Genomic DNA, 56,071 nt, shown 5'->3' on the forward strand with positions numbered 1-56,071 from the left:
GGGCGCCACCGAGAGCACCAACGCGTTCAGCGGCACGATCACCGCCGTCGTCACCGGCGTGCTGCCCAACGGCCACCTGCTGATCGCCGGCGAGAAGCAGATCGGCGTCAACGCCAACGTCGACGTGCTGCGCTTCTCGGGCCAGGTCGACCCGCGCGCGATCCAGCCGGGCAACAGCGTGCCGAGCACGCAGATCGCCAACGTGCGCGTCGAGCAGCGCAGCCACGGCCAGCAGGCCGACGCGCAGGTCATCGGCTGGCTGGCGCGCTTCTTCCTCAACGTGCTGCCGATCTGACCGCGATGGGGGCCGTGATGTCGTCCGTCCTCGCCCGCGCGCACCAGCGCCTGCCGCAGCGCGCGCTCGACGCCGCCGCGCGCGCGGCCGTCGTGCTCGCCGCGCTGGCCGCCAGCGCGGCGCTGTGGTGGCCCGCCGGTGCGCACGCCGCCTCGCGCATCAAGGACCTCGCCGCCGTGCAGGGCGTGCGGCCGAACCAGCTCGTCGGCTACGGCCTCGTCGTCGGGCTCGACGGCACCGGCGACCAGACGACGCAGTCGCCGTTCACCGCGCAAAGCCTCGGCGCGATGCTGCAGCAGATGGGCGTCACGCTGCCGAGCGGCGTCTCGCTGCAGCCGAAGAACGTCGCCGCCGTGATGGTCACCGCCATGCTGCCGCCGTTCGCGCAGCCGGGCCAGGCGATCGACGTCACGGTCTCGTCGGTGGGCAACGCGAAGAGCCTGCGCGGCGGCATGCTGATCGCCACGCCGCTCAAGGGCGCCGACGGCCAGGTCTACGCGATCGCGCAGGGCAGCCTGCTGGTGGGTGGCGCCGGCGCCTCGGCCGGCGGCTCCAAGGTGCAGATCAACCACCTGAGCGCCGGGCGCATCCCGCAGGGCGCCACCGTCGAGCGCGGTGTGCCCACGCCGCTGCTGGCGGGCGACCACCTGCAGCTCGACCTCAACGCCGCCGACTTCGCCACCGCGCGCGCGGTGGCCGACGCGATCAACCGCGCCAAGGGCGACGGCACCGCGATCGCGCTCGACGGGCGCGTCGTGCGCGTGCGCGCGCCGGCCGACCCGGGCGCGCGCGTGGCCTTCCTCGCCGACATCGAGAACCTGCCGCTCGAGCTCGCGAAGCCCGCGGCCAAGGTCGTGCTCAACGCGCGCACCGGCTCGGTGGTGATGAACGAGACCGTCACGCTCGGCGCCTGCGCGGTCGCGCACGGCAGCCTCGCGGTGACGATCAGCTCGACCCCGGTGGTCAGCCAGCCCGCGCCGTTCGGCCGCGGCGACACCGTGGTCGCCGAGAAGGCCGACGTCGCGATCACGCAGCAAGGCGGCGCGCTGGTGCAGATGCCCGAGGGCGCCAAGCTCGCCGACGTCGTCAAGGCGCTCAACGTGCTCGGCGCGACGCCGCAGGACCTGCTCGCGATCCTGCAGGCGATGAAGGCCGCCGGCGCGCTGAAGGCCGAGATCGAGGTGATCTGACGATGGCGCTCGCCCCGCTGCCCGGCCTGGCCACCGACGCGCGCTCGGTCGACGGCCTGCGCACGCTCGCCAGCCGCGACCCGCAGGCCGCGGTCAAGGAGGTCGCCAAACAGTTCGAGTCGCTGTTCATGCAGGAGCTGCTCAAGAGCATGCGCCAGGCGACGATGAACTCGGGCCTGCTCGACAACTCGGCCAGCGAGCTCGGCACCGAGATGCTCGACGCGCAGTACGCGCAAAAGATGAGTGGCCTGCCCGGCGGGCTGGCCGACGTGATCGCGCGCCAGATCGCGCGCCAGATGGGGCTGCCCGCCGACGCCCGCACGGCGGCGCCGGCTGTGCCCGCAGCAGCCCCTGGGACGACTGTGACGCCAGCGGCTGCGACCGACGCCGCCGCGCCGCGTCCCGCGCGCGCCGCCAGCGGCGACAGCCGCCACGAGTTCATCGCCCGCCACGAACAGGCGGCCAAGGCCGCCGAGGCGGCCACCGGGATCCCGGCGACCTTCCTGCTCGCGCAGGCCGCGCTCGAGACCGGCTGGGGCCGGCGCGACATCCGCATGGCCGACGGCACGCCGTCGCACAACGTGTTCGGCATCAAGGCCACGCCGGGCTGGAGCGGGCCGGTGGCCGAGGTGACGACGACCGAGTACCTCGGCGGTGTCGCGCGCAAGGTCAAGGCCAGGTTCCGCGCCTACGCGAGCGTCGACGAGGCCTTCGCCGACTACGCGCGGCTGATGACGCGCAGCAAGCGCTACGCGCAGGTGCTCGCGCAGGCGCAGACCGCGCACGGCTTCGCGCAGGGGCTGCAGCGCGCCGGCTACGCCACCGACCCGGCCTACGCGACCAAGCTGGCCAGCGTCATCGACACGACGCTGCGCGTGCAGCGCACGCTGAGCGCCTGAGGACGACGCGATGGCTTCGGCACTGATGAGCCTGGGCACGCGCGCGATGGCCGCGGCGATGGCGCAGCTGCAGACGACGAGCCACAACATCGCCAACGCCAGCGTCGCCGGCTACTCGCGCCAGGAGGTCGAGCTCGCGACGTCGAAGGGCCAGTTCACCGGCGCCGGTTTCTTCGGCAAGGGCGTCGACGTGGCGACCGTCCAGCGCGCGCACGACGAGTTCCTCACGCGCGAAGCGGCGGTGGCGGCGTCGCTGGCCGCCGGCGACAAGGCGCGCCACGAGCAGCTCGTGCGCCTGGAGAACGCGTTCCCGACCGGCGAGCAGGGCGTGGGCTACGCCGCCGGCCAGCTGCTCAACGCGATGGTCGACCTCGCGAGCCGCCCGCAGGACATCTCGACGCGCGAAGTCGTGCTCGCGCGCGCGCAGGAGGTGGCGGCGCGCTTTGCGACCGCCGGCCGCCAGATCGACGCGCTGCAGGCCGGCGTCACGCAGGACCTGAAGAACGCGGTGGCCAGCGTCAACGAGATCGCGCAGCGCATCGCCGACGTGAACCAGCAGATCGCGTCGATGCAGGGCTTCGGCCACGCGCCGAACGACCTGCTCGACGAGCGCGACCGGCTGGTGCAGCAGCTCAGCGGCTTCGTCGCCGTGACGACGATTGCGGCCGACGACGGCACGCTGGGCGTGTTCATCGCCGGAGGCCAGCGGCTCGTGCTCGGCAACCAGGCGCAAAAGCTCGTCGTCACGCCCGACGTGATGGACCCGTCGCGTGCCGCGATCGGCATCGAGGAGAGCAATGGCGTGCGCCCGCTGTCGGCCGCGCTGCTGAGCGCCGGCTCGATCGGCGGGCTGCTGCGCTTCCAGAACGAGGACCTCGTCGCCGCGCGCGCGTCGGTCGGCCAGATGGCGCTGGCCTTCGCGTCGCGCGTCAACGAGCAGCTCTCGCTCGGGCTGGACCTCAACGGCAACGCCGGCGCGGCCCTGTTCGCCGACCTGCGCGCCACGGCTGCGCTGGCGGCGGCGACCAATGCCGGCAGCGCCGCGGTCGACGTCTTCGCGCACCGCCCGGCGCAGGTGCCGGCCGAGGAGTACGAGCTGCGCTACGACGGCGCGTCGTGGCAGCTCACGCGCACCGACGGCAGCACGCCGGCCGGCGGGCCCTACACCTTCACCGACGCGGCGCTGGCCGCCGGTGTTGCGATCGACGCGCTGGGCCTGACGCTGCAGCGCAGCGGCGCGGCGGCGGCGGGCGACCGCTTCCTGCTGCAGCCGGTCTCTCGGGTGGCCGGCGAGATGAAGCGCGTGCTCGCCGACCCGCGCGGCATCGCGGCCGCGTCGCCGCTGACGGCCACGGTCAACCCGGCCAATGCCGGCAGCGCCGGCGTCGGCGCGCTGACGATGACGGCACCGCTGGCCTCCAGCGTTCCGGTGCAGATCACGTTCGGCGCCGTCGTGCCCGGCACGCCGCCGGCGCCCGACGGCGTGGCCTACACGTGGACGCGCGGCGCGGCCAGCGGTGCCGGCACCTGGACGCCCGGGCAGCTGCTGGCGATCGGCGAGTTCACCCTTGCGCTCACCGGCGTGCCGGTGGCCGGCGACATGGTCGACGTCGCGCCGACCGAGTTCCCGCTCAGCAGCAACGGCAATGCGATGGCGCTGGCCGCGCTGCGCGACGAGACCTTCGTCGGCCGCCGTGCCGACGGCAGCGGCGGCGAGACGATCACCGACGCCTACGCCAGCGCGATGGCCGGCATCGGCGTGCGCGTGCAAAGCGCCGCCACCGCGGCCGAGATCTCGGCGTCGGTGCAGGTCGCCGCCGACCGGCTGCGCGAGTCGAAGTCCGGCGTCAACCTCGACGAGGAAGCGGCGCGGCTGATCCAGTTCCAGCAGAGCTACCAGGCCGCGGCCAAGGTGCTGCAGGTCGCACAGCAGATCTTCGAGACGCTGCTGTCGACGGCGGCGCGCTGACCACGGGGGCTGACCGATGCGCGTGACCACCGCCTACACCTTCAACGCCGGCGTCGACGAGCTCCAGCGTCGGCAGCAGGGCCTGACCGAGGCGCAGCTGCAGCTGACCAGCGGCAAGCGCGTGCAGCGCGCGAGCGACGACCCCACCGCAGCGGCGCGCGCCGAGCGCGCGCTGGCCAGCGTCGCGCGCAGCGACGCCGACCAGCGCGCCCTCGAGGCCAGCCGCAACGCGATGACGCTGACCGAATCGGCGCTCGGCGATGCCGGCGAGCTGCTGCAGCAGGCGCGCGAGGCGATGGTCGCCGCCGGCAACCCCACCTACAGCGACGCCGAGCGCGCCGGCCTGGCCGAGAAGCTGAAGAACCTGCGCGCGCAACTGCTCGCGGTGGCCAACCGCAGCGACGGCGCCGGCGGCTTCCTGTTCGCCGGCCAGGGCGCCGGGCAGGCCCCGTTCGTCGACGCGCCGGGCGGCGTCGTCTACCGCGGCACCGGCGGCGGCGTCGACACCGCCAGCGCCGAGCCGCTGCCGCTGACCGTCGACGGCCGCAACGCGTGGATGAACGCGTGGAGCGGCAACGGCAGCTTCGTCACCGACAACGTCAGCAGCACGACGGCCCACATCGACGCGGGGCAGGTCAGCGACCCGTCGGCACTGACCGGCGAGCCTTACCGCATCGTCTTCGGCGCCGGCGGCACGACCTACGACGTCCTGCGCGGCGACCCGCTCGCGCCGTACCTCGGCGCGCAGCCGTTCACGCCGGGCAAGGCGATCGAGATCGACGGCATGGCGTTCACGATCGGCGGCGCGCCCGCGGCCGGCGATACTTTCGAGCTGCACCCGTCGCGGCCCGAGCTCGGCGTGTTCGACGTGCTCGACCGCGCGATCGCCGAGCTCGCGACGCCGCTGCGCATGCCCGCGCAGGTCACGCAGACGGTGTCGCGCACGCTGCGCGACCTCGACGCATCGATGGGCGCGCTGCAGGGGCTGCGCGCCGCGGTGGGCGAGGTGCTCAACCGCACCGACATGGTCGAGGGGCGCGTCGCGGCGCAGAAGCTGCACGGCCAGACCGAGCGCAGCAACGCCGAGGACCTCGACATGGTGCAGGCGATCTCCGACTTCCAGAACCGCCAGACCGGCTACGACGCCGCGCTGAAGGCCTACTCGATCGTGCAGCGCATGTCGCTGTTCCAGTACCTCAACGGCTGAGCGCCATGAGCAACCCCGTCCTCAACCACGTCGTGCTCGGCTACGCGCCGATGATCGACCGCCAGCGCGACGTCATCGCGACGCGGCTGACCGTGTTCCCCGCGCGGCCCGATACCGTCGTGCCGGCCACCGAGTTGCTCGCGACGCTGGCCGAGGCCTGGCCCGAAGGCGGCGTCAAGCTCGCGCTCAACGTCGCCAGCGAGGCGATGCTGCACGACCTGCTGCGCACGCAGCCGGCGTCGCACGTGATGGTCGAGGTGCCGGCCTTCATCGCCGGCGACCCGGCGCAGACGCAGGCCATCGTCGACCTGCACGCGCGCGGCAACCTGCTGATGCTCGCCGGCCGCCCGCGCCAGCCGCTGCCGCGCGAGGTGCTCGACTGCTTCACGCACTCGATCGTCGACCTGTCGGAGGAACGCCGCAGCGATGCGGTCGCGCCGCCGGGCACGACGCGCTCGATCGGCTTCGTGCAGTCGGGCGTGCGCACCGTCGTGCAGGTCGCCGAGGCGTTCGAGCGCGGCGCGGTCGCGGTGCTCGGCTGGCCGCTCGACGACGTCGTGCCGGCCACCGGCGGCAAGGGCGTCAAGCCGGACCTGCAGACCATCGTCGAGCTGATCCGCCGCGTCGACAACGAGGAGCCCGTCGAGCGGCTGGACGCCGTGATCAAGCTCGACCCGACGCTGGGCTTCAAGATGCTGCGCTACATCAACTCGCCGGCGTTCGGCCTGCGCGTCGAGATCGCATCGTTCCGCCACGCGATCATGATGCTCGGCTACCAGCGTCTCAAGCGCTGGCTGGCGCTGCTGCTCGCGCAGGCGAGCAAGGAGCCCGACGCCAAGCCGGTGATGTTCGCCGCGCTGCGCCGCGGGCTGCTGATGGAGGAGCTCGTCAAGGCCAGCGGGCAGGGCGACACGCAGCTGCGCGACGAGGCCTTCATCTGCGGCGTGTTCTCGCTGCTCGACAAGATGATGAAGCAGCCGTTCGACGAGCTGCTGAAGTCGATCCCGATCCCGTCCGGCGTGTCGCAGACGCTGGCCGGCGACGACGGCCCGTACCGCCCGTACCTCGAGCTCGTGCAGGCGGTCGAGAACGCGTCGGTGTTCGACCTGCGCGAGCTCGCCGAGCGGCTGATGATGTCCACCGGCGAGGTCAACGCCGCGCTGCTGCGTGCGCTGGCCCTCGCGCGCGAGCTCGGCTGACGCACCGGCGGCCGCGCCGCTGCGTACACTGGGCCGGCACGGCCGCGTGGCCGTGCGCCGCCATCCATGAGCGTTGCCGCCGCCCCGATCCCGTCCCGCCTGAGCGCCGCGAACATGGCGGCGCTGCTCGATGCCGTCGCCGACGCCGTGCTCGTGTTCGACAGCCGCGGGCAGGTCCACCACGCCAACCTCGCGGCGCGCCAGCTCGGCGTGCCCGAGTCGGCGCGCACGCTCGACGACCTGGCCGCGCTGCTCGGCGCCGACGCGCTCGCTTGGGTGCACCGGCTGCGCGGCACGGCGCCGCCGCAGCCGGTCACGCAGCTCGCGCGGCTGGGCGACGGGCGCGTCGTCACGCTCGAGCTGTCGCGCCTGCCCGGCGGGCCGTGGGCGCTGCTGGTGCGCCCGCTGGCCGCCGGCGGGGCGGCGCCGAGCGCGGGCGACCACGCCGTCGACGAGCTGGTGCAGTGGTTCGACCTCAGTCCGGTGGGCATGGTGATGCTCGACGCCGAGGGGCTGGTCGTGCGCAGCAACCGCGCGTTCGAAGCGCTCGTCGGCCGCGTGCCGGTCACGATGGCCGACGCCGACGCGCCGCTGCGCGAGCTGCTGGCCTGGGACGACGACGCGCGTCCCCTCGGCACGGCGATCGTCGAGCGCCACGCGACGCTGGTGCAGCCCGACGGCAGCCGCCGTCGCGTGGCCGCGCGGCTGCGCGCGATCGAGCCGGTGCCGGGGCAGCGGCGGCTGCTGGCCGTCGTCGAGGACCGCAGCGCCGAGGACGAGCGCGACCTCGCGCAGCTCGAGATCGGCGCGCTGATGGACACCGCCGGCATCGGCGTGGCGACCTTCGACGAGTCGCGCGGCTGGCTGCGCAGCCGCGCGCCGCGCGTGACCCCCGGCGACGCGCCGGCCGGCGGCGCCTCGGTCGACGGCCTGCAGGCGATCTCGCGCGAGCTCGTCGACCCGGCGTCGCTGCCCGAGTACGAGCGGCTGCAGCGCGCACTGAAGGCCGGCGAGCGCGTGCAGGTGCGCTACGCGGTGCGTCACCCGGCGCTCGGGCGGCGCTGGCTGCTCACGCGCGTCGAGCCCGGGCGGCTGGCCAGCGGGCGGCGCACGATGTCGGTCGTCACGCTCGACGTCACCGAGCAGGAGCGCTCGCGCGAGCAGCTGCTGCTGCAGGCCGAGCGCACGCGCGCGATCCTCGACTCGGTGCTGGTGGGCATCGTCACGGTGCGTGACGGCGGCATCGAGTGGATGAACCGCTCGGCGCGGCGCATGTTCGGCGGCGAGCTGGCCGACTTCGCCGGCGCGCCGATCGCCACCGTCGCGACGCCCGAGCCCGACCACCCGCTGCGCCGCGACGACTGGGTCGCGGTGCTCGCCGAGGGCCAGGCCGAGACCTTCGAGTGCCGGCTCAAGGCGCGCGACGGGCGCGAGTTCTGGGTCGTCGGCAACGTCGTGGCCACCGGCGGCGAGCTGACCTTCGCGCTGCTCGACATCGACGCGCGCCGACAGGCCGAGCTGCGCGTCGCGCAGGCGCAGGCCTCGCTCGAACGCATCATCGAGACGGCGCCGATGGCCATCGGCCTGGTCGACGCGGCGTCGCTGCGCGTGCTGCAGCTCAACCAGATGGCCGCCGCGTTCATCGGCACGCCGATCGACGCCGCGGTGGGCCGGCGCATCGACGAGCTGTTCGGCGGCGACGACGGCGCGCAGCTGCGCGACGACCTGCGCGAGGCGCTGGCCAGCGACGCCGTCACGCGCCGCGAGTACCGCCGCCCCGGTGCCGGCGGCGCGGCGCGCGTGTGGGACGCGCGCTACGTGCCGCTGCGCGGGCCGGCCGACGCCGACCCCGGCCGCGGGCAGCTGCTGCTGGCCGCCAGCGACGTCACCGAGCAGCGCGCGGCCGAGGCCACGCAGCGCGACGTGCTCGTGCGGGAAGTGCACCACCGCATCAAGAACAACCTGCAGGGCGTGGCCGGGCTGATGCAGCAGATCGCCGAGCGCCGCCCCGAGGTGGCGCCGGTGATCAAGGAGGCGGTGGGCCAGGTGCAGGCGATCGCGCAGGTCTACGGGCTGCAGGTCGGCGCCAGCGGGCCGCTGCGCGTCAAGAGCGTGCTCGACGCGATCGCCGCGTCGGTGCAGCGCATGTTCGGCCGCCCGATCGCGGTCGAGGTGCACGGCGGCGCGCCGCACCGCTGGGCGCTGCCCGACGCCGAGTCGATCCCGATCGCGCTGACGGTCAACGAGCTGCTGACCAACGCCGTCAAGCACGGCGCCGCCGACGCGGTGCGCTGCACGCTCGACTGCAGCGACGACGCGGTGCGCATCGTCGTCGCCAACCGCGGCCGGCTGGCGCCGGGCTTCGACTTCGCGCAGGTGCGCGGCGGCGTCTCGGGGCTCGGGCTGGTGCGCGCGCTGCTGCCGCGGCGGCACGCGGCGCTGGCGATCGAGGCGGTGGGCGACGAGGTGCACGCGCGCGTGACGCTGACGCCACCGGTGGTGACACTTCTCGAGCCGCTGTGACAGGGCGCATGTAGCACAATGACCGACATGCAGGCCGCGGCACCGGGCGCCGTCGACGGCGCCAAGGAAGGCAAGGGCAAGATCCTGGTCGTCGACGACGACCGGCTCGTGCTCGCCACGGTCACGCACGGGCTGGCCAAGGCAGGCTACGAGGTCATCGACGCCGACAACGGCGACGACGCAATCCTGCTCGCGCGCGAGCACCGCCCCGACCTCGCGCTGCTGGACATCCGCATGGAGGGCAAGAGCGGCTTCGACGTCGCGGCCTACCTGCGCGAGCGCAAGGTGCCGTTCATGTTCCTGTCGGCGTTCTCCGACGACGCCACCGTCGCGCAGGTCAAGGCGCTCGGCGCGGTGGCCTACCTCGTCAAGCCGCTGGACATCGGGCAGATCGTGCCCACCGTCGAGGCCGCGTTCGCACGGCTGCCGGCGCAAGAGCCCGCACCGGCGGCGCCGGCGGCCGAGTCGCCGCCCGACCCGGTGTGGATCGCGGTGGGCGTGCTGATGCACCGCTATTCGCTCACGCGCGGCGAGGCGCTCGCGCGCCTGATCGCGCAGGCGACGCACGAGCAGCGCCCGCTGCGCGCGCAGGCCGAGCGGCTCGTCGAGGCGGTCGAGCTGCTCGCCGGCTCGGCGCGGCCGGCGTAGCGCGGCGCCGCCGGCGCCCGCCGGGCGGCGTCAGTCCCCGAGCGTGAAGTAGAAGCGCGCCCCCTTGCCGACCTCGCTGTCGGCCCAGATCTGGCCGCCGTGGCGCGCGACGATGCGCTTGACCGACGCCAGCCCGATGCCGGTGCCGGGGAAGTCGGATGCGCTGTGCAGGCGCTGGAACACGCCGAACAGCCGGTCGGCGAAGCGCATGTCGAAGCCGGCGCCGTTGTCGCGCACGACGAACGCGTCGCGCCCGTCGGCGCGCGTGCGCTCGAACGCGATCGCGCGCCGCTCGCAGCGCGCGCTGTACTTCCACGCGTTGCCGAGCAGGTTTTCGAGCGCCATGCGCAGCAGCGTCGGGTCGCCCTGCACGACCATGCCGGGCTCGATCGTCACGTCCGCGGGCGGCGTCGGGTACTGCCGGCGCAGTTCGTCGACGACGTAGCCGGCCAGCTGCGTCAGGTTGACCGGCTGGCGCACCAGCGGCTGGCTCGACAGCCGCGCCAGCGCCAGCAGCGTGTCGATCATGTGGTTCATGCGCGCGGCCGCGCCGAGCACGCGGTCGAGGTGGTCGTTGCCGATGCGGTCGAGCTGCGCGCCGTAGTCCTCCTTCAGGATGCGCGTGAAGCCCTCGACGACGCGGATCGGCGCGCGCAGGTCGTGCGAGACGGCGTAGGTGAACGACTCGCGCTCGGCGGCGCTGACGTCGTCGGCGCCCGCCGCCGGCCACAGCGCGAGCAGCCGCCCGGCGGTCGCGCCCTCGCCAACGGCGACGAGCCGCGCGCACCAGCGCCCCTGCACGACCGGCGCGGCATCGGGCTTGAGCGCACCGACGAGCAGCTGCAGCTCCGGCGGCAGCGCGGCCACGAGTTCGGGCCAGGTCGGCGTCGTCAGCCCGCCGGCGAGCTTGAGCGCGGGCGCGTTGCTGCGCCGCACGCGCCAGCCGGGCAGCGCGGCGTCGTGATCGGCGATCCACACCGGCCCCGGGCAGGTCTCCAGCAGCGCGTCGAGCGCGGCATCGTCGCGCGGCGCGGGCGCAGCGCCGGCCCGGGGCGCCAGCGTGCCGGCGTGGCCGGCGAAGCGGCCCTGGGCGTCGATCTGCGGCACCGCGCGCAGCGTCCACGTCGTGTCGCGGTCGCCGCCGCGCGGGCGCACCTCGGCCTCGACGAGCGGGCTGCCGGACTCGAGCGCGCCGCGCAGGTCGGTGCCGTCGGCCGTCTCGAGCACGTCCCACAGCACGTGGCCGCGCCAGGCCTCGGCCCACGCGGGCACACCGACCGTCGCGCCCGCGGTCCACTCGCGTACGCGGTGCGAGGCGTCGGTGCGCCAGCGGCAGCCGTCGACGAGTCGGGCCCAGGTCTGCGCGTCGTGCCGCGCCGCGAACAGCGCCGGCGCGCCGCGCTGGCGGCTCCACAGCATGCCCGCGACGGCGGCCAGCGCCGCGACGAGCAGCAGCGCCACCACCACCGTCCAGCCGCCGCCTGCAACGGCCGCACCGGCATCGGCCAGCGCCGGCGCGGCCGTCGCGGCCAGCGCCGCAGTGGCGTAAAGGCCCGGGCGCCGCGCTGAGCCGCGCGGCGGCGGCGCCGTCGCTCCCGCCCTGTGCCAGCGTCGCGCCGCGCGCGTGGCCGAAGCGCCGCCGTTGTGCATGGCGGGAATTGTATGCAGCGCCCCGGCGACGCCCCGCGTGTGCGCCGCTCAAGTCACCGGCTTCGGCGGCCGAAAGCCGGGGCACGGCCCGCTGCGGGTCGCCCCCGAGTCTGCCGATGCCGACCTGCCCGCTCCTTGCGTCGCCGCCGCGGCTGCGACGCGCCGGCCGGCAAAGCGGCAGCGGGGCCGGGGGGTGCTTTTCCGCGGCTTCGGCGGGCGATGGCGGTGCCAGAATGTCGCTTTGGTCGATGTCCCAGGCCGCCTGCGATCGGCCGTGCCCCCTGACCTGCGCGAGCCCGCGATGACACGTCCCGACGATCGAGTGCACGATGCACCGCCGCCCGCGGCCGGCGCGTCGGCGGCGCTGTTGCCGGTGCTCGATGCCGCGAGCGTGCAGCGGCTGCGCGAACTCGATCCCGACGGCCGCAACGGCCTGATCGCGCGCATCCTCGACACCTTCGTCGAGTCGCTCGTGCGGCACGCACGCGAGTTGGCGCAGGCGCGCGCGGCGGGCGACCACGACGCGCTGCGCCGCGTCGCGCACACGCTGAAGTCGTCGTCGGCCAGCGTCGGCGCGCTGGACCTGTCGCGCACCTGTGCCGACGTCGAGCGGCGGGTGCGCGAGGGCGACGTCGCCGCGCTCGACGCGCCGCTGGACCTGCTGGCCGACCACCTGCAGCGGCTGCTGGTGCTGGCCGGGCGCGCGGCGGCCGACCCCCGATGAGCCACGTCGCGCGCCCGCACGCCGACGACGCGACCGCAGTCGCGCCCCGCGTGCTGCTCGTCGACGACGACGAGGTCAACCTGATGCTCACCGCGATCGCGCTGCGCGACCGCGGCTTCGCGATCACCGAGGCCGCCAGCGGCGAGCAGGCGCTGCGGATGCTGGCGCACTTCGCGCCCGACGTCATCGTGCTCGACGCGCTGATGCCGGGCATGGACGGCTTCCAGACCTGCGAGGCGCTGCGCTCGATGCCGGCGTTCGAGAACATTCCGGTGCTGATGCTCACCGGGCTCGACGACGAGGCGTCGATCAACCGCGCGTACCAGGCCGGCGCGACCGACTTCTTCGTCAAGAGCACGCAGTGGAGCCTGCTCGCCGGGCGCCTGCGCTATCTGCTGCGCGCATCGCGGCTGCGCCTCGAGCTCGAGCGCAGCAAGGCGCGGCTGGCGCGCGCGCAGGACCTGGCCAAGATGGGCAGCTTCGACTGGCAGCGCGGCGCCGACGGCGTCGGCGGCGTGCTCGTGATGTCGCCCGAGGGCCTGCGCGTGTTCGGCTACGGCCCCGGCGAGCAGCCGATGCTGCACGCGCTGCTGCGCCTGGTGCCGGTCGAGACGCGGCGCAGCTTCGTGCGGCTGCTGCGCGGCGTGCTGGCGCACAGCTCGGTGCTGGCCACCGACCTGCCGGTGACGTTGCCCGACGGGCGTCACCGCATCATCCACGTCGAGGCCGAGCCCGAGTACAACGAACACGGCCAGAGCATCGGCTACACCGGCATCGTGCAGGACGTGACCGACCGTCGCGCGGCCGAGGACCACATCCGCCGGCTGGCCAACTTCGACCCGCTCACGGGGCTGCCCAACCGCCACCAGCTGATCTGGCGCACCGAACGGGCACTGCAGCACGCGCGGCGCATGGGCCACAGCGTCGCGCTGCTGCTGATCGACCTCGACCGCTTCAAGAACATCAACGACACGCTCGGCCACACGGCCGGCGACGAGCTGCTGATCGAGGTTGCGCGCCGGCTGCGCGGCTGCGTGCGCCACAGCGACCAGGTGCTCGAAGGCGCCGTCGAGGCGGTGGGGCCGGCGTGGCACCGCAAGCTCGAGGCGGTGGGGCGGCTCGGCGGCGACGAGTTCGTCGCGCTGCTGCCCGAGGTCGGCGACGAGCGCGACGCCGAGCGCGTCGCGCAGCGCATGCTCGACGTGATGCGCGAGCCGATCTTCGTCGGCGGCGGCGAGTGGGTCGTCACCGCGAGCATCGGCATCGCGATGTTCCCGCGCGACGGGCAGACGGTGGCCGACCTGATGCGCAACTCCGACGTCGCGATGTACGCCGTCAAGGACCAGGGCAAGAACGCCGCGGCCGTCTACAGCCCGCTGCTGATGGGCCGCGGGCGCGAGCGCCTCGAGCTCGAGAGCGCGCTGCACAAGGCGATCGAGCGCGACGAGCTCGTGCTGCACTACCAGCCCAAGGTCGACGTGCGTTCGGCGCGCGTCGTCGGCGTCGAGGCGCTGATGCGCTGGCAGCGCGGGGGCACGCTGGTGTCGCCGGCGGACTTCATCCCGCTGGCCGAGGAGACCGGCCTGATCGTGCCGATGTCGGAGTGGCTGCTGCGCGAGGCCGCGCGCCAGGCGCGCGCTTGGCAGGACTGCCTTGGTCACCCGCTGCCGGTGGCGGTCAACATGCCCACGCGCATTTTCGAGCGCAGCGACCTCGTCGACCGCATCCACGACGCGCTCGCGCTGCACGGCGTGGCGCCGTCGACGCTGCTGCTCGAGATCACCGAGAGCAACCTGATGAAGAACCTGCAGGACGTGATCCCGTCGCTGCACCGGTTGAACGAGGTCGGCGTCGAGGTGTCGATCGACGACTTCGGCACCGGCTACTCGTCGCTCGCGTACCTCGGCACGCTGCCGATCTCGGAAGTGAAGATCGACAAGGCGTTCGTGCGCGAGCTCGGCGTCGCGCCGAAGGGTGCGGCGGTGATCGCCGCGATCATCGCGCTCGGGCGCGCGCTCGGGCTGCGCGTGATCGCCGAGGGTGTCGAGTCGCTGCGGCAGATGGACGAGCTGCACCGGCTGGGTTGCTCGCTGATGCAGGGCTACCAGTTCAGCCGCCCGGTGCCGGCCGCCGAGCTCGAGGGCTGGCTGCGCAGTGCGGTCCTGCCCCGCAAGGCGCCGCCGTTCGGTGCCGCCGGCGATGCCGATGCCATCGACGCGAAGCGCGCCGGCGGCACGCGCGTCTGAGGGGCACGCGGCGCAGCGATGACCGTCACCCCGGCGCAGATCGCCAAGGCGGCGCTGCGGCGCCTGGCGCTCGAACGCCTCGAGCCCACGCCCGAGAACTATGCGCGTGCCTGGGCCGAGGAGGGCGGCGTGGCGGCGCCCGCGCTGCCGGCGCGCGCGCGCGCCGTCGTCGAGCGTCTGGCGCAGCGCGCCTGCGACGACGCCGCGCAGCGCGCCGAGCTCGTCGCCAGGCTGCTCGAGGGCCGCTGGGACGACGCGCAGCGGCTGGTCGAGCGGCTGGACGCCGGCCGCGGCTGGGCGGCGCTGATCGAGCGCGTCGCGCGCGGCGTCGAGCGCGGCGGGCGCCACTGGACCAATGCGCGGCGCAAGGACAGCCTGCAGCGCGTGCTCGACGGCAGCCGCCACGACGCGCAGCGGCTGCAGCAGCGGCTGCAGCAGCTGGTCACGAGCTGGGAGCACGACAGCGTCGACGATCCGGTGGACACCGGCATCGACCCGATGCTCGACCTCGCCGAGCCGCCGGCCGCGCCGACCGCCAACGCCGCGTCATCGGTGGCCGGCCTCGTGCCCGACGCACCGGCCGCGCGCTGCGCCGCCGCGCCCACCGCCGACGCGTGGCCGCCGGTCGCGCAGGCGCTCGAGTGCACCGTGCGCGCGGCGCTGCCCAGCGACGAGCCGCGCGCCGCGGCGCTGGCCGACGAGCTCGCGCAGCTGGCCGCGCGCATCGCCGCCGAAGGCGCGACGCCGGCGCTGGCCGCGGCGGTCGGCGCGGTGTGCGAGCGCGCGCGCCGCTGGCTCGGCCACCGGCACCAGCTCGTCGAGCAGCTCGCGTCGCTGTGCCGCGAACTGACCGCCGGCCTCGCCGACCTGGCCGAGGACGCGAGCTGGACGCAGGGCCAGCTGCGCGCTGTCGAGGCGCGGCTGGACGGCGGTGTCAACGCGCGCAGCGTCAAGGCCGCGGCCGACCTGCTCGCGCACACGCGCGCCCAGCAGCAGCGCCTGCGTGCCGAGCGCGACCGCGCGCGCGACGCGCTGCGCACGCTCGTCGAGAACCTGCTTGCGCAGCTCGGCGAGGTCGACGAGCGCACCGGCGGCTACGGCCAGCGCCTCGAGCGCTACGAGGCGCAGATCCGCGATGCGACGTCGATCGACGACCTCGCCGGGCTCGTGCAGCGCATGCTGGCGGACAACCGCGAGGTGCAGGCCGGCGTGCACGCGACGCGCGAGCGGCTGCGCGCCGAGCACGCGCGCGCGGCCGAACTCGAGTCGCGCGTGCGCGCGCTCGAAGACGAGCTGCGCCGGCTCTCGGACGAGGTCTCGACCGACGCACTGACCGAGGTTGCGAACCGCCGCGGGCTGCTGCAGGCGTTCGACATCGAGCGCTCGCGCGTCGAGCGCGCGCCGGCCGATGCAGCGCCGCCGCTCGCGGTGGGGCTGCTCGACATCGACAACTTCAAGAAGCTCAACGACACGCTCGGGCACGCGGCCGGCGACGTCGCGCTGAAGGCGCTGGCCGCGCGCGTGCGCGACGCGCTGCGTCCGTCCGACACGGTCGGGCGCTGGGGCGGCGAGGAGTTCGTCGTGCTGCTGCCGGGCACCGGCGTCGACGAGGCGCAGCAGGTGCTGACGCGGCTGCAGCGCGCGCTCAGCGCGAGCCTGTTCCTGCACGAAGGGCAGGAGGTGTTCGTCACCTTCTCGGCCGGCGTCACCGCGTGGCGCCCTGGCGAGGCGATCGACACTGCGCTCGAACGCGCCGATGAGGCGCTTTACGAGGCCAAGCGCACGGGCAAGAACCGCACCTGCGTGGCCTGAACCCCCAAGCGCCTTCGCTGCCTCCGCCGGGGGCCGCCAGCGCAGCGGCGAAGCCGCCCCCGCGGCGGCTGTTGAAGTGCACCATGCCAGCGTGGTTCTGGCGCTTTCAGCGACCTTCAGCGCCGACGCACGCGCAGTGCGTGCGCATCGAGCCCCTCACGCACGTCAGCGCACGCACCTGCGGCGGCCCGTGGCTCTCCATGAACATCGCCGCCGAGCGCACGATGCTGTGGTGTCCCGGCTGCGCCTCGCGCTCGGGCAGCAGCACGCGCGCATGCGCACTGGCGAAGTACGCGATCGACGCGCCGGCGATGGCGAGGTCATGCGGCAGCGCTCATCGGCGAGATCGGTCTGGCGGAAGCGGTGGGATTCGAACCCACGAACGGTTGCCCGTTGCCGGTTTTCAAGACCGGTGCCTTCAACCACTCGGCCACGCTTCCCGCGTGCTGCCGATTGTCCCTCAGGCTCCGTCGCGAGCGGGCGTGCCATCCGGGGTCGAGGTCAACGCGAGCGTGTGCCTGCCGCGGGCGGCGACGCTTCGCGCAGCCGCCGCACCATCGCCGCCAGCCGCGGGCCGACGTCGCTGCGCAGCCACGACGCGCCACGGCCGGGCGGCAGCATGTCGCGCCGGAACGCGCAGTTGAACGCGACGTGCTGGCCGCCGGGCACCGGCCCGAACGATGCGCCGACCGACAGCACCTCGCTGACCAGCGTGCCGTCGACGACGCAGTAGCCGTGGCGCGCGTGCTCGCGCAGCGCGCCGCGCAGACCCGTCTCGAACTGCGCCCAGTCGTCGGGCGCCTTGACGCGCAGTTCGTTGAGCAGCGTCTCGCGCGCTGCGGGGTCGAGCCCGGCGAGGTAGGCGCGGCCGATCGACGAGCCGGCGATCGGCAGCGTCAGACCGACGTCGGCCGTCGGACCGCGCGCCAGCCAGCCCGCCGGCGGCCGGCTCGCCTCGACGAGCACGACGTTGAGCCGGTCGCGGATGCCCATCGCGACCTGCCCGCCGGTGGCCTCGGCGAGCTCGTCCATCAGCGGGCGCGCCTGCTGGCGCAGCGTCAGCGACGCCATCAGCGGGTAGGTGACCGAGATCAGCGCCGAATCGAGCGCGTAGCGGCCGCTGCGAGGGTCGTGGCGCAGGTAGCCGAGCACCGTCAGCGTGTATGTCAGCCGTGAGACGGTCGGCCGCGGCAGCCCGGTACGCGCGGCGAAGTCGGCGTTCGACAGCTCGGTGTCCGCGGCGCTGAAGCAGCGCAGCAGCTCGATGCCGCGCGCCAGCGTCGTCGCGAACTGCTTGTCACCGGCGTATTCGGCGTAGCGCAGCGGCACGCGGCGCGGCTGGTTGCGGAAGTAGCGTTCGCGGTCTTGACGGTCCATCGCAGCGGAATATCGAAACGGTCCGCAGCATAGTGGAACGTCCGCTGGCGGCGCACTCGGTGCGCTCCGTATATTGCGGCGAACGACAAGGCGCTCGGCGCGGTGACGTTTCACCGACGAACACGAAGCCGGACACAGGAGACGAACGATGCACCAGCCTCGCCTGACGGGGTGCCGCCGATGACGGGCGTGCTGTCGCCACTGCGGTTGCCGCTGTTCGCGGCGCCGATGTTCCTCGTCTCGGGGCCCGACCTCGTCGTCGCGGCCTGCCGTGCCGGCATCGTCGGCGCGTTCCCGACGCCCAACGCGCGGCCGATCGAGGTGCTCGACGACTGGATGCGCCGGATCACCGACGAACTCGCCCGCGCCCGCGACGAGCAGGGCGCCGACACCGTCGGCCCATGGTGCGCCAACCTCGTGACGCACCGCTCGAACGAGCGCCTGCCGCAGGACCTGGCGCTGGTGGCCAAGTACCGCCCGCCGGTCGTCGTCACCGCGCTGGGCAGCCCGAAGCCGGCGATCGACGTCGTGCACGGCTACGGTGGCGTCGTGTTCGCCGACGTCGTCGACCTGACGCTGGCGAAGAAGGCCGTCGACGCCGGCGCCGACGGCCTGGCGTGCATCTGCAGCGGCGCCGGCGGCCACACCGGCGCGCTCAACCCGTTCGCCTTCGTCAGCGCGGTGCGCGCGTTCTTCGACGGGCCGGTCGTCGTCGGCGGCGGCATCAGCGACGGCTGGGGCGTGGCCGGCGCGATCGCCTGCGGCGCCGACTACGTCTACATGGGCACGCGCTTCATCGCCACCACCGAGAGCCTCGCGCGCGACGCGTACAAGCAGATGCTCGTCGACAGCGGCATCGACGACCTCGTGGTCAGCGCCGGCATCACCGGCACGCCGGCGAGCTGGCTCAAGCCCTCGCTGCGCGCCAACGGCTACGACCCCGAGCACCTGCCCGCTGCGCCCGAGCGCGACTACAACAGCGGCGCGGCGATGAGCGGCAAGCGCTGGATGGACGTGTGGGCCGCGGGGCAGGGCCTCGGCGCGATCCGCGCCGTCGAGCCGGTGGCTGCCGTCGTCGAGCGCATCGAGCGCGAGTTCTGGCAGGCGCAGCGGCGCTTCGCGGCGTGGCGCGCGAGCGCGCCGGCCCGCGCCGCGGCCGGTGCGCCGGGGAGCGCGGCATGACGGGCGCCGACAACCCGCTGCTGGGCAGCTGGCGCCTCGTGCGCTGGGAGATCGCCTACGCCGACGGGCGGGCACGCACGCTGCCGTACGGTGCCGATGCGCAGGGGCTGATTGTCTATGGCGGCGACGGCGTCATGAGTGCGTGCATCGCACGCGCCGGCCGCCAGCGGCTGTCGAGCGACAGCGCGCGCACCGCACCCGAGGCCGAGCGGCTCGCAGCCTTCGAGAGCTACTTCCACTACGCCGGGCCGTACACGCTGCGCCGGGGGGCCGACCTGCCCACCGGGCTGCAGGTGGTGCACCGCGTCGAGATGGCGTTGAATCCGAACTTCGTCGGCACCGAGCAGGTGCGCAACGTGGCGTTCGACGGGCACGACGTGCTGACGCTGTCGGCCGACGACACCGTGCCGGGGTCGGCGGTCGTGCGCCACCATCGGCTGGTCTGGAGGCGGGCCTCGACATGAGCAGCACGCTGTACGACAAGCACCGCGCGCGCTTCGAGCGCGCCGAGCAGGCGTGCCGCGAGCGGCACTGCTGGAGCCCGTTCGCCGAGATGCCGGCCCAGTACCCCGATTCACAGGCCGCGCAGGCGCGCGGCGTCGCGGCGTTCCAGGCGCAGCTCGGCCGCGAGTTCGACCTCGACCAGCCCGGACGCATCGACCTCGCCGGCGAGGAGGTGTCGCCGTACACGCAGCAGCCGCTGGGCATCCGCTACCCGCGCGCCGACGTCGACGCACTGTTCGACGCCGCCGGGCGTGCGATTCCGCGCTGGGCCGCGGCCGGCACCGAGGCGCGGCTGGGCGTGCTGCTCGAGGCGCTCGACGTGCTGTACCGCGAGCACCTGTTCGAGATCCAGCAGGCCGTGATGCACACCGCCGGCCAGAGCGCCAACATGGCCTACGCCGGCTCGGGCGTCAACGCGCTCGACCGCGGCATCGAGGCGCTGGTCTACGCCGCGCAGGCGCTGCGCGCGGTGACGCCGCACGCGCGCTGGGAGCGCCGCTTCGGCGCCGCCGACATCGTGCTCGACAAGACCTACCGTGCCGTGCCGCGCGGCGTCGCGGTGTGCTTCACCTGTGCGAGCTTCGCGACCTGGAACGCGTGGCCGTCGATGATGGCGAGCCTGGCCACCGGCAACGCCGTCATCGTCAAGCCGCACCCGATGTCGGTGCTGCCGATGGCGGTCACGGTGCGCGCGCTGCGCCGCGTGCTCGCCGACGCCGGCTTCGACCCGAACCTCGTCACGCTGGCGCTCGACACGGTGGCCGAGCCGCTGGGCAAGGTGCTCGTCAAGCACCCGAAGACGGCCATCGTCGACTTCACCGGCAGCGCGCGCTTCGGCGCCTGGATCGAGGCCAACGCGCACCCGGCGCTCGTCTTCACCGAGACCGCCGGCTGCAACACGGTGGTGCTGGAATCGGCCGACGACCTCGACGCCGCGCTGCGCGCGCTGGCGACGACGATGTGCATGTTCAGCGCGCAGATGTGCACCAGCCCGCAGAACGTCTACGTGCCGCGAGGCGGCGTTGCGACGCCCGCCGGCCGCGTGCCGTTCGACGAGGTCGGCGCGCGGCTGGCCGCCGCGATCGATGCGGTGGGGCGCGAGCCGAAGAAGGCGGCGATGATCCTCGCGGCGATCCAGTCGCCGGCGACGCTCGCGCTGGTGGGGCAGATGCGCGACGACGGCGCGCGCGCCGGCCGCGTGCTGCTCGAGCCGCGCGCCTACGCGCACCCCGAGTTCCCGGCTGCGCGCACGAGCACGCCGCTGCTGGTGCAGACCGACCCGCGCCACGGCGCGCTGTACCGCGAGGAGCGCTTCGGGCCGATCGGCTTCGTGATCGGCTGCGACGACGCCGCCGACGCGCTCGCGCAGGCCACCGGCGACGTCGAACGCCACGGCGGGCTGACGGCGTTCCTCTACAGCCGCGACGCGGCCTTCGTCGACGCTGCCGAGGCGGCCTACGCGCGCGCCGGCGCGCAGCTGACGATCAACCTGACTGGGCCGATGCCGCTGAACTTCGCGGCGGCGTACAGCGACTACCACGTCACCGGCCTGAACCCGGCCGGCAATGCGAGCCTGACCGACCTGAGCTTCGTCGCCGGGCGGTTCCGCATCGCGCAATCGCGGCGTCCTGCCGCCGTTTGAGGATTCAGAGGAGACCGAGATGAACGCTCCCGAACGCGTCGAGAACTTTGCCCCCTTCGGCGAGGACCACGGCCCGCTGCTGACCGGCCCCTATGCGCCGATCCCCGACGAGTCGGTGTTCACCGACCTGCCGCTGATCAAAGGTTCGATCCCGGCCGACCTCAACGGCGTGTACATGCGCTGCGGTCCCAATCCGCGCTTCGCGCCGCAGGGGCGTTATCACCCCTTCGACGGCGACGGAATGATCCACGCTGCCGAGTTCCGACGCGGGCGGCTGACGGTGCGCAACCGCTGGGTGCGCACCGAGGCCTGGCAGCGCGAGGACGCTGCCGGTCGCGCGATGTACTGGGGCATCCGCGAGACGCTGGTCGGGCGTGACGACAAGCCGCTGAAGGACAGCGCCAACACCGACCTCGTCGGCCACGCAGGCAAGGCGCTGGCGCTGTGGTACATGAGCGGCGACGCCTACGTGATCGACCCGCTGACACTCGCCACGCTGGGCAAGCAGCGCGCGATCGCCGCCACCGGCGGCAAGATCTCGGCGCACGCCAAGGTCGACGAGGTGACCGGCGACCTGCTGTACTTCGACTACGGCAACGAGCCGCCGTACATGCACTACGGCGTCGTGGGTCCCGACGGCCAGCTCAAGCACCACGTCGCGATCGACCTGCCCGGCCCGCGCCTGCCGCACGACATGGCGGTGACCGAGCACTACAGCATCGTCCACGACCTGCCGCTGTTCCACAACGAGGACGCGCTCAAGCTCGGACGCCACAAGGTCGAGTTCCACCCCGAGCTGCCGACGCGCTTCGGCGTCATCCCGCGCTACGGGCGCAGCGACGAGGTGCGCTGGTTCGAGTTCACGCCGTGCTTCCTGTACCACGTCGTCAACGCGTGGGAGAGCACCGACGCGAGCGGCGAGTGGATCGAGATGGTCGCCTGCCGCTACATGCCCGCCACGACGCCCGACGGCCGCATCGACGCACAGCGCACCGCGAAGAACGTCGCCGAGCTCGTGATGACGGCGCGGCTGTGGCGCTGGCGCATGAACCTGACGACCGGCGCCACCGAGGAACGCTGCCTCGACGCCGAGCGCAACGTCGAGTTCCCGACCTACAACGCCGCGCTCACCGGCCGGCGCACGCGCTACGGGTACTTGGTCGACCACCACCCGACGGCGATCCTGCAGTGGAACGGCATCCGCAAGTACGACCTCGACACCGGCGAGTCGCTGTCGGCGTGGACCGACGACGTCGAGCACAGCTGGTACAGCGAGCCGTGGTTCGCCGCCGCCGACGACCCGCAGTCCGAGGACCACGGCTACGTGATCGCGTTCCAGTTCAACGCCGCGACGAAGCGCGAGACGCTCGACATCTTCGACGCCCGCGACCTCGGGCGCGGGCCGGTCGCGCAGGTCGCGATCCCGCGCCACATCCCCACCGGCTTCCACGGCTGCTGGATCGCGGCGCACCGCATCGACGGCTGGGACCGCGCGCGATGACCACACCCGTCTACATCCTCGGCGGCCACCAGACCGACTTCGCGAAGGTCTGGTCGCGCAGCGGCCAGGACCTGTCGGACATGATCCGCGAAGCCACGCTTGGCGCGCTGGCCGACGCGCGCGTGCCGGCAGCCGACGTGCAGAGCATCCACGTCGGCAACGCGTTCGGCGAGATCCAGCGCCGCCAGGCGCACCTGGGCGCGATGGTCGCGCAGGTCGTGCCCGAGCTGTGGGGCGTGCCGGCAATGCGGCACGAGGGCGCGTGCGCGTCGTCGTCGCTGGCGGTGCTCGCCGCGATGGCCGAGATCGAGGCCGGCCGCTACGACTGCGTGCTCGTCGTCGGCGCCGAGGAGCTGAAGAACCTGCCCGGCGACGAGAGCAGCGCGAATCAGAACGCCGCCGCGTGGCAGGGGCGCGAGGACATCGACTGCCGCTTCATGTGGCCGGCGGCGTTCGGCCTGATGGCGCAGGAGTACGAGCGCCGCCACGGGCTCGACCGGCGGCACCTGAACCGCATCGCCGAACTCAACTACGGCAACGCGAAGCGCAACCCGCTGGCGCAGACGCGCCAGTGGCGCTTCGAGCCCGGCGCCTTCACCGACGACGACGCGCTGAACCCCGTGATCGAGCCCGGCACGCGCCGCCAGGACTGCGGCCAGCTCACCGACGGTGCGGCTGCGCTGCTGCTCGCCGGCCCTCGGTATGCAGCCGAACACGCGCGCCGTCACGGACTGCGCGTCGGGCAGCTGCCGCGCATCCTCGGCTGGGGTCACCACAACGCGCCGCTGCGGCTGAAGGACAAGCTCGCGCGCAGCGCCGGCGAACCCTACGTGTTCCCGCACGTGCGGCAGACGATCCTCGACGCGTTCGGCCGCGCCGGCATCGGCGACGTGCGCGAGCTCGACGGCATCGAGACGCACGACTGTTTCACGACGACCGAGTACATGGCGATCGACCACTTCGGGCTGACGCCGCCGGGGCAGAGCTGGCGCGCGATCGAGGACGGCACGATCGAGTTCGGCGGCGCACTGCCGGTCAACCCCAGCGGCGGGCTGATCGGCGCGGGGCACCCGGTGGGCGCCACCGGCGCGCGCATGCTGCTCGACGCCGCGCGCCAGGTCAGCGGCATCGCCGGTGCCTATCAAGTCGACGGCGCGCGCACCTTCGCGACGCTCAACATCGGCGGCAGCTGCGCCACCGTGTGCAGCTTCGTCGTCGGCGTGCGCGAGTGAGGGCACGATGAGCGAATCCGCCTTGATCATCGACGCCGTGCGCACGCCGCGCGGGCGCGGCAGCGACAAGGGTGCACTGCGCGGCGTCCAGCCGGTCGAGTTGCTCGCGCAGGCGTTGCGTGCCATCGTGCAGCGCACGGGGGTCGACCCCGCCCGCATCGCCGATGCGGTGATCGGCTGCGTCACGCAGACCGGCGAGCAGGGCAGCCACGTCGGCCGGCTCGGCGCGCTCGCTGCGGGGTGGCCCGACACGGTGCCGGCGCTGACGGTCAACCGTTACTGTGCCTCGGGGCTGTCGGCGGTGGGCTACGCGGCGCTGCAGGCGCTGGCCAGCGACGGCTTCGCGGTGGGCGGCGGCGTCGAATCGATGTCGCGCGTGCCGATGGCCAGCGACGCCGGCCCGCTGACGCACGACGCCGAGCTCGCGCGCGCGCTGCGCCTGGTGCCGATCGGCCTCGCGGCCGACGCTGTCGCGACGATGGAGGGCTTCTCGCGCGCCGACTGCGACGCGATCGCGCTCGCGTCGCAGCAGCGTGCCGTCCACGCGCGCGATGCCGGCTGGTTCCGCTCCGTCGTGCCGGTCGAGGTCGACGGCCGCACGCTGCTGGCCACCGACGAGACGCCGCGCGCGTCGACCACGGCGGCGACGCTGGCCGACCTGCAGCCCGCGTTCGCCGGCCTGGGCGCCAAGACCGGGCTCGACGAGTGGCTCGCGCAGCAACTGGGGCTGGCGCGCGTCGAGCACGTGCACACGGCGGGCAATGCGCCGGCGATGGCCGATGGTGCGTCGGCCGTGCTGCTCGCGAGCCCGGGCGCGGTGCGCCGGCTCGGGCTGAAGCCGCGCGCGCGGCTGGTGGCGCTGGCTGAAGTCGCGGTCGACCGCACGCTCGCGCTGACCGGCGCCGTCGACGCGACGCGCGCGGTGCTCGCGCGCGCGGGGCTCGGCGTCGCCGACGTCGACCTGTTCGAGGTCAACGAGTCGTTCGCCGCGCTGATGCTGCACTTCATGCGCCATCTTGGCGTGCCGCACGAGCGGCTCAACGTCAACGGCGGCGCGATCGCGCTCGGCCACGCGATGGGGTCGACCGGCAGCGCGCTGCTGGGCACCGCGCTCGACGAGCTCGAGCGCCGCGGCGCGAAGCGCGCCGTCGCCGCGGCCTGCGGGGCCACCGGGCTCGCGGCGGCGGCGCTGATCGAGCGCATGGACTGAGGGGCCAGCGCACCGATGACGTTCCAGGTGTTTGCGCAGCTGCTCGTCAACGGGCTGGCCGCCGGCGCGATCTACGCGCTGGTCGCGCTCGGCCTGGTGCTGACCTACAAGGCCACCGAGGTGCTGAACTTCGCGCACGGCGACCTGCTGATGCTCGCCGCCTTCGTCGGCTGGGGGCTGATCGGGCCGGCGGGCTGGCCGTTCTGGCTCGCGCTGCCGGCCACCGTCGCGATCGTCGCCGTGCTCGGCTACGGCATCGACGCGCTGCTCGTGCGGCGCATCGTCGGGCAGCCGCAGTTCGCCGGCGTGATGCTGACGATCGCGCTGGCCTTCATGTTGCGCGGTGCGGTGAGCATGGGCTTCGGCGCCGAGTCGCGCAGCTTCGCGACGCCGTGGACCGGGCAGACGACGGCCATCGGCGGCGTCGTCGTCGCCGACCTCAGCCTCGTGATCCTGGCCACCGTGCTGGTGGCCACGCTGGTGCTGCTCGCGTTCCTGCGCCACACGCGGCTGGGCGTCGCGATGCAGGCGGCGTCGCAGAACCAGCTCGCGGCCTTCCTCAATGGCATTCCGGTCAAGCGCGTCAACTCGCTGGTGTGGGCCTTGGCCGGCGTGCTCGCGGCGCTGGCCGGCGTGCTGCTGGCGCCGATCACGCTGGTCGACGTCAGCCTGTGGTTCGTGATGCTCAAGGCGCTCGCGGCGCTCGTGCTCGGCGGCTTCGGCAGCATCGCCGGCGCGATCGTCGGCGGGCTGCTGATCGGGCAGATCGAGCAGTGGACCGGCGTCTTCGGCCCCGACGGCAGCAAGGACGTCGTGGCCTACGTCGTGCTGATCGTCGTGCTCGTGCTGCGCCCGCGCGGCCTGCTCGGCGAGGCGCACGGACGAAGGGTCTGACGCCCGATGCGCTTCGACTACCACACCCGCTACCGCGACGCGCAGGCGCTGCTGCGCACGCCCGGCGAGCGCTGGGCCTACGCGCTGCTCGCCGTCGCGCTGCTCGCGCTGCCGTGGGTCGCGAGCCGCTTCGTCGTCGGCGAGGCGAGCTACCTCGTGATCCTCGCGATCGCCAGCCTCGGGCTGATGCTGCTGACCGGCTACACCGGCCAGGTCTCGCTCGGCCACGCCGCGTTCATGGCGGTGGGGGCCTACGCGCACGCGTGGCTGCTCGGGCGCGGTGTGCCGCTGCCGCTGTCGCTGCCGGCCGCCGGGCTGCTCGCGGCCGCGGTCGGCGCGCTGCTCGGGCTGCCGGCGATCCGCGTCTCGGGGCTGTATCTGGCGATGGTCACGCTCGCGTTCTCGGTGCTCGTCACGCACGTGGCCGGACACTGGACCTCGGTGACCGGCGGCTTCACCGGCATCGCGGTGCCGTCGCCGCAGGTCGCCGGCTGGTCGCTCGGCGGGCCGGCGGCGTTCTACTACCTGTGTCTGGCGGTGCTCGTCATCGTGTTCGCGGCGCTGCTCAACGTGACGCGCTCGTCGCTGGGGCGCGCGCTGGTGGGCGTGCGCGACTCGGAGGCGGCGTCGTGGTCGCTCGGGCTGCCGGTGGCGCGCATCAAGGTGCTGGCCTTCGCCGGGTCGGCTGGCATCACGGGGCTGGCCGGCGCGCTGCTCGCACACCACCTGCAGTACCTGACGCCCGACGCGTTCACGCTGCTGCTGTCGATGGAGCTGGTGCTGATGGTCGTCATCGGTGGGCTCGGCAGCCTGCGCGGCGCCGTGCTCGGCGCGCTGCTGATCGGGCTGCTGCCGCCGTTCATCTCGCGCCTGAAGCCCTTTCTGCCCGACGCGGTGGCCAAGCAGTTCGGGCTCGAGACCTTCGTCTTCGGCTTCGTGCTCGCGCTGTTCGTGCTGTTCGAGCCGACCGGGCTCAACGGCCGGTGGCTCAAGCTGCGTGCGCTCGTCGAGACCTTCCCGCTGTACCGGCGCGACACCTTCCGCCGCGGCAAGCGCTACATGAGGTCGGAGCGCTACCGGTGAACACGCATCCGCCGCCCCATCCCTTCTTCGAGGCGCGCGACCTCGCGCTCGCGTTCGGCGGCGTGCGCGCGATCGACGGCGTCTCGTTCACGGTGCGCCCGGGCGAGGTGCTGGCGATCATCGGCCCCAACGGCGCCGGCAAGACCTCGGTGCTCAACGTCGTCACGCGCGTGTTCGACGCCACGGCCGGCCAGGTGTTCTTCGAGGGCCGGGAGATCGGACGCCTGCCGCGCGAGCGCATCGCGGCGCTGGGCATCGCGCGCACGTTCCAGAACATCGAGCTGTTCGAGGGCGCGACGGTGCTCGACAACCTGATGCTCGGGCGCCACCGCTTCGGCCACGGGCCCTGGTGGGCGCAGCTGCTGCGCACGCCGGCGGCGGTGGCCGCCGAGGAGGCGTCGCGCGCCGCGGTGGAAGACGTCATCGAGTTCCTCGACCTGTCTGCGCACCGCAACCAGCTCGTCGGCGCGCTGCCGTACGGCGTGCGCAAGGTCGTCGAGCTCGGGCGCGCGCTGGCCACCGGCCCGAAGCTGCTGTTCCTCGACGAGCCGGCCTCGGGGCTGAACCCCGAGGAGTCGCGCGACCTCGCGTTCTGGATCGACGACATCCGCAGCGACCGCGGTGTGACGGTGGTGATGGTCGAGCACGACATGTCGCTGGTGTCGGCGGTGGCCGACCGCGTGATCTGCATGGCGCAGGGTGCCATCCTCGCGCAGGGTACGCCGCGCGAGGTGCAGTCGCACCCGCAGGTCGTCGCGGCCTACCTCGGCAGCGCGGTCGGCGACGAGGTGCCGGCATGACGGCGGCCGTGCGGTGTGGCGACGACGCGAGCGGCGCGGCCGCGCCGGCCGCCGGTGCCCCGCTGCTCGACGTGCGCAACCTCGAGACCTGGTACGGCCCGGTGGTCGCGATCCAGGGCATCAACCTGCAGGTGCGGCGCGGGCGCATCGTGACGGTGCTCGGTGCCAACGGCGCCGGCAAGTCGACGCTGCTGAACACGATCGCCGGCGTGATCGACCCGTTCAAGGGCGGTGTGTGGTTCGAGGGCGAGCCGGTGCACGGGCTCGACGCCGACGTGGTGTGCCGCCGCGGCCTCGTGCTGGTGCCCGAGGGGCGGCAGGTTTACCCCTTCCTGTCGGTGCGCGACAACCTCGCGATGGGCGCCTACGCGCGGCGCGACGCCGACGGCGTGCGCGACGACCTCGCGCGCGTGCACGCGTGGTTCCCGCGGCTGGCCGAGCGCGCCGCGCAGCACGCCGGGCTGCTGTCGGGCGGCGAGCAGCAGATGCTGGCCATCGGCCGCGCGCTGATGAGTCGCCCGAAGCTGCTGCTGCTCGACGAGCCGTCGCTCGGACTGTCGCCGCTGCTGACGCTGGAGATCTTCCGCATCGTCGGGCGCATCGCCCGCGAGGCCGGCGTCGCAGTGCTCGTCGTCGAGCAGAACGCCGCCATCGCGCTGCGCACCGCCGACGACGGCTACGTGATGGAGCTCGGGCGCATCGTCGCCAGCGGCCCCTGCGACGAGCTGATGGCCAAGAGCGACGTGCGCGAGAGCTACCTCGGGCTCGGGCAGGCCACGGGTCTGTCCGGCGCCGCGCGCTGGCGCCGCCGCAAGACGTGGCGATGAACCCGGCTGCTGCGATGGACGCGCTCGATACCCCACCGAAGCTGTTTCGCGCGCGCTGCCGCGAGTGGGCCGGCGCGCCGGCGCTGCGCGCCAAGCGCCGCGGGCTGTGGAGCGGCGTCGACTGGGCCACGTACTACGCGCACGCGCGCGCCGTCGGCCTGGCGCTGGGCGCGCTCGGGCTGCGGCGCGGCGACCGCGTCTCGGTGCTGGCCGACAACCGCCCCGAGTGGCTTTACGTCGACGTCGGCGCGCAGTGCATGGGCTTCGTCGGCAACGGCATCTACCCGACCAGCTCGCCCGAGCAGGTCGCGCACATCCTCGTCGACTCGGGTAGCGCGGTGCTCGTCGTCGAGAACCAAGAGCAGCTCGACAAGGCGCTCGCGGTGCGTGCACGCTGTCCGGCGCTGCGTCACGTCGTCGTGATCGAGCGCGAGGGCCTGCGCGGTTTCGCCGACCCGGCGGTGAGCTTCTTCGACGACCTGCTCGCGCGCGGCTTCGAGCTCGCGCGCACGCACTCGGCCGACTTCGAGGCCGCGATCGACGCGTCGCGCCCCGACGACATCGCGTTCCTCGTCTACACCTCGGGCACCACCGGCGCGCCGAAGGGCGCGATGATCAGCGCGGCCAACGTCGTCGCGCAGGTCGCACAGGCGCCGAACTACCTGCGCGCCGGTTTCGGCGACCGCACGCTGTCGTTCCTGCCGCTGTGCCACATCGCCGAACGCATGGCCAGCGTGTTCAACCCGCTCGCGCTCGGTCTCGTCGTGCACTTCCCCGAGAACGCAGGCACCGTCTTCAACGACCTGCGCGAGGTCGAGCCGCACGTCGTGTTCGCGCCGCCGCGCTTCTGGGAGAAGCTGCACTCGAGCGTCGAACTCGCGCTGCGCGACGCGATCGCGCCGGCACGCTGGGTCTACGCGAAGGCATGCGCATCGGCGCTGTCGCGTCACGAGGCGCTGCTGCAGCAGCGCGGCGGCGTGCGGCCGCCGACCGTCACCGAGCGGCTCCTCGAAGCGGCGGCCTTTCGCAACGTGCGCCGCTTCCTCGGCCTGTCGCGCGTGAAGACGGCGCTGACCGGCGCCGCGCCGGTGCCGCCCGACCTCGTGCGCTGGTACCTGGCGCTGGGCATCGAACTGCGCGAGGCCTTCGGGATGACCGAGACCTGCGGCTTCGTCACCGCGACGCCACCGGGGTGCATCCGGCTGGGCTGGGCCGGCGTGCCGGGGCCGGGCATCGAGATCCGGCTGGGTGCCGAGAACGAGCTGCTCGTGCGCGGCCCCAACGTGTTCGCCGGCTACTGGGGCCAGCCCGACAAGACGGCCGAGGCGATCGATGCCGACGGCTGGCTGCACACCGGCGACTGCGCCGAGATCTCGCCGGCCGGCGAGCTGGCGATCCGTGACCGGCTCAAGGACATCCTGATCACCAGCGGCGGCAAGAACGTGACGCCGAGCCAGATCGAGAACCTGCTGAAGTTCAGCCCTTACATCACCGATGCCGTCGCGGTGGGCGACGGCCGGCGCTACATCACCGCACTCGTGATGCTCGACCACGAACAGGTCGCGCGCTTCGCCCGTGACCGTCAGGTGCCCTACACCGACTACGCGAGCCTGGCGCGCGCGCCCGAAGTCGTTGCGCTGGTGCGCGACGAGATCGAGCGGGCCAACGCGCGGCTGGCGCGCGTCGAGCAGGTCAAGGACTTCCGCATCATCGACCAGCTGCTGACCGCCGAGGACGAGGAGCTGACGCCGACGATGAAGCTCAAGCGCAAGCTTGTCGTGCGCAAGTACGCTGCGCTGATCGACGAGATGTACCCCGATTGACCACCGGGCCCGGACGACCGAGCCTATCCCTGCACCGACGACACACGAAGGAGACGACGATGCACACCTTCCAGCGCACCCTGCTGGCCCTGACCCTGGCCGGCGTCGCCGGCTTCGCCGCCGCTGGCGGCGTGACCGACACCGAGATCGTGGTCGGCAGCCACCTCGACCTGTCGGGACCCACCGCGGCCGGCATGCCGATGCTGCGCAACGCGATGCAGATGCGCATCGACGAGGTCAATGCCGCCGGCGGCGTGCACGGACGACGGATCCGCCTCGTCGTCGAGGACAACGGCAGCCAGCCGCAGCAGGCGGTGCGCGCGGTGCAGAAGCTGATCAAGAGCGACGACGTGTTCGCGATCCTCAACGCCTTCGGCTCGGGCCCGAACGCGGCCACCGTGAAGGCCGCGACCGACGCCGGCGTCGTCGTGTTCGCGCCGTGGGCCGCCAGCGCGATCGTGCAGCGTGCCGGTGGGGGCAGCCCGCTCGTGTTCACGACGGTGCAGAACTACGACACGACGACGGCCACCGGCCTGTCGTGGGCGATCAAGAACTGGGGCGTCAAGAAGGTCGGCGTGATCTACCAGGAGGGCCCCTTCGGCGACCTCGTGCGCGCCGGCGTCGCCGAGGCGATGAAGGCGGCCAACATGACGGTGGCCGCCGAGGCGGCGTACAAGGTCGGCGACATCGACTTCAGCAGCCAGGTCGCGCGGATGAAGGCCGCCGACGTCGACCTCATCCTCGCCGGCACCGTCGTGCGCGAGACAGTCGGGGTGATGGCCGAGGTCAAGAAGCTCGGCTGGGACGTCAAGGTGCTGACGACACTGCCCGGGCGCAGCAGCATCGTCGCGCGGCTCGGCAAAGACGCCGTCGAGGGCCTGTACGGGCTCGGCGGCTGGCAGATCCACGACGCATCGACCAAGGACCCCGGTGCGCAGAAGTTCATCGCCGCGTACAAGGCGAAGTTCAATACCGACCCCGACGAGAACGCGGCCAATGCCTACAGCTACACCGACTGGTTCATCAAGTGCCTGCAGGCCGCCGGGCGCAACCTGAGCGCGCAGAGCTTCGCCGCCGGTTGCCAGGGCGTCAGCCACGAGGACTTCACGACGTACTCGAAGCAGAGCTTCGTGAAGAACCACGTTAACCCCGAGTACGTCGCCATCGACGTCGTCAAGGGTGGACGCTGGGTGCCGGTGGCACCGGCGATGGCGAGCGCCGCGCGCTGACGGCGCGGGGGCCGGCTTCGTGCGTCAGGCGGTGCCCGGCGCCACCGCCTGCGCGCAGCGCACCTGCACGACGTCGCGCCGCCCGCCGTCGACGCGCACCGCGGTGAGGCGGCCGCCCCAGACGCAGCCGGTGTCGAGCGCGAGCAGGTCGGCGCGCTCGACCAGCCCGAGCGTGCTCCAGTGGCCGAATGCGATCGGCGTGCCCGCGGTGCGCCGGCCCGGCACATCGAACCACGGCACGAGCCCGGGCGGCGCGGCGTTCGCGCCTTCCTTGACCTGGAAGTCGAGCGTACCGTCGGCGTGCACGAAGCGGATGCGCGTCAGCACGTTGATCACGAAGCGCCAGCGGTCGGTGCCTTGCAGGTCGTCGCGCCAGCGTGCCGGCTCGTTGCCGTACATGACCTGCAGGAAGCCGGGCAGGTCGGGACCGCGCAGCATCGCCTCGACCTCGCGCGCCAGCGCCAGCGTCTGCGCGGCGTCCCACGCGGGCACGACGCCGGCGTGCACGAGCAGCCAGCCGTGCGCGGTGTCGGCCAGCGGCAGGTGGCGCACCCAGTCGATCCAGGCGTCGCGGTCGGCGTCGTCGAGGATGTCGCGCAGCGTGTCGGTGCGGTGTTCGCGGCGCACGCCGTGGGCCACCGCGAGCAGGTGCAGGTCGTGGTTGCCGAGCAGGCAGGTCGCGCTGTCGCCGAGCGCGCGCAGACGACGCAGCACCGCGAGCGACTGCGGACCGCGGTTGACGAGGTCGCCGAGCACGTGCAGGCGGTCGCGCGACGGGGAGAAACCGATTTCGGCGAGCAGACGCGCGAACGCGTCGTCGCAGCCCTGCAAGTCGCCGACGAGGTAGTGCATCGGTGCACATTGTGCCGGCTGGGGCCGGCGCCGCTTCGGGGCTGGGCACGGCCCCTCTGCTACGCTGCGGTGGTGCTGACAGACGCCCGGCCTCTGACCGGCCGGGTCTTCGATGGAGACGGCGCTGCTGGTGTTCCTGATCCTGCTCAACGGGGCGTTCGCGATGGCCGAGATGGGCCTGACGGCGGCGCGCAAGGCCCGGCTGCAGGTCATGGTCGAGACGGGCGACAGTGGCGCGCGCGCGGCGATGGTGCTGCACGACGACCCCACGCGCTGGCTGTCGACGGTGCAGGTGGGCATCACGTCGATCGGGCTGCTCAACGGCATCGTCGGCGAGGCGGCTTTCGCCGAGCCACTCGCGGCGTGGCTCGTCACGGCGCTGCCGCTGCCGGACCACGTCGCCCGCGTGGCGGCCACCGCGCTCGTCGTCGTGCTGATCACGTACGCGACGATCGTCTTCGGCGAGCTGGTGCCCAAGCGGCTGGGGCAGATGTACCCCGAGCCGGTCGCGCGGCTCGTCGCGCGGCCGATGATGTGGCTGTCGACGGCGGCCAAGCCGTTCGTCGCGCTGCTGTCGGCGTCGACGCGCGCGGTGCTGCGGCTGCTGGGCGTCAGCGGCCAGCCGCCCGGCGCGAGCGTGACCGAAGAGGAGATCGCTGCGCAGCTCGAGGAGGGCGTCGGCGCCGGCGTGATCGAGGCGCAGGAGCACCGCATGGTGCGCAACGTGTTCCTGCTCGACGAGCGGCAGGCCGGCTCGATGATGGTGCCGCGCGCCGAGATCGTCTGGCTCGACGCCGACGCCCCCCTCGACGACGTGCGGCGCGTGCTCGACGAGGCGGCGCACGCGCGCTACCCGGTGTGCCGCGGCGGACTCGACGACGTGCTCGGCGTCGTGTCGTCGCGGCAGCTGCTGCGCCAGCTCGTGCGCGGGCAGCCGCTGTCGCTCACCGACGGCCTTGAGCCGCCGGTGTTCGTGCCCGAGACGCTGACCGGGATGGAGCTGCTCGAGCACTTCAAGGCCGCCGGCGCCGAGCTCGTGTTCGTCGTCGACGAGTACGGCGCGGTGCAGGGTCTGGTGACGGTGCGCGACGTGCTCGAGGCGATCGCCGGCGAGTTCAGGCCGCCGGCCGGCGAGGAGGAGGAAGCCTGGGCCGTGCAGCGCGACGACGGCAGCTGGCTGTTCGACGGCCTGATCCCGGCGCTGGAGTTGAAGGACCGCCTTGCGCTGCGCGCGCTGCCCGACGAGGATCTCGGGCGCTACAACACGCTGGCCGGCATGATCATGCTGCTGCTCGGGCGCGTGCCCGAGGTCGCCGACCACGTCGAGTGGCAGGGCTGGCGCTTCGAGGTCGTCGACATGGACGGCAAGCGCGTCGACAAGGTGCTCGTCAGCCGCCTGCCGGCGCCGGCCGGCGACGGGGCGCACGCGTAATCGCCGGCGCGAGGCGTCAGCGGGCGACCGCCGCTGCGTGCGGCAGCGGCGGCCATGCCGATGCGTCGCCGAGCCGGCGCGACAGCGCCTGCGCGGCGCGACTTAGCGCAGTGGCCACCGGGCCGTCCCAGGCGGTGTCGAACGCGGGCGTCGGGCCGATGCCGGTCAGCGACAGCAGCAGCCGCTGCTGCTCGTCGAACACGGGCGCAGCCAGCGCACTGACGCCGGGCAGCGACAGGTCAACGGCGCGGGCGAGGCGCCGCTCGCGCACCGCCGCGAGCCGCGCGGGCAGCTCGGCGTCGAAGCGCGCGCGCTCGGCGGCACCGGCGCCGGCGCGCTCGGCGGCCAGCAGTGGCGCGACCTCGTGCCACGGCCGCCACGCGGCGAACAGCCAGCCCGACGCGGTGCCCGTCAGGCTCATCACGGTGCCGTGGCGCATCGCGACGTGCACCGGCGACGGCGGCGGCGCGACGCGCACGATCGTCGGCCCGCGGTTGCCCCACACGGCGATCGCCATCGTGTGGCCGAGCGTCTGCGCGAGCTCCTCGATGACGGGCGTGGCCAGCCGCACCGGGTCGAACTGCTGCAGGCTGATCAACCCCAGTTGCAGCGCCAGGGGCCCGAGTCCATAGTGACCGCTGGCCGGGTCCTGCTCGATCAGGCCGAGCTTGCCGAAGCTGACGAGATACGGGTGCGCCTTGGCCGGTGCCATGCCGGCCTCGCGCGCGAGGTCCTTCAGCGGCATCGGGCGGCCGTGGTGCGACAGCGCGAGCAGCAGCTGGCCACCGACCTCGATGCTCTGGATCCCGCGCGAGGTGCGCCCGGGTGCGTCGGCGGGGGACCGGTCATCCATCGGGGTGCTGCTTAGGTGGTTTTACTTATCCGAATGGATTAGACATTAGCGAACAAGATGACTAAGATCAACCCCGTAATTCAACTAAGTCAAATCGATTAACCAAGACCGATCCGCCGAAGGTGCCGACATGAGCAAAGCGTTCGCCTCGCAAGCCGACCTCGAGGACAAGAAGGTCACGTTCGAGCAGATCTCGCCGCACGCCTGGGCCTACACCGCCGAGGGTGACCCGAACACCGGCGTCGTGATCGGCGACGACGCCGTGCTCGTCGCCGACACGCAGGCCACGCCGGCGATGGCGGCCGACGTGATCCGCCGCATCCGCGAGGTCACCGACAAGCCGATCAAGTACGTCGTGCTGACGCACTACCACGCGGTGCGCGTGCTCGGCGCCAGCGCGTACCGGCCGCAGGAGATCATCGCGAGCCAGGACACCTACGACCTCATCGTCGAGCGCGGCGAGGCCGACAAGGCCAGCGAGATCGGCCGCTTCCCGCGCCTGTTCCGCAACGTCGAGACGGTGCCGCCGGGGCTGACGTGGCCGACGATCACGTTCACCGGCAAGATGACGCTGTGGCTCGGCAAGCTCGAGGTGCAGCTGCTGCAGCTCGGCCGCGGCCACACGAAGGGCGACACCGTCGTCTGGCTGCCCGGCGAGCGCACGATGCTGTCGGGCGACCTCGTCGAGTTCGACGCCACGCCGTACGCCGGCGACGCCTACTTCCAGGACTGGCCCAAGACGCTCGACGCCATCGCGGCGCTCAAGCCGCTCGCGCTCGTGCCCGGGCGCGGTGCGGCGCTCAAGGGCGAGGCGCAGGTCGCGCAGGGGCTGGCGGGCACGAAGGCCTTCGTCAGCGACGTGTGGGCCAGCGTGCAGGCGGGAGCGGCCGCCGGCAAGGACCTGCGCGCCGTCTACCGCGAGACCTACGCCGCGATGAAGGCCAAGTACGGCCACTGGGTCATCTTCGACCACTGCATGCCGTTCGACGTCAGCCGCGCGTACGACGAGGCGACGCAGCACGCCGACCCGCGCATCTGGACCGCCGAGCGCGACCGCGAGATGTGGGCGGCGCTCGAAGGCTGACCCGCGCCCGTCGATGGATCCGCGCGACCTGCCGCCGCAGCTGAGCGGCCACGAGATCCAGGCGCTCGAGTTCGGCCACCGGCGCTCGGCCGACGAGGACGCCTATGCACGCACCGGGCAGCCGGTGCGGCACGCGGTGGTCGTCGTCGGCGCCGGGCCGGTCGGGCTGACGCTGGCGATCGACCTCGCGCAGCGCGGCCAGCGCGTGCTGCTGCTCGACGACGATCGCAGGCTGTCGACCGGCTCGCGCGCGATCTGCTTCGCCAAGCGCACGCTCGAGATCTGGGACCGCCTCGGCGTCGGCGACGCGATGGTCGCCAAGGGTGTCGGCTGGAACGTCGGCAAGGTGTTCTTCGGCGCCGAGCACGTCTACACGTTCGACCTGCTGCCCGAGCCCGGCCACGAACGGCCCGCGTTCATCAACCTGCAGCAGTACTACGCCGAGGCCTACCTCGTCGCGCGCGCGGCGGCGCTGCCCAATGTCGAGCTGCGCTTCGCGAACCGCGTCGATGCGCTGCAGGCGCGCGACGACGGCGTCGTGCTCGGCATCGAAACGCCCGACGGCCGCTACGAGGTGATCGCCGACTGGCTCGTCGCGTGCGACGGCTCGCGCTCGCCGCTGCGCCGGCTGCTGGGCCTCGAGACCAAGGGCCGCGTGTTCCGCGACCGCTTCCTGATCGCCGACGTGAAGATGCAGGCCGACTTCCCGACCGAGCGCTGGTTCTGGTTCGACCCGCCGTTCCACCCGAACCAGTCGGTGCTGCTGCACCGCCAGCCCGACGACGTCTGGCGCATCGACTTCCAGCTCGGCTGGGACGCCGACGCCGACGAAGAGAAGAAGCCCGAGAAGATCGTGCCGCGCGTGCGCGCGCTGCTCGGGGCGGAGGCGAAGTTCGAGCTGGAGTGGGCGAGCGTCTACACCTTCGCCTGCGAGCGCATGGACCACTTCCGCCACGGCCGCGTGCTGTTCGCCGGCGACGCGGCGCACCGCGTCTCGCCGTTCGGTGCGCGCGGCGCCAACTCGGGCGTGCAGGACGCCGACAACCTCAGCTGGAAGCTGGCCCGCGTGCTGCGCGGCGCGTCGCCCGCGGCGCTGCTCGACAGCTACGCATTCGAGCGTGAGTTCGCCGCCGACGAGAACATCCGCAACTCGACGCGCTCGACCGACTTCATCACGCCCAAGAGCGAGGTCTCGCGGCTGTTCCGCGACGCCGTGCTCGACCTCGCGCGCGAGCACGCGTTCGCGCGCCGCCTCGTCAACAGCGGGCGCCTGTCGACGCCGTCGACCTACGACGGCTCGCCGCTGAACACGCCGGATGTCGACGCCGGCTGGCAAGGCGCGATGCGCCCCGGTGCGCCGGCGGCCGACGCGCCGCTCGTGATCGACGGCCGGCGCACGTGGCTGCTGCGCGAACTCGGCGTCGACTTCACGCTGCTCGTGTGGGGCCAGGCGCCCAGGCTGTGCGCGGGGCTGGGCTGCAAGGTGCTCGCGCTCGGCCCCGAGCACGACGCCGACGGCTGGGTCGCGAAGCGTTACGACCTGCGGCCGGGCAGCGCCTATCTGCTGCGCCCCGACCAGCACGTCGCGGCGCGCTGGCGCCAGCCCACGCCCGCCGCGGCCGAGGATGCGGTGGCCCGCGCCACCGCGACGCTGTGAGGCCACGATGGCGATGCTGATCACCGACCCGAACCTCGACGCCCCGGACGACTTCTACGAGGCGCTGATCGAGGCGCACCAGGGACTGAGCACGGCGCAGAGCCACGAGCTCAACGCCAAGCTCGTGCTGCTGCTGGCCAACCACGTCGGGCGGCTCGACGTGCTGCGCGAGGCGCTGGCCGCCGCGCGCGCGAGCGTCGAGCGCCGCGCGGCGACGGAGTCGAAGGCATGAACACCGAACTTCGCTACCAGACCGGATTCGGCAACCAGTTCGCGACCGAGGCCATCGCCGGCGCGCTGCCGCAGGGCCGCAACAGCCCGCAGAAGCCGCCGCACGGGCTGTACGCCGAGCTGCTGTCGGGCACTGCGTTCACTGCGCCGCGGCACCAGAACCTGCGCACCTGGCTGTACCGCCGCCGCCCGTCGGTCGTCGTCGGCGGCTACGAGCCGTACGCACAGCCGCACTGGAAGACCGGCGCCGCCGGCGGCGTCGCGATGCCGCCGAACCCGCTGCGCTGGCACCCGGTCGCGATCCCCGACGAGCCGCTCGACTTCGTCGACGGCCTGCGCACCGTCGTCGTCAACGGTGACGCCGACGCGCAAATGGGCGTCGCGGTGCACCTGGCGCTCGTCAACCGCTCGATGACCGACCGCGCCTTCGTCGACGCCGACGGCGAGCTGCTGCTCGTGCCTCAAGAGGGCGCCTTGACGATCACGACCGAGTGCGGCGTGCTGCGCGCCGCACCGGGCGAGATCGTGCTGATCCCGCGCGGGATGGCGTTCAAGGTCGCGGTCGACGGCCCGTCGCGCGTCTACGTCGGCGAGAACTACGGCGCGCCGTTTCGCCTGCCCGAGCTCGGGCCGATCGGCTCGAACGGACTGGCGAACCCGCGCGACTTTCGCGCGCCGGTCGCGGCGTTCGAGGACGGCACCGGCGGCTACGAGATCGTGCGCAAGTTCGGCGGCGCACTGTGGCGCGCGCGGCAGGACCACACGCCGTTCGACGTCGTCGCGTGGCACGGCAACCTCGTGCCCTTCGTCTACGACACGCGCACGTTCATGACGATCGGCTCGATCAGCTTCGACCACCCCGACCCGTCGATCTTCACCGTGCTGACGAGTCCGTCCGACACCCCCGGCGTGGCCAACTGCGACTTCGTGATCTTCCCGCCGCGCTGGATGGTCGCCGAGGACACGTTCCGCCCGCCCTGGTACCACCGCAACGTGATGAGCGAGTTCATGGGCCTGGTCTACGGCCAGTACGACGCCAAGCCCGAGGGCTTCCGCCCCGGCGGCATGAGCCTGCACGACGCCATGGTGCCGCACGGCCCCGACGCCGAGGCGTTCGAGCGCGCGACGAACGCCGTGCTCGCGCCGCACAAGCTCGATGCGACGCTCGCGTTCATGTTCGAGAGCCGCTGGCGCTTCCGCCCGACCGCGTGGGCGATGGGCTGCGGCGCACTCGACGCCACCTACGCCGACTGCTGGGCCGCGCTGAAGGACCGCTTCCAACCATGACGCTCACCGACGCCACCCACGACCCGGCGCTCACGAGCTGGGTCGACTCGGCCAACGCGGCCGACTGCGACTTCCCGATCCAGAACCTGCCGCTCGGCGCGTTCCGCCGCGCGAAGACCGACGAGCCGGTGCGCATCGGTGTGGCGATCGGCGACCAGGTGCTCGACCTGAAGCTCGCCGCCGCGCAGTGCCCGTGGGGCGAGGGCGTGCCCGAGCTGCTCGCGCCGCTGGCCGCGGGCGACCTCAACGCCTTCATGGCGCTCGGCCCGGCCGCGCGGCGCCGGCTGCGTGCGGCGCTGTCGGCCGCGCTCGCTGCGGGCAGCGACCAGGCGCCGTTCCTGGAACTTTGCCTCGTGCCGCAGGCCGCGGTCGAGATGCAGATGCCGTGCCGCATCGGCGACTACACCGACTTCTACACGGGCATCCACCACGCGACCGCGGTCGGCAAGCTGTTCCGCCCCGACAACCCGCTGCTGCCGAACTACAAGTGGGTGCCGATCGGCTACCACGGTCGCGCGTCGTCGATCGGCGTGAGCGGCCAGGTGTTCCGCCGCCCGCACGGCCAGATCAAGCGCCCCGACCGCGACGCGCCGGACTTCGGGCCCTGCCAGCGCCTCGACTACGAGCTCGAACTCGGCGCGATCGTCGGCACCGGCAACGCGCTCGGCGAGCCGGTGCCGATCGAGCGCGCCGAGGACCACCTGTTCGGCGTCGTGCTGCTCAACGACTGGTCGGCGCGCGACATCCAGGCCTGGGAATACCAGCCGCTCGGGCCGTTCCTGTCGAAGAACTTCGCGACGACGATCTCGCCGTGGGTCGTCACGATGGAGGCGCTCGCGCCGTTCCGCCGTCCGTTCGCGCGCCCGGCGGGCGACCCGGCGCCGCTGCCGTACCTCGACAGCGCGTTCAACCGCGAAGCCGGCGCGATCGACATCGTGCTCGAGGTCTGGCTGCAGTCGGCGCAGATGCGCGAGCGCGGATTGCCTGCGCAGCGGCTGATGCAGTCGAACTTCCGCGACGCGTACTGGACGCTCGCGCAGATGCTCGCGCACCACACCGTGAACGGCTGCAACCTGCAGCCCGGCGACCTGCTGGGCACCGGCACGCAGTCGGGGCCGGGCCCCGACCAGGGCGGCTCGCTGCTCGAGCTGACGCAAGGCGGCCGCCGGCCGATCACGCTCGCTTCCGGCGAGACGCGCACCTTCCTCGCCGACGGTGACACCGTGATCCTGCGCGCGCACTGCGCCGCGCCGGGCGCGCGGCGCATCGGCTTCGGCGCGTGCGCCGGCACGGTGGCGGGCTGACGCGGGGCCCGGCGTGGATGTTGCCATGCTGCATGGGCATACCTGCTAGTCGGGGCGCGGCATGATCGGCGGGAACTCCATGCGCCAACAATGCTCGACCGCACGCGCGGGCGCCGTCGCGCGGTGCGTGAATCTGCGTAGGCGTCGCGGGACGGCGACCCGTTAACCTCGCGGGCCCGCCATCGGGGGCGGCCCGCTTCTTCCTTCCACCCTCTGGAGACACTCGCATGAAAGCCTGGACCAAGATCGGCCTGCTCGCCGCCGCCGTCGCGGTGGCGCTGCCGGCCGCCGCGCAGGAGGTCACGCTGAAGTTCCATCACATCTGGAACACGCAGGCGATGGCTTCGGTGAACGTGATCAACCCCTGGTGCGAGAAGATCGCCAAGGACTCGAACAACCGCCTGAAGTGCCAGATCTTCCCGGCGATGTCGCTCGGCGGTACGCCGCCGCAGCTCGTCGACCAGGTCAAGGACGGCGTCACCGACCTGACGATCACGCTGCCGGGTTACACCGCCGGGCGCTTCCCGGCGATGGAGGTGTTCGAGCTGCCGTTCATGACCAACTCGGCGGAGGCCGCCGCGCAGGCGGCGTGGGAGTACCTGCAGAAGTACGCGACGCGCGAGTTCCCGGGCACCAAGATCCTCGCCGTGTGGACGCACGACGAAGGCCTCGTGCACACGAAGGACAAGCAGGTCAAGACGCTCGAGGACTTCAAGGGTCTGAAGATGCGCGCGCCGACGCGGCAGACCAACAAGCTGCTCGCGTCGCTCGGCGCCGCGCCGGTGGGCATGCCGCTGCCGGCGATCCCCGACGCGATCAGCAAGGGCACGATCGACGGCTTCACGCTGCCGTGGGAGCCGCTGCCGTCGCTGAAGCTGCAGGAGATGGTTAAGTACCACACCGAGACGCACCCGTCGCGCCCGTCGCTGTACAGCGCGGTGTTCATCTTCGGCATGAACCAGGCCAAGTACGACAGCCTGCCGGCGGACCTGAAGAAGGTCATCGACGACAACAGCGGCATGGCGCTGTCCAAGCAGATCGGCGCGGTGTGGGACGCGAGCCGGGGGCCGGCGCGCAAGCTGGCGCAGGACCGCGGCAACGTGTTCCTCGAGCTGTCGCCCGCCGAGACCGACCGCTGGATCGCCGCGTCGGCCAAGCTCTACGACGAATGGGTCGACGACATGAACAAGCGCGGCCTGCCGGGCAAGCAGATGCTCGACGACGCGCGTGCGCTGCTGGCCAAGTACAAGAAGTGACGCCGGTCTGCGGCCGGGGGGCACCCCGGCCGCCGACGCGCCCGCGGACGGTGCCCGCGCGACGGTGCGCCGCCCGCGGCAGGGACGATCGGCCGCGCGAGCGGCCTCGCCCCGTCTCCAACGGACGCTCCGATGCTTCGATTCCTCAACCGCGTCGCGTGGCTGTTCGCGCTGCTCGGCGGCGTGATCGCGCTGGCGGTCGCGCTGATGGTGGTCGTGTCGATCACCGGCCGCGCGACGATGGCCAAGCCGATCCAGGGCGACGTCGAACTGACGCAGTTCGCGATCGCGCTGGCGATCTCGCTGAGCCTGCCGTGGTGCCAGATCCACGGCGGCAACATCGTCGTCGACTACTTCACGCAGCGTCTGCCGCAGCGCACGATCGCGTGGCTCGACGCCGTCGGCGCGCTGATGCTGACCGCGATGGGCGCGCTGCTGTCGTGGCGTGCCGCCGTCGGCGCCATCGGTTCCAGGCAGACGTTCGAGGCGACGATGATCCTCGACCTGCCGATGTGGTGGGTCTACGCGTCGCTGTCGCCCGGGCTCGCGCTCGCGGCCTTCATCGGTCTGGTGCAGGCGGGCCTGCTGATCGCCGGCCGTGACCTCACCCGCCTGCAGTCATGAGCCCCACCACCGTCGGTCTGCTGATGTTCGCGGCGATGATCGCGCTGCTCGTGCTGCGCGTGCCGATCGCCGCGGCGATGTTCATTCCCGGCGCGGTCGGCTACTGGGTGCTGACCAGCGAGGCGTCGCTGCTGAACCTGCTCAAGGGCTCGGCGGTCGCGCGCCTGACGGTGTACGACCTGTCGGTGATCCCGCTGTTCCTGCTGATGGGCCAGTTCGCGACGCAGGGCGGCCTCAGCCGCGCGCTGTTCCAGGCCGCCGCGGCGTTCATCGGCCACATCCGCGGCGGGCTCGCGATGGCCTCGGTCTTCAGCGCCGGCGCGTTCGGCGCCGTCTGCGGCTCGGCGGTGGCCACCGCCGCGACGATCACGCAGGTGGCCTATCCCGAGATGCGCAAGCACGGCTACTCGGGGCGCCTGTCGACCGGCACGCTGGCGGTCGGCGGCGGGCTCGGCATCCTGATCCCGCCGTCGGTGCCGCTGGTCGTCTACGCGATCCTGACCGAGCAGAACATCGCCAAGCTGTTCGCCGCGGCGATGATTCCCGGCGTGCTGGCGATGCTGATGTACGCCGGCGTGATCTGGCTGATGTGCCGGCTGCGGCCGCAGCTGGCGTCGCCGAGCGAGGCGCTGCCGTGGCGGCAGCGCTGGCACGCGTTCGCCGGCGTGTGGCCGATCCTGGTGATCTTCGTCATCGTGTTCGGCGGCATCTACGGCGGCATCTTCTCGCCGACCGAGGGGGCCGCCGTCGGCGCGGTCAGCACCTTCGTCGCCGGCCTGCTGCGCCGCGAACTGACGCTGCCGGCGATCGGGCGCAGCTTCCTCGGCGCGGCCGAGACCTCGGCGATGGTGTTCATGATCTTCCTCGGCGCCGACATGATGAACTCGACGCTGGCCGTCACGCAGCTGCCGATGCACCTGGCCGACTGGGTGTCGCACCTCGAGGTGTCGCCGCTGCTGATCGTCACCTGCGTGCTGCTGTTCTACGTGCTGATGGGCTGCATCATGGACGAGCTGTCGCTGGTGCTGCTGACGATTCCCGTGCTGTTCCCGGCCATCATGGGCCTGGACCTGTGGGGGCTGGGCGCCGAGGCCAAGGCGCTGTGGTTCGGCATCCTGATCCTGATGACGATGGGCACCGGGCTGATCAGCCCGCCGGTGGGGCTGAACGTCTACGTCGTCAACGGCATCACGAAGGACGTGCCGCTGATGGAGACGTACAAGGGCGTGTTCCCGTTCCTGGCCAGCGACTTCGTGCGCCTGTTCCTGGTGCTGATGTTCCCGTCGATCAGCCTCGGGCTGGTGGCCTGGCTCTACGGCTGACGGCCCGGCGCCGCGTGCCCGGCACGCGCGGCGTGGCCGCTACGCATGCAGCCACGCGCCGGCTGCGGCCCCCGCGGCGACGACCCACAGCGGCGACACGCGGCCGACGACGAGCAGCCCGAACGCGGCCAGCGCGACGCCGAAGTCGGCGCGCGAGGCGATCGCGCTCGTCCACACCGGGTCGTACAGTGCGGCCGCGAGCACGCCGACCACTGCGGCGTGGATGCCGCCCATCGCGCGCTGTGCGCCGGTGCGCCGGCGCAGCGCCTCCCAGAACGGCAGCGCGCCGGCCAGCAGCAGGAACCCCGGCACGAAGATCGCCACCAGCAGCACCGCCGCGCCCCATGCGCCGCCCAGAGGGGCCGGCATCACGGCGCCGAGGTAGGCCGCGAAGCTGAACAGCGGGCCCGGCACCGCCTGCGCGGCGCCGTAGCCGGCGAGGAAGGCGTCGTTGTCGACCCAGCCCGGCGGCACCACGCCGGCCTGCAGCAGCGGCAGCACGACGTGGCCGCCGCCGAACACGAGCGCGCCGGCCCGGTAGACGACGGCCACCGCATGCAGCAGCGTCGACGACAGCGCCGCGGCGAGCGCCGGCAGCGCCACCAGCAGCGCCGCGCACAGCGCCAGCAGCAGTGCACCGGTGCGGCGGCCGATGCCGGGGTCGCAGTGCGGCGCTGGCGCCAGGGGCGCCAGGCGCAGCGCCCAGCGCCCGACGACGCCACCGAGCACGATCGCGCCGACCTGGCCCGCCGCCGTCGGTGCCGCGAGCACCAGCAGCGCCGCCGCGACGGCGATGCCTGCGCGCAGCCGGTCGGGACACAGCGCGCGGGCCATGCTCCAGACGGCCTGCGCGACGACGGCCACGGCGACGACCTTCAGCCCGTGCACCGCGCCCGACGCCGCCAGCGCCGGCCACTGCGCGAGGCCGTGCGCGAACGCGACGAGCGCGACCGCCGACGGCAGCGTGAAGCCGGCCCACGCGGCGAGCGCGCCGGCCCAGCCGGCGCGCCCGAATCCGATCGCGAAGCCCACCTGGCTGCTCGCAGGGCCGGGCAGGAACTGGCACAGCGCGACGAGGTCGGCGTAGCGCGCCTCGTCGAGCCAGCGTCGGCGCTCGACGAATTCGGTGCGGAAGTAGGCCAGGTGTGCGATGGGTCCGCCGAACGAGGTCAGGCCGAGCCGCAGGAAGACCCACCACACCTCGAAGGCACTGCCGCGTGCGGCTGCGGCGTCGGGGCGGGCGGGTGGGTGGTCGGGCATCGTGGCGCAGGCTGGCGGCGGCTGCGATTGTGCGTGGGCCCGGCGGCACATCCGCCTCGGGCCTGCACGGCCGCTGCGGCGCGCGGTGCTTCGCGCAGCGGCCCGGGCGGCCTCGCGACGGCCGCCGATTCGGGCCGACCAATGAAAAGGCCCGGCGTCGCCGCCGGGCCGAAGGTACCTTGTGGGGGTACCGAGGAGACAACCTTCCACGGCGCGAGCCGCCACGCGCGGCGCGGCGGCCCGGCGCGGTGCCGCGCGGATCAGGCCGCGCGCTTGCTCTTCGGCGTGCCCTGCGAGGCCTTGACGGCCGTGCTCGTGACGGCCTGGAAATTCGCCTCGGCGACTTCGGCGGCCTGCTTGGCGGCCTTGTGCACGCTCTCGTAGGCGTTGTTGGCGGCAGCGACCGCCGACTTGACGAGCGCGACGGCGTTCTCGGTGCCGGCCGGCGCGTTCTTGACCATCGTGTCGACCATCGCCATGAACTTCTTCTGCGCGTCGGCCATCTGCTCTTCGGCGACCTTGGTCACTTCGGCGTTGGTCGCGGCGAAGATGTCGTAGACGTGGCGGCTGTAGGCGGCGGCCTTCTCGGCGCTGGGCTGCAGCATGCCGGCTTGCAGCGCGAGCAGTTCCTGCGCGTCCTTGACCGACAGCACGGCCTTCGTCGTGTCGGCGGTCTCGGCCAGCGCGGTCTTGGCGACCTGCATGTTCAGCTCGACCAGCTTCTCGACGCCTTCGAACGCCTTGTTCGTCAGGTCGAACAGCGTCTCGACGTTGGCTTTGTGGGCGGCCATCAGTTGCTCGGGGGTCATCATGGTGCGTGCTCCGGGGGTTGGGGTTCGACAGCGCTGCAGCATTATGTTGCACTGCAGCATGAGCCGAAGTATAGGGCCTGTCCCAGGCGTTGCAAGCCCTTTTTGCTGCGGCGCAACAAATTAGGGGGTGCTCCCGGGCGGTGCGCCCGCCGGCCGCTGGCGGGGCGGGGGCCAGAATGCGCGGCCACGATGCAGGCCTTCTACAGCGATCAGTTCGTGCTGCCGCTGCCCGACGGGCACCGCTTCCCGATGCCCAAGTACCGGCTGCTGCGCGACCGCCTGCTCGCCGAGGTGCCGGGCATCCGGCTGCAGCCGGCGCCGGCGGCCACCGACGGCGAGCTGGCGCTGGCGCACACGCCGACGTACATCGCGCAGGTCGCCGAGGGGCTGCTGACGCCGGCGCAGCAGCGCGAGATCGGCTTCCCGTGGTCGCCGGCGATGGCCGAGCGCGCCCGGCGCTCGGTCGGCGCGACGATCGCCGCCGCACGCGCCGCGCTGGCCGAGGGCGTCGCGAGCAACCTCGCCGGCGGCACGCACCACGCGTATGCCGACAAGGGCAGCGGCTACTGCGTGTTCAACGACGTCGCGGTGGCCGCGCGGCTGATGCAGGCCGAGTGGCACCGCGCCCGGCGCGCGCTGCTGCGGGTGGCGGTGATCGACCTCGACGTGCACCAGGGCAACGGCACGGCGGCGATCTTCCGCGACGACGCCACCGTGTTCACGCTGTCGCTGCACGGCCGGAACAACTTCCCGTTCCGCAAGGAGCCCAGCGACCTCGACGTCGACCTGCCCGACGGCTGCACCGACGACGCCTACCTCGCCGCGCTCGACGCCGCGCTCGATGCGCTGTGGCGCGCGCACGGCGACGCGCCGCCGGGGCTCGTGTTCTACCTGGCCGGCGCCGACCCGCACGAAGACGACCGCCTCGGCCGGCTGAAGCTGAGCACCGAGGGACTGGCCGAGCGCGACCGCCGCGTGTTCGACGCCTGCCGCGCGCGCGGCATCCCCGTCGTGCTGACGATGGCCGGCGGCTACGGCCGCGACATCCACCGCACGGTGGCGCTGCAGCTGACGACGCAGCGGCTCGCGCTGGCGAGCTGGCAGGCGTGGGCGCGCGGCAGCGCCGGCGCGGCAATGGAACAATCGCGCGCATGAGCCCCCGCCCCCAGGCCCTGCTGCGCAGCCACTACCCGCGCTTTCGCACGATCACGACGCGCTGGATGGACAACGACGCCTACGGCCATGTCAACAACGTCGTCTACTACAGCTTCTTCGACACCGCGGTCAACGCGCACCTGATCGAAGCCGGCGCGCTGGCCATCGAGACGAGCCCCGTGATCGGCCTCGTCGTCGAGACGAAGTGCAACTACTTCGCGCCGCTGGCGTTCCCGCAGACGGTCGACGCCGGGCTGCGCGTCGCGCACGTGGGCCGCAGCAGCGTGCGCTACGAGGTCGGGCTGTTCGGCGCCGGCGAGCCGCTGTCGGCGGCGGCCGGCCACTTCGTTCACGTCTACGTCGACCGCGCGACGCGCCGCCCGGTCGACGCGCTGCCGCCGGCGCTTGTCGCCGCCCTCGAACCGCTGCGCATCACGAGCGAGACCGCATGACCGCCGCCACCGACGCCTTCGGCCGCCCCGTCTTCACCGCCGAGATGACGGCCGCCGTCGACGCGGCGATCACGTCGCGGCGCTCGGTGCGCAAGTTCCTGCCGACACCGGTGCCGCGCGAGACGGTCGAGCAGATCCTCGCCGTCGCGTCGCGCGCGCCGTCGGGCACCAACACGCAGCCGTGGCGGGTCACCGTGCTGACCGGCGCGGCCAAGCAGGCGCTGTCGGCGCGCATCCGCGCGATCTACGACGACCCCGCGCAGCTCGCGCTGCACACCGAGGAATACGCCTACTACCCGCTGCAGTGGGTGCCGCCGTACATCGACCGCCGCCGCAAGGTCGGCTGGGATCTGTACGGGCTGCTGGGCATCGGCAAGGGCGACAAGGCGCGCATGCACGCGCAGCACGGTCGCAACTACGACTTCTTCGACGCGCCGGTCGGGATGATCTTCACGATCGACCGCGTGATGCAGCAGGGCAGCTGGCTCGACTACGGCATGTTCCTGCAGAACGTGATGATCGCCGCGCGCGCGCGCGGCCTCGACACCTGCCCGCAGGCCGCGTTCACGCAGTTCCACCGCGTGATCGCCGAGCACCTGCGGCTGCGCGACGACGAGATGGTGGTGTGCGGCATGTCGCTCGGCCACGCCGACCCGGACGCCGTCGAGAACACCCTCGTCACCGAGCGCGCGCCGGTGGCCGAGTTCGCGCGCTTCATCGAATGAGCGCAATGAGCGCCGAGGAGCACCCGATGACCCGCCCCGCCGTGCTGGTGGCCCGTGCCGTGTTCCCCGAGGTGATCGCGCGCTTGCGCGAGCACTTCGACGTCACCGACAACCCCGACGACACCGTGTGGAGCGCGGCCGAACTGCGCGCCAGGCTCGCCGGCAAGGCCGGCGCGTTCATCACCGGCAGCGAGCGCATCGACGCCGCGCTGCTCGACGCGAACCCGCAGCTCAAGGCCGTGTGCACGATGACGGTGGGCTACAACCACATCGACGTCGACGCGTGCACCGCGCGCGGCGTGCTCGCGACCTACACGCCCGACGTGCTGACCGAGGCGACGGCCGACTTCGGCTTCGCGCTGATGATGGCCGCCGCGCGCCGCATGGCCGAGAGCGAGCGCTTCCTGCGCGCCGGCCGCTGGACGAAGTGGTCGTACGACATGTTCGCCGGCAGCGACGTGCACGGCGCGACGCTGGGCATCCTCGGCATGGGGCGCATCGGCCAAGCCATCGCGCGGCGCGGCGCGCTCGGCTTCGGCATGCGGGTGATCTACCACAACCGCAGCCGGCTCGACGCGGCGGTCGAAGCGCCACTCGGGGCGCGCTGGGTCGACAAGGACACGCTGTTTCGCGAGGCCGACCACGTCGTGCTCGTGCTGCCGTACTCGCCGGCGGCGCACCACATCGTCGGCGAGCGTGAGCTCGCGCTGATGAAGCCGACGGCGACGCTGACCAACGTCGCGCGCGGCGGCATCGTCGACGACGCCGCGCTCGCGAAGGCGCTGGCCGAGCGGCGCATCGCCGCCGCCGCGCTCGACGTGTTCGAAGGCGAGCCGAACGTGCACCCGGGGCTGCTCGAGGTGCCCAACGTCGTGCTCACGCCGCACATCGCGAGCGCCACCGTCGCCACGCGCCGCGCGATGGCCGACCTGGCGGCCGACAACCTGATCGCCGCGCTGACCGGCGCTCGGCCGCCCACGCCTATCAATCCGCAGGTGCTGGCCCCGCGCTGAGTCCACGCCGCGCGGCCGCGACCGCGGCCCCGCGATCCGTCTTCACCGACCACCCGTTGCGAGAACCGCCATGCCCGTCAACCTCACTGCTCCCGATCCCGCGTCGCTGCACCCCGTCGCCGGCGTGCGGCTGGGCATCGCGATGGCCGGCGTGCGCAAGGCGCATCGCCGCGACCTCACCGTCATCGCGCTCGACGAGGGTGCGGTGGTGGCCGGCGTGTTCACGACCAACCGCTTCTGCGCCGCGCCGGTGCAGGTCTGCCGCGAGCACCTGGCCGCCGGCGGCAGCGGCATCCGCGCGCTCGTGATCAACACCGGCAACGCCAACGCCGGCACCGGCGACGACGGGCTCGCGCGCGCCCGCAGCGTCTGCGCGGCGCTCGCGCGCCAGATGGGCATCGCTGCGCAGCAGGTGCTGCCGTTCTCGACCGGCGTCATCATGGAGACGCTGCCCAACGACCGCATCGAGGCCGCCTTGCCGGCCGCGCTCGCCGACCTGAAGCCGGCGAACTGGGCCGTCGCCGCCGAGGCGATCATGACCACCGACACGCTGCCGAAAGCCGCGTCGCGGCAGGTCACGATCGGCGGGCGCACCGTCACCGTGACCGGCATCTCGAAGGGCGCCGGCATGATCCGCCCGAACATGGCGACGATGCTCGGCTTCGTCGCCACCGACGCGGTGATCGCGCCGGCACTGATGCAGGCGCTGGTGCGCGAGGCGGCCGACGCGAGCTTCAACCGCATCACGATCGACGGCGACACGTCGACCAACGACGCGTTCGTGCTGATCGCGACGCGCCAGGCCGGCCACGCCGAGATCGCGAGCCTCGACAGCGCCGATGGCCGCGCGCTGCGCGATGCGGTGGTGGCGGTGTCGCAGCAGCTCGCGCAGGCCATCGTGCGCGACGGCGAGGGCGCGACCAAGTTCATCACGGTGCAGGTCGACGGCGGGCGCAGTGCCGACGAGTGCCGCCGCGTCGCCTACGCGATCGCGCACTCGCCGCTGGTCAAGACGGCGTTCTTCGCCAGCGACCCCAACCTCGGGCGCATCCTCGCTGCGGTCGGCTACGCCGGCGTCGACGACCTCGACCAGGCCCTGATCGACCTGTACCTCGACGACGTGCACGTCGCCACGCGCGGCGGCCGCCACCCGGCGTACCGCGAGGAGGACGGCCAGCGCGTGATGAAGCAAAGCGAGATCACGGTGCGCGTCGACCTGCACCGCGGCAGCGCCAGCGCCGCCGTGTGGACCTGCGACCTGTCGTACGACTACGTGCGCATCAACGCCGACTACCGCAGCTGAGCGGGCTCACGACGCCGGGTCGAAGCGGTCGACGGCGTCGGTGATCAGCCCGTCGACGCCGAGCGCGAGCAGCCGGCGCGCGTCGCCGGGCTCGTTGACGGTGTAGGCGAGCACGCGCAGCCCGGCGCGCCGCGCGTGCGCGACGGCCTCGGCGCCCAGCGCGGCGTGCTCGACGACGACGGCCGCGCAGCCCAGCCGCTGCGCCTGTTCGAGCCACCCGTCGGCCAGTGCCTCGAGCAGCAGCGCGCGCGGCAGCTGCGGGGCCGCGCTGCGCGCGGCCGCGAGCGCGTCGGCGTCGAACGAGCTGAGCAGCGGGGGCACGGCGGCACCGGCCCACCACCGTGCCGCCAGCGCGGCGACGGCCTCGCCGGTCGCGCGCGCGCGCCCCGGCCCGGGCTTGAGCTCGATGTTCAGCGCACAGCCGTTGGCGCGCACGAATGCCGCCACCGCCTGCAGTGCGGCCGGCGGCTCGCCGGCCCACGCGGGTGCCAGCCAGCCGCCGGCGTCCAGCCGCGAGAGCTCGGCCCAAGTCAGCGCTTCGGCGGGGCCTTGGCCGTCGGTCGTGCGCTCGAGCGTGTCGTCGTGCAGCAGGAACGGCACGCCGTCGGCGCTGAGCTTCGCGTCGCACTCGAAGGCGCGAAAGCCGCGCCGCCAGCCTTCGCGCAGCGCGGCCAGCGTGTTCTCGGGCGCCAGCGTGCCGGCGCCGCGGTGCGCGATCCAGCGCGGGTAGGGCCAGGCCGTCATCGATCGGGGGCGGTGCCGTGCAGCCGGTGAAAGGGGGACGCCGATCATCGCACCGGGGCCTGCGGCGCGGCAGCCCTGCCGGCCGTCGGGGCAGGGGGCTGCGGTACGATTGCTCCTCAAGTGCCTCGACAGGCCCGCCCCTTCGCGGCCTGCCACCCATGAACGCACCCCTTCCCGTGACCACGCTGGCCGCTGCGGCGACGACCGCCGGGGCCGCCGAAGGCGCCGCGCCGCGTCTGCGCGAGATTCCCTACAACTACACCTCGTTCTCGGACCGCGAGATCGTGCAGCGCCTGCTCGGCGCGCGCGCGTGGGAGCTGCTCGAGCGGCTGCGCGAGGAGCGCCGCACCGGCCGCTCGGCGCGCATGCTCTACGAGGTGCTGGGCGACATCTGGGTCGTGCAGCGCAACCCGTACCTGCAGGACGACCTGCTCGACAACCCGAAGCGCCGCACGCTGCTGATCGAGGCGCTCGAGCACCGGCTGCGCGAGATCGAGAAGCGCCGCGACGCCGCCGACCCCGCGCGCGACGCGCTGGTCGGCGAACTGCTGGCCGCCGCGCGCGCGGCGGTGCGCGAGTTCGCCGCGTCGTTCGACGCCGTCGACGCGCTGCGCCGGCGCACGAGGCGCGTGCTCGGTCGCCACACCGCGAAGGACAACATCAAGTTCGACGGCCTGTCGCGCGTGTCGCACGTGACCGATGCGACCGACTGGCGCGTCGAGTACCCGTTCGTCGTGCTGACGCCCGACACCGAGGCCGAGATCGCCGGGCTCGTGGCCGGCTGCATCGAGCTGGGCCTGACGATCATCCCGCGCGGCGGCGGCACCGGCTACACCGGCGGCGCGGTGCCGCTGACGTGGAAGAGCGCGGTGATCAACACCGAGAAGCTCGAGAAGATGAGCGAGGTCGAGATGGTCACGCTGCCCGGCGTCGACCACCCGGTGCCCACGGTGTGGAGCGAGGCCGGCGTGGTCACGCAGCGCGTGGCCGACGCGGCCGAGCGCGCGGGCTACGTGTTCGCGGTCGACCCGACGAGTGCCGAGGCCAGCTGCATCGGCGGCAACATCGCGATGAACGCCGGCGGCAAGAAGGCCGTGCTGTGGGGCACGGCGCTGGACAACCTCGCGAGCTGGAAGATGGTCACGCCCGAGGCGACCTGGCTCGAGGTCGTGCGGCTGAACCACAACCTGGGCAAGATCCACGACGCCCCGGTCGCGAGCTTCGAGCTGCGGCACTACGACGCCAGCGGCAAGAAGCTGCTGCGCACCGAGCGGCTCGACATTCCGGGGCGCGTGTTCCGCAAGGAAGGGCTCGGCAAGGACGTCACCGACAAGTTCCTCGCCGGGCTGCCGGGCATCCAGAAGGAAGGCTGCGACGGGCTGATCACGAGTGCGCGCTGGATCGTGCACCGCATGCCCGCGCACGTGCGCACCGTGTGCCTGGAGTTCTTCGGCAACGCGAAGAACGCGGTGCCGGCGATCGTCGAGATCAAGAACCTGATGTTCGCCGAGGCCCGCAAGCCCGGTGGCGCGATCCTCGCGGGGCTGGAACACCTCGACGACCGCTACCTCAAGGCGGTGGGCTACGCGACGAAGAGCAAGCGCGGCGGGCTGCCGAAGATGGTGCTGCTCGGCGACATCGTCGGCGACGACGAGGCCGCCGTCGCGCGCGCGGCGAGCGAAGTCGTGCGCATCGCCAACAGCCGCGCCGGCGAGGGCTTCGTCGCGGTGAGCGCCGACGCGCGCAAGAAGTTCTGGCTCGACCGCAAGCGCACCGCGGCGATCGCCAGGCACACCAACGCGTTCAAGATCAACGAGGACGTGGTGATCCCGCTCGAGCGCATGGGCGAGTACACCAACGGCATCGAGCGCATCAACGTCGAGCTGAGCCTGCGCAACAAGCTGCAGCTCGTCGAGAGGCTCGAGGCGTTCTTCGCGCGCGGCGCGCTACCGCTGGGCCGCAGCGACGACGCCGGCGAGATCCCGAGCGCCGAGCTGCTCGAGGACCGCGTGCAGCAGGCGCTGCAGCTGCTGCGCGAGGTGCGGGCGCTGTGGCAGCAGTGGCTCGAGGGGCTGGACGTCGTGCAGGCCGGCGGGCGCACCTTCTTCGAGGACCTGCAGGACGGCACGCTGCGCGCGTCGTGGAAGACGCAGATCCGCGCGCCGCTGCGCGAGATGTTCTCGGGCGCCGCGTTCAAGCCGGTGCTCGACGAGTGCGAGCGCATCCACGCCGAGGTGCTGCGCGGGCGCGTGTGGGTCGCGCTGCACATGCACGCGGGCGACGGCAACGTGCACACCAACATCCCGGTCAACAGCGACGACTACGAGATGCTGCAGACCGCGCACGAGGCGGTCGCGCGCATCATGAAGCTCGCCAGGAGCCTCGACGGCGTGATCAGCGGCGAGCACGGCATCGGCATCACGAAGCTCGAGTTCCTCGCCGACGACGAGATCGCCGCGTTCGCCGACTACAAGCGCCGCATCGACCCGCAGGGCCGCTTCAACAAGGGCAAGCTGCTGCGCGACGTGAGCGGCCTGGGCGACGACGTGCGTGCCGCCGACCTGCGCCACGCCTACACGCCGAGCTTCGGGCTGATGGGCCACGAGTCGCTGATCATGCAGCAAAGCGACATCGGCGCGATCAGCGACAGCATCAAGGACTGCCTGCGCTGCGGCAAGTGCAAGCCGGTGTGCGCCACCCACGTGCCGCGTGCGAACCTGCTGTACAGCCCGCGCAACAAGATCCTCGCGACCTCGCTGCTCATCGAGGCCTTCCTCTACGAGGAGCAGACGCGCCGCGGCATCAGCATCAGGCACTGGGCCGAGTTCGAGGACGTCGCCGACCACTGCACGGTGTGCCACAAGTGCCTGAACCCGTGCCCGGTCAACATCGACTTCGGCGACGTGTCGATGAACATGCGCAACCTGCTGCGCAAGATGGGGCGCAAGAGCTTCCGGCCCGGCAACGCGGCGGCGATGCTGTTCCTCAACGCGACGAACCCGCAGACGATCAAGCTGATGCGCAGCGCGATGGTCGACGTCGGCTTCAAGGCGCAGCGCTTCGCGAACGACGTGCTCAAGGTCGTCGCGCGGGCGCAGACGGCCGCGCCGCCGGCCACGGTGGGCAAGGCACCGCTCAAGGAGCAGGTGATCCACTTCGTCAACAAGAAGATGCCCGGCGGCCTGCCGAAGAAGACGGCGCGCGCGCTGCTCGACATCGAGGACAAGCACTACGTGCCGATCATCCGCGACCCGGCACGCACGAGCGTCGACACCGAGGCGGTGTTCTATTTCCCCGGCTGCGGCTCCGAGCGGCTGTTCAGCCAGGTCGGGCTGGCGACGCAGGCGATGCTGTGGCACGCCGGCGTGCAGACGGTGCTGCCGCCGGGGTACCTGTGCTGCGGCTACCCGCAGCGCGGCAGCGGGCAGTTCGACAAGGCCGACAAGATCATCACCGACAACCGCGTGCTGTTCCACCGCGTGGCCAACACGCTGAACTACCTCGACATCAAGACGGTGGTGGTCAGCTGCGGCACGTGCTACGACCAGCTGCAGGGCTACAAGTTCGAGGACATCTTCCCCGGCTGCCGCATCATCGACATCCACGAGTACCTGCTCGAGAAGGGCATCGTGCTGCCGAGCAAGGGCGCGTACCTGTACCACGACCCGTGCCACAGCCCGATGAAGCTGCGCGACCCGATGAAGACCGTGAAGGCGCTGGTCGGCGACCAGGTGCTCGAGAGCAAGCGCTGCTGCGGCGAGAGCGGCACGCTCGGCGTCACGCGGCCCGACATCAGCACGCAGGTTCGCTTCCGCAAGGAAGAGGAGCTGCGCAGGAACGAGGCGGCGCTGCGCGCGCAGGGCGTGCAGGGCAACGTCAAGATCCTCACCTCGTGCCCGAGCTGCCTGCAGGGCCTGAGCCGCTACCAGGACGACCTGAGCAGCGGCCTGCTCGAGGCCGACTACATCGTCGTCGAGATGGCGCGCCAGATCCTCGGCGAGAACTGGCTGCCGGAGTACGTCGCGCGCGCCAACGCCGGCGGCATCGAGCGCGTGCTGGTGTGAGCATGGCCGCGAAGGTCGCCGGCTGCGAGCTGTGCGAGCACGACGGCGGGCGGCTCGTCCACCACGACGGTGACTGGCGCGTCGTCGGCGTCGACGACGCCGCGTTCCCGGCCTTCTACCGCGTCGTCTGCAACCGCCACGTCGCCGAGTTCAGCGACCTCGATCCGGCCGAGCGCGAGCGCTGCATGGTGCTCGTCGACGCGGTCGAGCGCACGCTGCGCGAGCGGCTGCAGCCGACCAAGATCAACCTCGCGTCGCTGGGCAACGTGACGCCGCACCTGCACTGGCACGTGATCGCGCGCTTCGACTGGGACAGCCACTTCCCGCAGCCGGTGTGGGGCGCGGCGCAGCGCGCGCCCGACACGGCGCGGCTGGCCGCGCTGCGCGCGCGGCTGCCCGAGCTCGACCGCGTGCTGGCCGAGCGCTTGCACTATGCTTGACGGCGCGGGTCGTCGCCCCGCGCACCACCCGCGCATCTTCGGAGTCTTCGCATGGCCGGTCTCGACCGCAACACCCCGCAACCGACCGAGGTCACGGTGCACCAGCAGTCGCGCGTGCTCGAGATCGCGTTCGACGACGGCGCGCGCTTTCGCATCCCGTTCGAGCTGATGCGCGTGTATTCGCCGTCGGCCGAGGTGCAGGGCCACGGGCCGGGGCAGGAGGTGCTGCAGACGGGCAAGCGCCACGTCGAGATCGTCGGCCTCGAGCCGGTGGGCCACTACGCGATCCAGCCGACGTTTTCCGACGGGCACGACTCGGGCATCTTCTCGTGGGACTATCTGTACTTCCTCGGCTCGAAGCAGGACGAGCTGTGGGCCGAGTACGCGCGCCGACTCGCCGAGGCGGGCGTCGACCGCGACGCGCCGATGCCCGAGAAGGCGGGCGCCGGCTGCGGCCACCACTGAGCAGGGCGATGGCGCAGACCCACTTCGGCTTCGAGAGCGTCGACGAGCGCGAGAAGGCGCAGCGCGTGCG

General features: G+C 72.8%; 49 protein-coding genes and 1 tRNA gene (2 of these 50 cut by a window edge). 41 read left to right on the forward strand and 9 right to left on the reverse strand.

Translation table 11 applies throughout. The features are described from left to right. From MOJ79_RS05005 to MOJ79_RS05040, 8 genes are all read left to right on the forward strand, one after another. Positions 1-295, forward strand: the final stretch of a protein-coding gene (locus MOJ79_RS05005; protein ID WP_241923132.1) for a flagellar basal body L-ring protein FlgH. It extends 398 nt beyond the left edge of the window; the window shows 295 of its 693 coding nt (coding positions 399-693); the start codon falls outside the window, past its left edge; the stop codon is at positions 293-295. A gap of 17 nt (positions 296-312) precedes the next feature. After that, positions 313-1,485 carry a flagellar basal body P-ring protein FlgI gene (locus MOJ79_RS05010; RefSeq protein ID WP_241923133.1) on the forward strand — a complete coding sequence of 391 codons (1,173 nt, stop codon included), beginning with the start codon at positions 313-315 and terminating at the stop codon, positions 1,483-1,485. 2 nt (positions 1,486-1,487) lie between these two features. Continuing rightward, complete coding sequence (gene flgJ / locus MOJ79_RS05015) at positions 1,488-2,384, forward strand: flagellar assembly peptidoglycan hydrolase FlgJ (protein WP_241923134.1); 897 nt, start codon at positions 1,488-1,490, stop codon at positions 2,382-2,384. A gap of 10 nt (positions 2,385-2,394) precedes the next feature. After that, positions 2,395-4,353 carry a flagellar hook-associated protein FlgK gene (flgK, locus tag MOJ79_RS05020; protein ID WP_241923135.1) on the forward strand — a complete coding sequence of 653 codons (1,959 nt, stop codon included), beginning with the start codon at positions 2,395-2,397 and terminating at the stop codon, positions 4,351-4,353. Between the two features lie 16 nt (positions 4,354-4,369). Beyond that, positions 4,370-5,560 (forward strand): flagellar hook-associated protein FlgL, encoded by a 1,191-nt coding sequence (gene flgL / locus MOJ79_RS05025; RefSeq protein ID WP_241923136.1) that lies wholly within the window; start codon positions 4,370-4,372, stop codon positions 5,558-5,560. Positions 5,561-5,565: 5 nt separating this feature from the next. Further along, positions 5,566-6,759 (forward strand): EAL and HDOD domain-containing protein, encoded by a 1,194-nt coding sequence (locus tag MOJ79_RS05030; protein WP_241923137.1) that lies wholly within the window; start codon positions 5,566-5,568, stop codon positions 6,757-6,759. Positions 6,760-6,825: 66 nt separating this feature from the next. After that, positions 6,826-9,282: a sensor histidine kinase gene (locus MOJ79_RS05035; RefSeq protein WP_241923138.1), complete on the forward strand. Its 2,457-nt coding sequence runs from the start codon at positions 6,826-6,828 to the stop codon at positions 9,280-9,282. 18 nt (positions 9,283-9,300) lie between these two features. Beyond that, positions 9,301-9,930, forward strand: a complete 630-nt coding sequence (locus tag MOJ79_RS05040) for a response regulator (protein WP_241923139.1) — start codon at positions 9,301-9,303, stop codon at positions 9,928-9,930. A 30-nt stretch (positions 9,931-9,960) separates the two neighbouring features. On the opposite strand, the gene MOJ79_RS05045 is transcribed toward MOJ79_RS05040, so the two are convergent. Then, a complete protein-coding gene (locus MOJ79_RS05045; RefSeq protein ID WP_241923140.1) occupies positions 9,961-11,580 on the reverse strand; it encodes a sensor histidine kinase in 1,620 nt (539 codons plus the stop codon). Positions 11,581-11,881: 301 nt separating this feature from the next. Between MOJ79_RS05045 and MOJ79_RS05050 the strand changes: the two genes are divergently transcribed. Genes MOJ79_RS05050 through MOJ79_RS05060 form a run of 3 tightly spaced genes read left to right on the forward strand, consistent with a single transcriptional unit; the run spans position 11,882 to position 16,362 of the window. Continuing rightward, positions 11,882-12,304, forward strand: coding sequence for an Hpt domain-containing protein (locus tag MOJ79_RS05050; protein WP_241923141.1), 423 nt, complete (start codon positions 11,882-11,884; stop codon positions 12,302-12,304). Next, positions 12,301-14,550, forward strand: coding sequence for a putative bifunctional diguanylate cyclase/phosphodiesterase (locus tag MOJ79_RS05055; protein WP_241923142.1), 2,250 nt, complete (start codon positions 12,301-12,303; stop codon positions 14,548-14,550). Before MOJ79_RS05050 ends, MOJ79_RS05055 begins: the two co-directional genes overlap by 4 nt. An 18-nt stretch (positions 14,551-14,568) precedes the next feature. Beyond that, positions 14,569-16,362 (forward strand): GGDEF domain-containing protein, encoded by a 1,794-nt coding sequence (locus tag MOJ79_RS05060; RefSeq protein ID WP_241923143.1) that lies wholly within the window; start codon positions 14,569-14,571, stop codon positions 16,360-16,362. Between the two features lie 106 nt (positions 16,363-16,468). On the opposite strand, the gene MOJ79_RS19020 is transcribed toward MOJ79_RS05060, so the two are convergent. From MOJ79_RS19020 to MOJ79_RS05075, 3 genes are all read right to left on the reverse strand, one after another. After that, positions 16,469-16,630 carry a hypothetical protein gene (locus MOJ79_RS19020; RefSeq protein ID WP_272885352.1) on the reverse strand — a complete coding sequence of 54 codons (162 nt, stop codon included), beginning with the start codon at positions 16,628-16,630 and terminating at the stop codon, positions 16,469-16,471. A gap of 84 nt (positions 16,631-16,714) precedes the next feature. Beyond that, a tRNA-Ser gene (locus MOJ79_RS05070) sits at positions 16,715-16,802 on the reverse strand. Positions 16,803-16,863: 61 nt separating this feature from the next. Continuing rightward, positions 16,864-17,739 carry an IclR family transcriptional regulator gene (locus MOJ79_RS05075; RefSeq protein ID WP_241923144.1) on the reverse strand — a complete coding sequence of 292 codons (876 nt, stop codon included), beginning with the start codon at positions 17,737-17,739 and terminating at the stop codon, positions 16,864-16,866. 180 nt (positions 17,740-17,919) lie between these two features. On the opposite strand from MOJ79_RS05075, the gene MOJ79_RS05080 reads away from it, so the two are divergent. From MOJ79_RS05080 to MOJ79_RS05135, 12 genes are read left to right on the forward strand one after another with little or no spacing between them, the layout of a single operon-like run. Next, the gene (locus tag MOJ79_RS05080; RefSeq protein WP_241923145.1) at positions 17,920-18,921 is read left to right on the forward strand and encodes an NAD(P)H-dependent flavin oxidoreductase; all 1,002 of its coding nucleotides are present in this window, start codon (positions 17,920-17,922) and stop codon (positions 18,919-18,921) included. Continuing rightward, positions 18,918-19,385, forward strand: coding sequence for a lipocalin-like domain-containing protein (locus tag MOJ79_RS05085; RefSeq protein WP_241923146.1), 468 nt, complete (start codon positions 18,918-18,920; stop codon positions 19,383-19,385). Before MOJ79_RS05080 ends, MOJ79_RS05085 begins: the two co-directional genes overlap by 4 nt. After that, positions 19,382-21,067 carry a phenylacetic acid degradation protein PaaN gene (gene paaN / locus MOJ79_RS05090; RefSeq protein ID WP_241923147.1) on the forward strand — a complete coding sequence of 562 codons (1,686 nt, stop codon included), beginning with the start codon at positions 19,382-19,384 and terminating at the stop codon, positions 21,065-21,067. The genes MOJ79_RS05085 and paaN overlap by 4 nt, the downstream gene beginning before the upstream one ends. 19 nt (positions 21,068-21,086) lie before the next feature. Next, positions 21,087-22,568 carry a carotenoid oxygenase family protein gene (locus MOJ79_RS05095; protein WP_241923148.1) on the forward strand — a complete coding sequence of 494 codons (1,482 nt, stop codon included), beginning with the start codon at positions 21,087-21,089 and terminating at the stop codon, positions 22,566-22,568. Next, on the forward strand, positions 22,565-23,800 hold the full coding sequence (locus MOJ79_RS05100; RefSeq protein WP_241923149.1) for an acetyl-CoA acetyltransferase: 1,236 nt from the start codon (positions 22,565-22,567) through the stop codon (positions 23,798-23,800). Before MOJ79_RS05095 ends, MOJ79_RS05100 begins: the two co-directional genes overlap by 4 nt. 7 nt (positions 23,801-23,807) lie before the next feature. After that, on the forward strand, positions 23,808-25,010 hold the full coding sequence (locus MOJ79_RS05105; protein WP_241923150.1) for an acetyl-CoA C-acyltransferase: 1,203 nt from the start codon (positions 23,808-23,810) through the stop codon (positions 25,008-25,010). 15 nt (positions 25,011-25,025) lie between these two features. Continuing rightward, entirely contained in the window at positions 25,026-25,904 is an 879-nt protein-coding gene (locus MOJ79_RS05110) for a branched-chain amino acid ABC transporter permease (RefSeq protein WP_241923151.1), read from the forward strand. Positions 25,905-25,910: 6 nt separating this feature from the next. Continuing rightward, complete coding sequence (locus MOJ79_RS05115; RefSeq protein WP_241923152.1) at positions 25,911-26,987, forward strand: branched-chain amino acid ABC transporter permease; 1,077 nt, start codon at positions 25,911-25,913, stop codon at positions 26,985-26,987. Continuing rightward, positions 26,984-27,787, forward strand: coding sequence for an ABC transporter ATP-binding protein (locus MOJ79_RS05120; protein ID WP_241923153.1), 804 nt, complete (start codon positions 26,984-26,986; stop codon positions 27,785-27,787). Before MOJ79_RS05115 ends, MOJ79_RS05120 begins: the two co-directional genes overlap by 4 nt. Next, positions 27,784-28,614, forward strand: coding sequence for an ABC transporter ATP-binding protein (locus MOJ79_RS05125; protein ID WP_241923154.1), 831 nt, complete (start codon positions 27,784-27,786; stop codon positions 28,612-28,614). Before MOJ79_RS05120 ends, MOJ79_RS05125 begins: the two co-directional genes overlap by 4 nt. Beyond that, a complete protein-coding gene (locus tag MOJ79_RS05130; protein ID WP_241923155.1) occupies positions 28,611-30,437 on the forward strand; it encodes an AMP-dependent synthetase/ligase in 1,827 nt (608 codons plus the stop codon). The genes MOJ79_RS05125 and MOJ79_RS05130 overlap by 4 nt, the downstream gene beginning before the upstream one ends. A gap of 59 nt (positions 30,438-30,496) precedes the next feature. Then, complete coding sequence (locus MOJ79_RS05135) at positions 30,497-31,666, forward strand: ABC transporter substrate-binding protein (RefSeq protein ID WP_241923156.1); 1,170 nt, start codon at positions 30,497-30,499, stop codon at positions 31,664-31,666. 24 nt (positions 31,667-31,690) lie between these two features. On the opposite strand, the gene MOJ79_RS05140 is transcribed toward MOJ79_RS05135, so the two are convergent. Then, positions 31,691-32,518 carry a symmetrical bis(5'-nucleosyl)-tetraphosphatase gene (locus MOJ79_RS05140; protein ID WP_241923157.1) on the reverse strand — a complete coding sequence of 276 codons (828 nt, stop codon included), beginning with the start codon at positions 32,516-32,518 and terminating at the stop codon, positions 31,691-31,693. Positions 32,519-32,630: 112 nt separating this feature from the next. Between MOJ79_RS05140 and MOJ79_RS05145 the strand changes: the two genes are divergently transcribed. Further along, the gene (locus tag MOJ79_RS05145; RefSeq protein ID WP_241923158.1) at positions 32,631-33,950 is read left to right on the forward strand and encodes a hemolysin family protein; all 1,320 of its coding nucleotides are present in this window, start codon (positions 32,631-32,633) and stop codon (positions 33,948-33,950) included. Between the two features lie 16 nt (positions 33,951-33,966). Here MOJ79_RS05145 and MOJ79_RS05150 read toward each other — a convergent pair whose 3' ends face one another. Further along, positions 33,967-34,803, reverse strand: a complete 837-nt coding sequence (locus MOJ79_RS05150) for an IclR family transcriptional regulator (RefSeq protein ID WP_241923159.1) — start codon at positions 34,801-34,803, stop codon at positions 33,967-33,969. 130 nt (positions 34,804-34,933) lie between these two features. On the opposite strand from MOJ79_RS05150, the gene MOJ79_RS05155 reads away from it, so the two are divergent. The 8 genes from MOJ79_RS05155 to MOJ79_RS05190 all read left to right on the forward strand — a co-directional run bounded on the left by MOJ79_RS05155 (position 34,934) and on the right by MOJ79_RS05190 (position 43,568). Then, positions 34,934-35,887 carry an MBL fold metallo-hydrolase gene (locus MOJ79_RS05155; protein WP_241923160.1) on the forward strand — a complete coding sequence of 318 codons (954 nt, stop codon included), beginning with the start codon at positions 34,934-34,936 and terminating at the stop codon, positions 35,885-35,887. A 13-nt stretch (positions 35,888-35,900) separates the two neighbouring features. Next, positions 35,901-37,544, forward strand: a complete 1,644-nt coding sequence (locus MOJ79_RS05160) for an FAD-dependent oxidoreductase (RefSeq protein WP_241923161.1) — start codon at positions 35,901-35,903, stop codon at positions 37,542-37,544. A 13-nt stretch (positions 37,545-37,557) separates the two neighbouring features. Then, on the forward strand, positions 37,558-37,776 hold the full coding sequence (locus MOJ79_RS05165; RefSeq protein ID WP_119288130.1) for a DUF2783 domain-containing protein: 219 nt from the start codon (positions 37,558-37,560) through the stop codon (positions 37,774-37,776). Continuing rightward, on the forward strand, positions 37,773-39,062 hold the full coding sequence (hmgA, locus tag MOJ79_RS05170) for a homogentisate 1,2-dioxygenase (protein ID WP_241923162.1): 1,290 nt from the start codon (positions 37,773-37,775) through the stop codon (positions 39,060-39,062). Before MOJ79_RS05165 ends, hmgA begins: the two co-directional genes overlap by 4 nt. Next, positions 39,059-40,366 carry a fumarylacetoacetase gene (fahA, locus tag MOJ79_RS05175; protein ID WP_241923163.1) on the forward strand — a complete coding sequence of 436 codons (1,308 nt, stop codon included), beginning with the start codon at positions 39,059-39,061 and terminating at the stop codon, positions 40,364-40,366. The genes hmgA and fahA overlap by 4 nt, the downstream gene beginning before the upstream one ends. Positions 40,367-40,593: 227 nt before the next feature. Beyond that, complete coding sequence (locus MOJ79_RS05180; RefSeq protein ID WP_241923164.1) at positions 40,594-41,622, forward strand: TRAP transporter substrate-binding protein; 1,029 nt, start codon at positions 40,594-40,596, stop codon at positions 41,620-41,622. Positions 41,623-41,754: 132 nt separating this feature from the next. Next, a complete protein-coding gene (locus tag MOJ79_RS05185) occupies positions 41,755-42,246 on the forward strand; it encodes a TRAP transporter small permease (RefSeq protein ID WP_241923165.1) in 492 nt (163 codons plus the stop codon). Next, positions 42,243-43,568 (forward strand): TRAP transporter large permease, encoded by a 1,326-nt coding sequence (locus tag MOJ79_RS05190; RefSeq protein WP_241923166.1) that lies wholly within the window; start codon positions 42,243-42,245, stop codon positions 43,566-43,568. The genes MOJ79_RS05185 and MOJ79_RS05190 overlap by 4 nt, the downstream gene beginning before the upstream one ends. A gap of 39 nt (positions 43,569-43,607) precedes the next feature. Here MOJ79_RS05190 and chrA read toward each other — a convergent pair whose 3' ends face one another. Next, a complete protein-coding gene (gene chrA, locus MOJ79_RS05195) occupies positions 43,608-44,828 on the reverse strand; it encodes a chromate efflux transporter (protein ID WP_241923167.1) in 1,221 nt (406 codons plus the stop codon). A gap of 260 nt (positions 44,829-45,088) precedes the next feature. Further along, the gene (gene phaP / locus MOJ79_RS05200) at positions 45,089-45,640 is read right to left on the reverse strand and encodes a TIGR01841 family phasin (protein WP_119288052.1); all 552 of its coding nucleotides are present in this window, start codon (positions 45,638-45,640) and stop codon (positions 45,089-45,091) included. 189 nt (positions 45,641-45,829) lie between these two features. On the opposite strand from phaP, the gene MOJ79_RS05205 reads away from it, so the two are divergent. From MOJ79_RS05205 to argJ, 5 genes are all read left to right on the forward strand, one after another. Beyond that, complete coding sequence (locus MOJ79_RS05205; protein ID WP_241923168.1) at positions 45,830-46,795, forward strand: histone deacetylase family protein; 966 nt, start codon at positions 45,830-45,832, stop codon at positions 46,793-46,795. Further along, on the forward strand, positions 46,792-47,247 hold the full coding sequence (locus MOJ79_RS05210) for an acyl-CoA thioesterase (protein WP_119288056.1): 456 nt from the start codon (positions 46,792-46,794) through the stop codon (positions 47,245-47,247). The genes MOJ79_RS05205 and MOJ79_RS05210 overlap by 4 nt, the downstream gene beginning before the upstream one ends. Beyond that, positions 47,244-47,972: a nitroreductase gene (locus MOJ79_RS05215; RefSeq protein WP_241923169.1), complete on the forward strand. Its 729-nt coding sequence runs from the start codon at positions 47,244-47,246 to the stop codon at positions 47,970-47,972. Before MOJ79_RS05210 ends, MOJ79_RS05215 begins: the two co-directional genes overlap by 4 nt. Positions 47,973-47,998: 26 nt before the next feature. Continuing rightward, on the forward strand, positions 47,999-48,985 hold the full coding sequence (locus MOJ79_RS05220; RefSeq protein WP_241923170.1) for a 2-hydroxyacid dehydrogenase: 987 nt from the start codon (positions 47,999-48,001) through the stop codon (positions 48,983-48,985). Positions 48,986-49,055: 70 nt separating this feature from the next. Further along, positions 49,056-50,288 carry a bifunctional glutamate N-acetyltransferase/amino-acid acetyltransferase ArgJ gene (gene argJ / locus MOJ79_RS05225; RefSeq protein ID WP_241923171.1) on the forward strand — a complete coding sequence of 411 codons (1,233 nt, stop codon included), beginning with the start codon at positions 49,056-49,058 and terminating at the stop codon, positions 50,286-50,288. A gap of 6 nt (positions 50,289-50,294) precedes the next feature. Here the strand turns inward: argJ and ugpQ are convergent, their stop codons facing one another. Then, positions 50,295-51,032 carry a glycerophosphodiester phosphodiesterase gene (gene ugpQ, locus MOJ79_RS05230; protein ID WP_241923172.1) on the reverse strand — a complete coding sequence of 246 codons (738 nt, stop codon included), beginning with the start codon at positions 51,030-51,032 and terminating at the stop codon, positions 50,295-50,297. Between the two features lie 158 nt (positions 51,033-51,190). Between ugpQ and MOJ79_RS05235 the strand changes: the two genes are divergently transcribed. The 4 genes in view from MOJ79_RS05235 to ubiE are tightly spaced (at most 51 nt apart) and all read left to right on the forward strand, a layout consistent with a single transcriptional unit that may run on beyond the window. Further along, positions 51,191-55,096, forward strand: a complete 3,906-nt coding sequence (locus tag MOJ79_RS05235; RefSeq protein WP_241923173.1) for a DUF3683 domain-containing protein — start codon at positions 51,191-51,193, stop codon at positions 55,094-55,096. A 2-nt stretch (positions 55,097-55,098) separates the two neighbouring features. Continuing rightward, the gene (locus MOJ79_RS05240; RefSeq protein ID WP_241923174.1) at positions 55,099-55,536 is read left to right on the forward strand and encodes an HIT family protein; all 438 of its coding nucleotides are present in this window, start codon (positions 55,099-55,101) and stop codon (positions 55,534-55,536) included. Positions 55,537-55,587: 51 nt separating this feature from the next. Beyond that, complete coding sequence (locus MOJ79_RS05245) at positions 55,588-56,001, forward strand: gamma-butyrobetaine hydroxylase-like domain-containing protein (protein WP_119288066.1); 414 nt, start codon at positions 55,588-55,590, stop codon at positions 55,999-56,001. Positions 56,002-56,009: 8 nt separating this feature from the next. Continuing rightward, a protein-coding gene (ubiE, locus tag MOJ79_RS05250; RefSeq protein WP_241923175.1) for a bifunctional demethylmenaquinone methyltransferase/2-methoxy-6-polyprenyl-1,4-benzoquinol methylase UbiE crosses the window boundary here: on the forward strand, positions 56,010-56,071 show its 5' end (the start). The gene runs 670 nt beyond the window's last position; only the first 62 of its 732 coding nucleotides appear in the window; the start codon lies at positions 56,010-56,012; the stop codon falls past the right edge of the window.

Source organism: Calidifontimicrobium sp. SYSU G02091 (assembly GCF_022631395.1).
GTDB classification, from domain to species: Bacteria; Pseudomonadota; Gammaproteobacteria; order Burkholderiales; family Burkholderiaceae_C; genus Calidifontimicrobium; species Calidifontimicrobium sediminis.

Coding starts and splice junctions, on each gene's coding strand:
- MOJ79_RS05140 (WP_241923157.1), bottom strand. CDS start 32,518: ATGCACTACCTCGTCGGCGACTTGCAGGGCTGCGACGACGCGTTCGCG.
- phaP (WP_119288052.1), bottom strand. CDS start 45,640: ATGATGACCCCCGAGCAACTGATGGCCGCCCACAAAGCCAACGTCGAG.
- MOJ79_RS05240 (WP_241923174.1), top strand. CDS start 55,099: ATGGCCGCGAAGGTCGCCGGCTGCGAGCTGTGCGAGCACGACGGCGGG.
- MOJ79_RS05205 (WP_241923168.1), top strand. CDS start 45,830: ATGCAGGCCTTCTACAGCGATCAGTTCGTGCTGCCGCTGCCCGACGGG.
- MOJ79_RS05245 (WP_119288066.1), top strand. CDS start 55,588: ATGGCCGGTCTCGACCGCAACACCCCGCAACCGACCGAGGTCACGGTG.
- MOJ79_RS05160 (WP_241923161.1), top strand. CDS start 35,901: ATGGATCCGCGCGACCTGCCGCCGCAGCTGAGCGGCCACGAGATCCAG.
- MOJ79_RS05180 (WP_241923164.1), top strand. CDS start 40,594: ATGAAAGCCTGGACCAAGATCGGCCTGCTCGCCGCCGCCGTCGCGGTG.
- MOJ79_RS05095 (WP_241923148.1), top strand. CDS start 21,087: ATGAACGCTCCCGAACGCGTCGAGAACTTTGCCCCCTTCGGCGAGGAC.
- MOJ79_RS05040 (WP_241923139.1), top strand. CDS start 9,301: ATGACCGACATGCAGGCCGCGGCACCGGGCGCCGTCGACGGCGCCAAG.
- argJ (WP_241923171.1), top strand. CDS start 49,056: ATGCCCGTCAACCTCACTGCTCCCGATCCCGCGTCGCTGCACCCCGTC.
- MOJ79_RS05080 (WP_241923145.1), top strand. CDS start 17,920: ATGACGGGCGTGCTGTCGCCACTGCGGTTGCCGCTGTTCGCGGCGCCG.
- MOJ79_RS05135 (WP_241923156.1), top strand. CDS start 30,497: ATGCACACCTTCCAGCGCACCCTGCTGGCCCTGACCCTGGCCGGCGTC.
- MOJ79_RS05035 (WP_241923138.1), top strand. CDS start 6,826: ATGAGCGTTGCCGCCGCCCCGATCCCGTCCCGCCTGAGCGCCGCGAAC.
- MOJ79_RS05220 (WP_241923170.1), top strand. CDS start 47,999: ATGACCCGCCCCGCCGTGCTGGTGGCCCGTGCCGTGTTCCCCGAGGTG.
- MOJ79_RS05125 (WP_241923154.1), top strand. CDS start 27,784: ATGACGGCGGCCGTGCGGTGTGGCGACGACGCGAGCGGCGCGGCCGCG.
- MOJ79_RS05100 (WP_241923149.1), top strand. CDS start 22,565: ATGACCACACCCGTCTACATCCTCGGCGGCCACCAGACCGACTTCGCG.
- MOJ79_RS05010 (WP_241923133.1), top strand. CDS start 313: ATGTCGTCCGTCCTCGCCCGCGCGCACCAGCGCCTGCCGCAGCGCGCG.
- MOJ79_RS05215 (WP_241923169.1), top strand. CDS start 47,244: ATGACCGCCGCCACCGACGCCTTCGGCCGCCCCGTCTTCACCGCCGAG.
- MOJ79_RS05075 (WP_241923144.1), bottom strand. CDS start 17,739: ATGGACCGTCAAGACCGCGAACGCTACTTCCGCAACCAGCCGCGCCGC.
- MOJ79_RS05105 (WP_241923150.1), top strand. CDS start 23,808: ATGAGCGAATCCGCCTTGATCATCGACGCCGTGCGCACGCCGCGCGGG.
- flgJ (WP_241923134.1), top strand. CDS start 1,488: ATGGCGCTCGCCCCGCTGCCCGGCCTGGCCACCGACGCGCGCTCGGTC.
- ugpQ (WP_241923172.1), bottom strand. CDS start 51,032: ATGACGGCCTGGCCCTACCCGCGCTGGATCGCGCACCGCGGCGCCGGC.
- MOJ79_RS05165 (WP_119288130.1), top strand. CDS start 37,558: ATGCTGATCACCGACCCGAACCTCGACGCCCCGGACGACTTCTACGAG.
- paaN (WP_241923147.1), top strand. CDS start 19,382: ATGAGCAGCACGCTGTACGACAAGCACCGCGCGCGCTTCGAGCGCGCC.
- flgK (WP_241923135.1), top strand. CDS start 2,395: ATGGCTTCGGCACTGATGAGCCTGGGCACGCGCGCGATGGCCGCGGCG.
- MOJ79_RS05030 (WP_241923137.1), top strand. CDS start 5,566: ATGAGCAACCCCGTCCTCAACCACGTCGTGCTCGGCTACGCGCCGATG.
- MOJ79_RS05045 (WP_241923140.1), bottom strand. CDS start 11,580: ATGCACAACGGCGGCGCTTCGGCCACGCGCGCGGCGCGACGCTGGCAC.
- MOJ79_RS05110 (WP_241923151.1), top strand. CDS start 25,026: ATGACGTTCCAGGTGTTTGCGCAGCTGCTCGTCAACGGGCTGGCCGCC.
- MOJ79_RS05235 (WP_241923173.1), top strand. CDS start 51,191: ATGAACGCACCCCTTCCCGTGACCACGCTGGCCGCTGCGGCGACGACC.
- MOJ79_RS05190 (WP_241923166.1), top strand. CDS start 42,243: ATGAGCCCCACCACCGTCGGTCTGCTGATGTTCGCGGCGATGATCGCG.
- chrA (WP_241923167.1), bottom strand. CDS start 44,828: ATGCCCGACCACCCACCCGCCCGCCCCGACGCCGCAGCCGCACGCGGC.
- MOJ79_RS05085 (WP_241923146.1), top strand. CDS start 18,918: ATGACGGGCGCCGACAACCCGCTGCTGGGCAGCTGGCGCCTCGTGCGC.
- MOJ79_RS05145 (WP_241923158.1), top strand. CDS start 32,631: ATGGAGACGGCGCTGCTGGTGTTCCTGATCCTGCTCAACGGGGCGTTC.
- MOJ79_RS05050 (WP_241923141.1), top strand. CDS start 11,882: ATGACACGTCCCGACGATCGAGTGCACGATGCACCGCCGCCCGCGGCC.
- MOJ79_RS05155 (WP_241923160.1), top strand. CDS start 34,934: ATGAGCAAAGCGTTCGCCTCGCAAGCCGACCTCGAGGACAAGAAGGTC.
- MOJ79_RS05055 (WP_241923142.1), top strand. CDS start 12,301: ATGAGCCACGTCGCGCGCCCGCACGCCGACGACGCGACCGCAGTCGCG.
- MOJ79_RS05130 (WP_241923155.1), top strand. CDS start 28,611: ATGAACCCGGCTGCTGCGATGGACGCGCTCGATACCCCACCGAAGCTG.
- flgL (WP_241923136.1), top strand. CDS start 4,370: ATGCGCGTGACCACCGCCTACACCTTCAACGCCGGCGTCGACGAGCTC.
- MOJ79_RS05210 (WP_119288056.1), top strand. CDS start 46,792: ATGAGCCCCCGCCCCCAGGCCCTGCTGCGCAGCCACTACCCGCGCTTT.
- fahA (WP_241923163.1), top strand. CDS start 39,059: ATGACGCTCACCGACGCCACCCACGACCCGGCGCTCACGAGCTGGGTC.
- MOJ79_RS05185 (WP_241923165.1), top strand. CDS start 41,755: ATGCTTCGATTCCTCAACCGCGTCGCGTGGCTGTTCGCGCTGCTCGGC.
- MOJ79_RS05115 (WP_241923152.1), top strand. CDS start 25,911: ATGCGCTTCGACTACCACACCCGCTACCGCGACGCGCAGGCGCTGCTG.
- hmgA (WP_241923162.1), top strand. CDS start 37,773: ATGAACACCGAACTTCGCTACCAGACCGGATTCGGCAACCAGTTCGCG.
- MOJ79_RS05150 (WP_241923159.1), bottom strand. CDS start 34,803: ATGGATGACCGGTCCCCCGCCGACGCACCCGGGCGCACCTCGCGCGGG.
- MOJ79_RS05060 (WP_241923143.1), top strand. CDS start 14,569: ATGACCGTCACCCCGGCGCAGATCGCCAAGGCGGCGCTGCGGCGCCTG.